The following is a 57,671-nucleotide window of genomic DNA, read 5'->3' as shown; positions in this document are numbered from 1 at the left end:
TTTGACATCAACAGCGATACAAAAGACCCTATCATACCGTAGATGAAACACATCGCCAGCAGGCTAGTGGTGCCTGTGCCGCCCAAATTGAATCCTAGCATTGGCGCGATGACGTTCATGACGATACCAAACACCACCATCACCGCTAGGTTAGTTAAAAGAAATAAGCCAATTCGTAACATGACGGTTTCCTAAAGACAATCAAACGATTAAATATACTTATCAACAATAAGTTGACTATGATATTTAGTATAATAGCGTTTAATGCAACAAATTAAAGGGAAAAGTAGCATAAATTTGTAACATAAAAAAAGCCAGTATTAAACTGGCTTTGGGCTTCTGGTTTTGGGATTATAGACATGGTTGTTAGCGGACAATCGTATAAGGATTTGACGAATTATAGCTAACATTTTGAAAGCCATTGCTGCTAGTACTAGAGCGCAGATTGGGGTCATTGCGATATAAGTTGTTGTAGCGGCTTAACACACGTTGTACGTAGTCACGGGTTTCACGAAATGGGGGAATACCGCCGTATTTACTGACGTTGCCTTCACCGGCATTATAGCTCGCTATCACATGCTGAACATTACCAAAACGGTTTTGTAAAAATTTTAAATACTTTGCCGCGCCCTCGATGTTCTCCGCAGGGTTCCAAGCATTATACACACCAAAACGTCTAGCTGTCGCAGGCATTAATTGCATTAACCCCTGCGCCCCAACAGGTGAGCGTGCATTGGGATTAAAACCTGATTCAGTATGCATCATCGCTTTCATCAATGCAGGGTCGACACCATGACGCAGCGCAGAAGCCACAATCATGCTATCGTAGCTATTTTTGTTGCCACGCGCACTGGCAGGTACTGCAGCTTCATTGGCGCCCCAATTGCTATAACTATGCACATTAGTATCCGCGTAATAAGTCACTTTGACTTTTTTGGTAAAATTTTGGAAATTATTTCCTGCAGGACGGTTGTTGCTGACTACATTGGTCAACAGTACCTGACCGTTGCTATCTTTAAACACATACATATTGCCAGCATTCGCTGCATCCATACTTGCCAAACCACCCAATGACAATAGGGAAGCCGATAGCAAATAGGGTAGGCGAGTTTTCTTTGCAAACAATACCATAAATATACCTATGTAAAATTTTTGACAATACGTCACGGTAAAGCACATGACTATAAAATTTGAAGTTAGCGTAATGCTTTAAACCGACATAAAAAGATAAAATTCGTTATGTTTCAATGACATTTGATAACAGTATTATAAAAGAATTGGCAGGAAATATACCATAAATCTGTCAAAAACTGGTTAAAGTTTACAAAAAATCAGATAAGGGGAAATAAGGGAATAAATTGCCAAAAAACTTGTAGACCTTTTGGGTTGGATACGAAGGATTAGAAAAACAAGGGCTCAAAATTTTTAGCCATAAAAACTATCAAATTTTCAAGCCTTAAATCTTAAAAAAAAAGTAAAATTTTTTGCTTGCACTTTGCAAAAAACTATAACTCTATGATTTATATAAATAAAATAATTGGTTAAAAAATGACCAATTTAGAGATAACCTATAGCGATATGCGGTTTATTGTTGTCAAGTCAGAAGTTATCCACATGGTTATCCACATAAATTGGGGAAAATAACCTAAATGTTTGATATTGATAAAAAATAAAATGAAATAACCCCCAAAATAACTGAAAAAAATCTGATAGCGCAACGGGCGACATGACAAAAGAATGACAAATTGACGAATATATTTTTAAGATTTAATCAACTTATGGTCAATAAGCGCAGTTTATCGCGTGGTATGGTCATTTATTCAGCCAAAAAAAACCTGCACCAACTTAAATTTTGATACAGGTCTACTATTGTTATATTGTTAAATGGCTAACAAGTTATGTCTCGTCGGCGGTATCCAATGGCTGCTGTAGTAATTGTTCAAATGGTTCAAGCACTGGCGCAAGCAGTTTGGCTTGTGCTTGCGACAACACTTCCTCAGGGGCGATACCAAATTCACCCAACAACTGCTTAAGCTTGTCCACCGACATCATGGCAGTCAGTTTGGTTTGACCTGTTTCATCATAGCTGAGGTCTTCAATCACTTCTAACTTATGCAGTTCGTGTTGCAATTGTCCAAAATTGGCGGGTAAGGTTAATTCAAACCGCTGTAATTGACCTACCAATAACTGCTGCACGGCAAGGGTGAGTTGCTCGATACCTAATTGCTCATGGGCAGAGACATACACCCGATTGGGCTTGGCTTTATCACTATAACCGATGTGCGGCGGCTCACCTGTGAGATCAATTTTATTAAACACATTTAGCACAGGCACTTGATTATCAATTTCCGCTAACACGGATTGTACCGCGGCGATTTGCTCATGCATGTCTTCACGGTGACTATCAATGACATGCAGTAACAAATCTGCCTCTAAGGTTTCTTCTAGCGTGGCATGGAAGGCTTCCACTAGCTCATGCGGCAAATGACGAACAAAACCGACCGTGTCGACAAGTACCACCTTACCCACGCCTGACCATGACACACTCCGTAACGTCGGATCAAGCGTCGCAAATAGCTGATTGGCGGCATAGGTGTTTTCATGGGTCAGGGTATTGAACAAGGTAGATTTACCCGCATTGGTATAACCCACCAATGAAATTGTCGGTACTGATGATTTTTGGCGTTTGGCACGACCTTGCGCGCGGGTTTGTTTGACCTTATCAAGCTTGGCTTTGAGCTGCCCGACACGCACTTGTAACAAGCGTCTATCGGTTTCAAGCTGGGTTTCGCCTGGGCCGCGCAGACCAATACCGCCTTTTTGGCGTTCCAAGTGCGTCCAGCCGCGTACTAAGCGAGTCGCTAAGTGATTGAGCTGGGCAAGCTCAACTTGCAGTTTACCTTCGTAGGTTCGAGCACGCTGGGCAAAAATATCCAAGATAAGACCCGTTCTATCAAGTACACGGCACTGTACCAAGCGCTCAATATTACGCTCCTGCGATGGGGTCAAACTATGGTTAAAAATGACAATATCTGCCTCATATTGCTTGACAAGTTCCCCGATTTCTTCAGCTTTACCCGTACCCACAAAGTATTTGGCGTCAGGCTTAGACCGCGTACCTGTGACCAAGGCTTGTTTTTGCGCCCCAGCCGAATCCACCAGTAATTCAAATTCTTCCAAATCGTCTGGGTCATTGAGATGGGTAATATTTAAATGGACTAAGATGGCTTTTTCACCACCTTCATAACGCTCAAAATACTCCAATGATTTATCCTTTCGTTGTGAGTGTAAAAGTGTGTCTGTATCTAAATGTATTATCTAAGTCTATTAAGTTAAACATTCGCTTAACTTAAATAGTCGATAGCCGCGTTAGAAAAAGCGCTAGACACGATAGAGGGATTATGTCTATCAATATAAGGTTTTTTTGCAGAACTTTTAGTCAAATTTACAATTAGTAACTTAAAACGGGGGTAAAGGCGAAGGTTTGGTCATGGTTTTGCCATGAAAACGTCATTGAAACGACACGGGTGTCACGCATACTGAATTCATCCAGACTGACTAACCATCCAATTAGATGATGGGGGCTTTGTAGCTTTGAGAATGAGTCAATGACAAGCTAAGGCATTTTTCGCTCAGCAGCTGGCCAATGCCATAGCAAAAACCACCCTAGGTAACCGTAAGATGACTGATTTTGTAGAACAAGCTAATTTTCTAGAACAAAATAACGGCGCCAAATTATACGAAGATATCGCCACTTATCCTGTTGATAGTCTTTTTAATACCCAGTTTGTTGCGCAGTTACTGGCACATAATTTTGCTGATATAGCAGTGGTAGAGACGCTAGCCCCGCTGGTCAAGCCAACGATTAGCCGCCCAAGCGCGCGTCATCGCCCGTTATTTAAGTCAGTGATTATTAACGTGAGCGAGGATAAGTTTTCGCTACAAACCCAGCAGCATTTACTCAATGCCCAGCGCCTACGCACTTTGACCTTTACCCAAGCGTTTTCAGTAAGTTTTGCGGGATTTCATCCAAGCTCAGAGCAGCCGCTAGATCGGGATGATTTTGATAATTATTGCACCCATGTGGTGGTGTATGACGAAACCAAGCAAGATAGCTTTGGGCAGCCACTCGCGGTGGCAACCACCCGATTATTGGATAAAAACGGCGCGATAAAAGCTGGGCAGTTTTATAGCGAGCATGAGTTTAGACTGGGTCGCTTGCTCGATGATTACCCCTATAATGTGCTAGAAATCGGTCGCACCTGTGTGCACCCAGATTACCGAGGTATTACCACAATTAATCATTTGTGGGAATCCATCGCGGCAGTCGCCAAAGCTTACAATGTCAATGCGTTTATGGGCTGTGCCTCAGTTCCGATGGAAGAGGGCAATGTGCAAAACTGGTTAGATCATCAGCTTGATAGTACCAAGTTAGATGTCAAAGTGACCCGTAAATTGCCAGAAGACAAATTATCCGCTATCGACTTGGCGCAAGTGGCTGATGTGGACTTGGCGAATCCGCAAAATTTTGCCTTGCCAGCGCTGTTAAAAATGTACGTCAAAATGGGCTGTAGTCTTGGCGCAGCGGCTTGTTATGACCCTGAGTTTGATTGTGCCGATGTGTTTGTTTGGTTGCCATTTGAACAAGTCAAACCGCGCTATCAGCACTATTTACACTAACCGGTTTATTAATAAAGGCAAAGGTGCTAATCTTAACCAAGATAAATCCTGTTTGCTGATCTTTAAAAGTCAAACAGACCTAATAAGCCGTGTGCCCAATAATTTGCTATACTACATCCACAATTTTTCACTCACATATTTACCTTATGCAAAAATCTAACCGTAAAACCGCGCCATCGGCGTTGACGATCAGCAGACTACTTAGCGAAACAGCAAAACAACTGCGACAACCTGCTACCTATAGTAAAAAGAATTTGGCGACCCAGTGGCAACGCAGCAAACGCGTTGTGAATTTAATGGCAGCGATTCAAACAGGGGTTGGCTATGCGTGGCAGATTAGCCGCACACCGAATCCCGATAATCAGCAAATCATCCAACAGATTCAAAAATTCTGTAAAAAATCGCTTAAATCGTTAGGCATTGAGGTGATTGCACTTGAGCCAATACCGACACATCACGCGCTATGGGCGAGCAACCATATCTCTTGGCTCGATATCCCTGTGGTGGGTAGTATTGTACCGACCTTCTTTTTGTCCAAAGCCGAAATCGCGCATTGGCCGGTGATTGGTTGGATGGCGACCACCGCCCACACTTTATTTATCCAGCGCGGTTCGGGCGATACCAGCAAAATCAGTGAGCAGATGAGTGAGTTTTTATCACAAGGCTCACCCGTGGTTTTCTTCCCAGAAGCGACCACCACAGACGGTACAGCGATTAAACGTATTTATGGCAACTTGTTGCAGTCTGCGATGGACAGCCAAGTGCTCATTCAACCGATTGTGATTTGCTATGTCAACCAAGATGGCGAACTTGACCAAAACATTCCGTATTATGGCGATATTGGGTTGATAGATAGCGTCAAACGTGTACTCGATAACCGCCCTGCCAAAGCCTATGTGTTGCCGTTACCAGCCATTGACCCTGCGGGTAAAACCCGAAACGAAATTACCGCCATCTTGCAGCAGCGCATGGTGGATGGACTGGCGCGCTTGCATGGGCAAGTGCTTCACCCTAAACAGCCTTAATCGTTACGACTATAATTAAGTAGAAAAGCCAAGCTGCCATCACCTTGGCTTTTTTTTATCATGTGAATATCACAGACGCTCACTAAATTTTTTCAGTCAAATAGCATTGTAATAAAAGGTAAAAATTTCACCAAATCTGTTATTATGTACGTAACAAAACGTTATATGACAATCACTTGCGATTAAATACTCGCTACAGCGGTTAAACCGTTAACCTGCATCAATTACCCATGAGCCACGCTTAATCGAACCGTCACTGGACAACGTTTCTTATCTATTTTTTTGCACGACTATTTTATACGATTATTGTTGCACCGTTATTTTTACACTTTGCCCACCACAATGATGAATGAGTTTAATACCGATTGGATGAGCGCAAGCTTGTGGTTATTTTGCCCCGTAAATTTTTTCACTACCCCTCTAAATTTGTTTACTAAAAAGGTTCTTGATATGCGTACCGATATGTTCCAACAAATCTTAAATGACCTAAACAGCTCTTCAGCAGACGTAGAAGCCTCTGCGCTGATTTCAACCGATGGTTTGATGATTGCGTCAGCCTTGCCAGCGGGCATTGATGAAGACCGTGTCGGTGCGATGTCAGCCGCGCTACTATCGCTCGGTGACCGTGCAGGTCGAGAACTAGCGCGTGGCAGTATCGAGCGCGTCATGGTGCAAGGCGAAAAAGGCTATGTGATTATGTCGGCATCGGGTACAGAAGCGGTATTGACCATTTTGACCAAACCAAATGCCAAATTGGGTCTGGTGTTCTTGGATATGAAGCGTGCGGCTGAAGCCTTATCAAAACTTATCTAAAACTTATAAACATTAAAAAGTTTCCCCTTTTCAGCCAATCACTAATATTAGCAACCGTGACTCAATCAAAAATTTATAAGGAGAGGTAATGAAATCTGTACAATTACCCGATATGGACAAACCGGCGGGCGATGCCACAGCGCATCGTCTGACTTACTCAGATGGCTTAAGTCGTGTCGTTTATACCACCGAAAACGAGCTACCTTACCCAGATGGCAAACTTATCGTTTCACGCGTGGATTTAGATGGCATTATCACCCACGCCAATGACGCCTTCGTGGATATCAGTGGCTATAGCCGTGATGAATTAATTGGCGCGCCGCATCATATTTTGCGACATCCACAAATGCCAAAAGCCGCCTTTAAAGACTTGTGGCAAACAGTCGAAACAGGCAAAAAATGGCATGGCTATGTCAAAAACTTGTGCAAAGATGGCAGCTACTACTGGGTGTATGCGACAGCTGTGCCCAATATCCGCCATGGCGAAACGGTTGGCTATACCTCGGTACGACGCAAACCATCACGCAGCAAAATCGCACAAGCTGAAGCACTGTATCGCAAAATGCTAGAGGAGCAAGCCTAATGACAATTAATTTACTCATTGCGCCTGACTTCGCGCCTGAGCGTTTTGCAGGCTGGCATATGCTCAATACACTGCTACAAAAAAAATCTGGCATTCACATTCACTTACTGACACCCGCGTCTGCGCATGAACAAAACGACTTAATCCAAGCGCAAAACGTGGATATTATCTATGCCAATCCCTTCGATGCAGCGACAATGATTCGGGAGCAGGGTTATCGTGCCGTGGCGCGTCCACTGGGCAAATCTGATGAAATGGTGATTGCGGCAAAAGCCGATAGCGGCATTGCAGCACTTGATGATTTAAAAGCAGGCTGCACCATTGCCATGGCAGATAACCGTGATGTCAAATTGATTGGGCTTCGTCTGCTAGAAGCTGTGGATTTGTTAGAAACGGACATTACTTGGAAAGTTACCGAGACTTACCAAGCCGCTGCGCGTAATTTGATTAAAGGCGAAGCCGATGCGGCATTCTTTTTATCTGAAGTTTATCATAGCTTGTCACGCTTGACTTTATCGCAGATGCAGGTATTAATTGAAAGTGATTTGAGCGATATCAGCCATGTGTTACTGGTTAAAGAGAGTTTTGCCGACAGTGAGCCATTTATCGATGCTTTATTAAGTTTAAAAGACACCGCAGAGGGCAAAAAAGTCTTACAAGAACTGGGGATAAGTGACGGTTTTGAGCCGATGACCCAAGAAGATGGCGAGTTTATGATTGATTTAATGGATACCTTATTGGATTAATCAGTCAAGCTTGTCATCTTGCCCAACAGCGCAATTCATGTTTAGATGGAGTTGCGCTTTTTCTATGCTGAAGCGTTTTGATTGCAATCGGGTTTAATAGTATAGTAGGGGATAAATGCGGCAGTTTTTCACAGCGCTAGTCATTAATACCTCACCCTTGTCACATAACTTTTTATATAATTAGGCTAATTTTTTGAGGAATCAGCATGTATTCATTGTCGAATCGTAATCGTAGAAAATTTCAAAAACATTGGCTTAGTTTTCGTCTTTATAGTCGACAAGTAATTGACCAACCGATGAACATGGATATCCACACCAGTCGCATTATGGCAGCGATGGAGCTTGATGAAAAAGAGCCGTTGCAAGGTGCGTTAGCCGATATGTTTTATGGTTGTTGGTTTGACGTGCCCTATTTTGGTGACCGTATGCTCAACCAAGTGAGAGAAAAACTAACGCCAACGCTGCTACAAGGGTTTGACCAATGCGTCAATCATGGTGAGTATGTGTTTAAAGTCAGCAATCTTGCCACGCGCTGGAGTGTATTGGTATCGCCTTCAATAGTCACTTATCAGCATCAGCTGCGTGTGTCCACCGATGACTCAAAAGTAGTTGCACAAACGACGATTGCTGCGTTATTAGATATCATGGAAGAAGAGGACGACCCTGAAGACCAAGCCGAGCAAATTGCCGAAATCGAAGAAGAATTCTTTAACCATTGTCTTGTTTGTCATGACCGATTGGCATTTAGCATGGTTTGGTGGGAAATGTCAAAAAACAAATGGGATTTTAATGACAAATGGCTTGAGACCAAAGAATATTTTGCCAAGCAAGCCGCTTAACCTTAACCGAATCGATAATTTAGCAACCCAACCGATGAATGAGCTTTTGCATTCACCAACGCTATCATACAACATTACCTTCGCCGTCTATCAAAATTTAAGGAAAACACCATGCCAGAACAAAACGACACCTATGTAATTTTAACGCCTGCCGGGGTATTGCATAGTTTTTCAAGCGCCAATCCCTCAGAGCAGCAACTAGCCTTACAAGCGGTGCTCGCCCCTGAAGAAAGTATGACGGCACGGGAATGGGGTGAGCGTTATAGTGACACTTGGTTAGATATGTTTATCGAAGAAGGTTGGATTGAAACCATTGAAAAGCGGGTGGTCGCTCCGCATGTGCAGCTGGATAATTTCTTAAAATATGTAGCAGCGAGTCTATCGGGTAGTCGCCGCGTCGTAATTGCGTCAGATGAAGGCTTCTGTCTAGCAAAAATGGGCTTTACCCAGCAACAAGCAGAGACGCTGTCGGTAGCCGCCGCCGATTTTTATGGCTTTTTAGAGCGCCAACAGCAGCGTGGTTGGGCGGTACATGGCTATGGGGTGTCATTTTTTACCAGTATTGATATGTTGATGCCCAATACCAGTATTGTGTTTTTATGGATCAACAAAACGGGCTATTTCTTGATTATTGAAGATGAGCCGCTCATCAATAACCGCGCTTTTGTGGAATTGGTGTGGGGTATTAAAGCGACGGGCGAACGGTTTGAGCAACGTGCAAGACTGGCAGAACAATCAGACGCTAAAGAAGGTGATGCGGCAGACGATGACACCCAAACGGTTAACTGATAGACTGTAAAAAACCGCTGAGAGTTAATCAGCGGTTTTTTATTAAAAGCTTCCATTTAGCTGAATGCCAGATGAATGTCAGCTTAGTGTGATACCTTTACTGTCTTTTGGCGTCACTCTAAAAATCTGCACTTTAAATAGTATATTTTGACCTGCCAATGGATGGTTAAAATCCACTTTGATGGCGTCTTCAGTGACGTCACTGACCACACCCACGAGCGTGGTTTTGCCTTTGTCTTCAAATTCCATCATGGTACCGACTTCAGGCAAATTGCCCGTCACTGCAAACTGCGCATGACTAAAAGTCTGTACGTTATCAGGGTTCCACTCACCAAAGGCTTCGTCAGGCGACAGCGATGCGGTGCGCGTATCGCCGGCTGTCAAGTTGATGAGTACCTTCTCAAACCCTTCAAGCAGGCTACCATCACCCACTACCAAGCGAACAGGTTCGCCACGCTCAAAGGTTGAGTCGATGACGGTGCCATTTTCTAAGCTGACCTCAAAATGCAAATCAACGGTTGAGTCTTGAGTGATGCGGGTTTGTTCATTTGGCGTAATAATGTCATGATTCATGCGGTTGTTCATCCATCTAAAAATTAAAGGGTGTTACGTTTGGATTCTAATAAAAACGCATCGATTAAAATCAACGCAACGCCAATATTAATCGCCACATCAGCGATATTAAAAATCGGGAAATGCCACGCATCGCCATAGTGGACATGCAAGAAGTCAATCACATAGCCCAAACGTACCCGATCAATCAAATTGCCCAAAGCACCCGCCATCACCAATGCCAAGCCCAAAGCCAATAATTTGGCTTGTTGGGGTATTTTGCGTAGATACGCCATGATGCCAAGGGAAACAGCCAGTGCCAGTCCGCTAAACAGCCATTTTTGCCAGCCGCCTTTATCTGCCAAAAAACTAAACGCCGCGCCATGGTTGTGGGCAAGGGTAAAGTTAAAAATCGGCTCAATAATCGCCGTGGTTTGGTACAGCTGGTAGTTGTGCTCAAAGTACAACTTAGTGAGTTGGTCAATAATCATTGCCAAAACCGCAATAGCATACCACATCATGGCTTTGTTGCCGTTGATGGGTAGGGTAGTAGATGAATGAGTGGCAGCAGTCGTTGCCTGTGTATTAGGCATAATGACGTACCTCGCCTTGACCTTCGACATTCTCGACGCAGCGACCACAGATTTCTGGATGGGCAGGATTGATGCCGATATCCTCGCGAATGTGCCAACAGCGGATACATTTTTCACCCGTGGCAGGCTTGACCACTACCGCAACTTGGTTATTCGAATCAGTGGCTTCATCGGTAAAGGTCACATCGCTTGGTTGGTTGGTTAATGCCGCTACATTGGCTTGGCTTGAAATCAACACAAATTTGAGTTCATCGCCTAATCGATTGAGTGACGCCATGGTAGTATCTGGTGCATACACGGTGACATTGGCCGATAAATTGGCATTAATCACTTTATCGGTGCGCGCAATTTCATAGGCTTTGTTGACGGTTTCTTTGACATTCAAAATCGCTTGCCAATCCGATTCGCTCACGTCATCCAATACCACTGGTGGGAATTCATACCATTCTTCGGTAAAGATGTAGCCATTGCCATTGCTTGTATGCGGGCCTTTTAAGATTTCCCAGGCTTCTTGTGCGGTGAATGACAAAATCGGTGCAATCCAGCGCAGTAACGCATGGGCAATATGATAAATTGCAGTTTGTGCTGAGCGGCGCGCTTCACCATTGGCTTTGGTGGTGTATTGACGGTCTTTGATAATGTCTAAATAAAAACCGCCCAAATCTTGTGAACAAAACCCCACCACCGCTTGACACACTTGGTGAAAATCCATGTTGGTATAAGATTGACGAATGTCAGCTTGTACCGCTTCAGCGCGTTTTAAAATGTACTTGTCAAGGCTGACCATATTGCTAGCATCCACCATGTCGGTCGCTGGGTCAAAGTCGTCTGTGTTCGCCAGTAAAAAACGAATGGTGTTACGAATACGGCGATACATATCGGTAGTGCGCGCAAAACCTTCAGTCGATACCGCCATCTCGTAACGGTAGTCACTTGAGCCGACCCATAGGCGCACGATATCAATGCCATATTTATTGGCAAGTTCTTGCGGCTCAAAACCTTTGGTATTGCCTTTGGATTTTGATAATTTATAGCCTTTGGCATCTACGGTAAACCCGTGCGTCAACACTTGCTTGTACGGTGGACGACCATAAATCGCTTCACTCACCAAAAGCGACGACTGGAACCAGCCCCGATGTTGGTCAGAGCCTTCAAGGTATAAATCCGCAGGATTGGCCAAGTCAGGACGATTGGCGAGCACGGCAAAATTGGTCGACCCTGAGTCAAACCATACATCTAGCGTATCGGTCGATTTTTGATACGCTTTAGCATCGTCCCCGATAAAATCTTCAGCCGCGGCATCAAACCACGCTTCCACACCACCTTGCTCAATCACTTGCGCGACTTTTTCCATCAGCTCAGCCGTATTTGGGTGCAAATCGCCCGTGTCTTTATGGATAAAAAAGGCAATCGGCACGCCCCAAGTACGTTGGCGGCTGATACACCAATCTGGGCGACCATGCATCATCGATTCGATGCGATTTTGTCCCCAACTTGGCGTCCATACCACCTTTGGAATATCGGTCAACGCTTGCTCACGCAGACCTTGGCTTTCCATGTTGATAAACCATTGTGGCGTTGAGCGGAAAATAATCGGCGTTTTGTGTCGCCAGCAATGCGGATAGCTGTGAGTAATCACGTCATGCTTGAGCAAATGGTCACTGGTTTTGAGCGTTTCGATGATTTTTGGTTGCGCTTTATAAATATGCTCGCCGACAAAAACTTTGGCTTCAGGCAAATACACGCCATTACCTGCGACTGGGTTTTCGGTAGGCAAGTGAAATTTTTGCCCGACCATATAGTCATCGACGCCGTGCGCGGGCGCAGTGTGTACCAAACCCGTACCGCTATCTGCCGTCACGTGGTCGCCTGTAATGATTGGCACTTGGCGCTCGGCAATCAGTGGATGCTGGGCTTTAAGTACGGTTAACGCATCGCCTTTCACGGTCGCCAACACACTGTATTCTTTGGCGTTAAACACACTCATTAAATGCGGGACTAAATTGTAAGCGACAATTAAATGGCTGATTTTCGGCTGTGGTTTTTCGCCTGCCATTTGATAAAACAAGCGCTCGCCCAAACCGTTGTCAGCAGTTTTGTGATAAGTTGCGCCAATTTTTTCTAACGCTTTGGCCGAACGCTGATTATCGGGGGCAACATGAAACCAAATCGTTTCTCGCTGCGGTTGGGCATGACTTAGCATCGCCGATTTAATTTCAGCATTCGCCCCTTTTCCCCAATAATCACGGGTCAAAAAGGTGTAGCCAATGGCAATCGAATTTTCTTCAACGTTATCATCATAAAAACGGGTCGTGCCGATAATGTTATTGGTTTTTTTATCGACAATCACAAAGGCTTTTTGTTCAAGGGCTTTTTTGAAATACGGCTCAAATACCGCAGGTTCGTGGCGTTTTTCCGGTAACGATTCCCAAATCAAAGGGTCAGATGCACTTGCCTGTAAAGCGGTTTTATCGTCTTTGGTTAAACGGCGAAGTAAATAATTAGGCGTGTCTAGGGTGGTAGGAATAGCAAAGGCTTGTTTGTTAAACGTGACTTTTACCACGGAGTACTCTAGCTCAGAGCTTGCGGTAATCGCCTGATTGGCAGGCAACGTCCAAGGCGTGGTGGTCCAAATCACCGCCTGTAAAGCGCCATCAATCGCTTTAGTCGCCGCTAATGCTTCACGGTTGACGACATCAAAACCGACATAAATCGCATCGGATTTTTTATCTTCATATTCCACTTCCGCTTCCGCGAGCGCCGAACCACAATCCAAACACCAATTCACCGGTTTCATGCCGCGAGTGATATGCCCGTTTTTGTAGATTTCTGCCAATGCACGGACAGTATCAGCTTCTTGCTTGAAGTTCATGGTCAGATAAGGATTTTCCCAGTCACCCAGTACGCCCAAGCGTTTAAAGTCAACCATTTGCAGGTCAATTTGGCTTTTGGCATAGTCACGGCAAGCGCCGCGAAACTCGGTTGACGTCACGATGGCACCGTTTTTGCTTTTATCTTTATGGGGTTGACCCACTTTACCGATAATGCCTTCTACCTTTTGCTCAATCGGCAATCCATGACAATCCCAACCCGGTACATACGGCGCGTCATAACCGTCAAGCGTCTTGTATTTGACAATCATGTCTTTAAGCACTTTATTCACCACGTGACCCAAGTGAATCTGACCGTTGGCATAGGGTGGGCCATCATGCAATACATACTTTTCACGACCTTGACGAGCGCGACGAATTTGGGCATACACATCGTCGGCAAACCATTGTTCTAGCCATTTAGGTTCGCGTTTGGCAAGGTCGCCACGCATGGGAAATACGGTATCGGCAAGGTTTAGGGTGTCTTTATAGTCGATTGACTGATTGTCAGTGTTGTCGGTCATGTAACTCTCGGTATTCTATAAAAAGTGCAAAAGGTAAAAAATTGATAACAGGGTATTATAGGGGAAAATGGGGGGATTGACAAAGTTTATCAATATATCGCAAGATGGGTTTAACCTAACTATTAAAGACTACATTCTTTAAAAACTACTATATGAGTTAAAAATGAAAGTTCATTATGTTCCAGTATTAATTGCTAATTTCAAACCATTTAGATTAATAATCCGAGATGAACAAGATGAATGGAAGCCCAGTATCGAAGAAATTAACTCTTGTACATATAACTATGTAAAACTTCACCGTGTAACTAAATTTTTTAATGCACATCTATCTAATAACTTCCCTGCCTGTTTTGGCTTTGATGGAAGTTTAATTTTTCCGTTCACGGCGGATTTCCGTAATGATGATAAAATAGTTGACGAAACTAACAGGATTCTAGCTTCAATTCTTATTGGCGGTGTTTATGTTGAGTCCATTTCACCCTTAGATATTTCAAGAGGTAAAATGAATAGTTATGGTTATTATCAACATTCTCAAACATTTAGTCTTACATCTGACTTTCATTCTGCAATAGGTGAGTGTGGAGCAGGAAACCTTAATTCAATTAAATTGATGAATCCACCCCTTATTGAGGCAAGTAAGATAATATCAGCATACGAATATGGGCATAAAATTCTTCAAAATGTACCACTTTTGTCACCTTCACTATTTATCAACTCATTTACATATTATAAGAACTTTCAATTGAGAGAAGCATTAGCAATGTGTTGGATTTCAATAGAACAATTAATTGAAGAGATTTGGAATAGCACGTTAATAAATGAAGCGAAACTTGTTAATATACCAAATAGAAGAAAGTTTTTAGATTCACAACAGTGGAATGTAGCCCATAAAATTGAAATGTTATATCAGAAAAATTATATTATGGACAACGATTATGAGCTTTTAAGCAAGGCAAGAATTGCACGCAATGATTTCATTCATAAGGGTTTAACTCCTACATATGAGGCAGTACATTCAGCTATAGTTTCCCTGATAACTTTGCTTGAAAAAAACTCTTCTTTAAATGGCATTAATTTTGAGCGAGCTAAATTAGAAAAATACATTCCTTCTGAAATTGCAGAATCTATTCCACCAACATACATACAAAAAGAAAATAAAGAAATACCAGCAGAAAATATTCTATTTTGGCGAGCACGAAAAGTACTGCCAGGGGATAAAGACTGGGTGGGAGAAATAGAAACTTTTGAAGATATTACTTTGAAACCCTTACAAAACTAAATTTTATCAAAAATTTTGTTTCTCTCTCCAGTTCAATAAATCCACCACGTCTTGGGCAATGCCTTGTTTTAATGCGTCAAGCCCAGCATAATTTTTTTCCCCATGTAAAAAATGCAAAAACGTTACCGTCAGTTCTCTGCCGTACAAATCCCCGTCAAACTTTGGAAAATTGACTTCCAGTCGCCATTCTACCCCATACTTATTTTTTAGTGCAGGGCGAGTACCCACATTGCAAGCGCCAAACAAACTGCCTTTAGTAAGTCCTTGCACGCCTGTCTGACTATTTTTCCCCAGTGTTGATAAATCCGTGCCATCGGTAGCGGTCACCGATACCGCAAAAATCCCATGCAGGGCAGGCTTGATGCGGTTTAGGGCAATATTGGCGGTGGGAAAATCAAGTGTGCGACCGATTTTATCGCCATGTTCCACCATGCCAGTAATCGCATAATCTCGCCCTAGCAGATGCTTTGCGGTTGCCAAGTCCCCTTGTTGCAAACAGTCTCGAATGCGGGTTGAGCTGACACGCTCATCTTGATGCGCATGGTCGGTCACGGTATGTAAAATTTGTACAGGCAAGCCAAACACACGCAAAAACTCACTATCGCCAGTGCGGTCATGCCCAAAGCGAAAATCATCCCCCAATACCAGATGCTTCACGTTTAACTTGACCAACATTTTTGCAAAATCGTGTGCCGATAAATTGCGAAAGTCATTATCAAAATTTGCCACAATCAAGCTATCGATACGATGTTCAGCAATCAATTGGGTTTTTTCTGCCAAATTGGTGAGCCTTGCGGGGGCGGTTTGGGGGCTAAAAAACTCACGCGGCTGTGGTTCAAATATCATCACCATACTGGCAAGTTGCTGAGATTTTGCCAAAGATTTGGCTTTATCCAGCATCGCTTGGTGACCCAAATGTACCCCATCAAAATTACCAATCGTCAGTACCGAATCAGGTAATAGGGTTGGACTTTTTAGCCAGTCAGATAAATCAATCACGTTCATAGGCATCGCAAACTATCAATTTTATGAAATCGCTTATTATAAAGTAAAAATGTTGCTAACATACGCGCTAATAAGATTTTTCGGCAAATTTTAGCCGCATTTTTTGGTTTAATTTTGGAGTCGCTATGTCTGCAGCGCATCACAACCTTTGTATTCGCCTAGCTGCGATTGATGATTTACCGCGCATCGTTGAAATTTATAACCAAAGTATCGCAGGTAAGCAAGCCACGGCAGATTTACAGCCTGTGAGCGTGGCAGATAGGCAAGCGTGGTTTGACGCTCATACAGGCAATCGTCCGTTGGTGGTTGCCCAAACTAGCTCCGAAAATAGCTTAGGTGAAATAGTCGGTTGGGGTAGTTTGTCTGATTTATACGCGCGTCCTGCCTATCATATCAGTACTGAAATCAGTATCTATGTGGCAGATGAAGCCAAAGGGCAAGGCGTGGGCAAGGCGTTGGTCAATTATTTAATCGAAGTTGCGCCAAGTTGTGGCGTGCAGCAAGTGGTTGCGCTAATTTTTGCCCATAATACACCAAGCCTTGCGATGTTTGGTAAGCTAGGATTTGAGCCATGGGGCAAGTTTAAGCAAGTTTGTGATATGAACGGATTTATTGCTGATGTGGTGATTTTGGGAAAAAGTGTAGCTTAGATAAACAAGGCGCATGTTGAGCCTTGTTTGTGTTACAAAATTATTGTTACTAGCAGACGATTACGTATTATTAGGATATTGCATTGTCATTGGCTGCGCTATTATCATCAGATTGCAGTGAGAGCTCCAGCTCGCTTTCCTCGGTTTTATTGGCCGATTTACTCTCTAGCTTAATAAGTAGGCGTAAATCGTTGGGTGAATCAGCGTGTTGGATGGCATCGCGGTAAGTGATGTCGCCATTTTCATACAAATCAAACAACGCTTGGTCAAAGGTTTGCATCCCAATTTCACGGGAACGTTTCATGACAGGCTTAATTTCGTGGATTTCCCCTTTACGGATGTAATCACCAATCAGTTGCGAATTGAGCAAAATTTCAATCGCAGGGCGGCGACCTTTGCCATCAGGGGTAGCAATCAGTTGCTGCGCCACAATGGCTCGAAGGTTCAATGATAAATCCATCAAAATCTGCTCGTGATGTTTTGCTTCAAAGAAGTGAATAATACGCTCAAGCGCTTGGTTGGCATTGGTGGCGTGTAGGGTGGCAAACACCAAGTGTCCTGTTTCAGCATATTGAATGGCATAATCCATGGTTTCGCGGGTACGAATCTCGCCAATCAAAATCACATCAGGTGCTTGACGTAGGGCGTTTTTTAATCCTGCTTCAAATGACTTGGTATCAATGCCTACTTCGCGTTGGGTGATGATACAGCCTTTATGTTCATGCAGGTATTCAATCGGGTCTTCGATAGTAATGATATGACCGCGCGAATTTTCGTTGCGATACCCCATCATAGCTGCCAGTGTGGTAGATTTACCTGTACCTGTCGCGCCGACTAGTAGCACGATGCCGCGTTTTTTCATGGCAATTTCATTCAAAATCGGTGGTAGATTGAGTTGCTCTACCGTTGGGATTTTGGTTTCAATTTTACGTAGCACCATGCCCGCACAGTCTTTTTGGACAAAGGCAGAAACACGAAAGCGTGCGGTTTGGTTTTTGTCAACAATGGCAAACTGGCATTCTAGGGTGTCGTCAAACTCTTTGCTTTGAGCAGGCGTCATCACGCTTTTGACCAGCGTCATCGATTGCTCTGGGGTCAGCGCTGACTTGGTGACTGGCGCGATAGTACCATTGACTTTCATTGATATGGGCGCATCGGCGGTGATAAAAAGGTCGGAGCCGTTTTTTTGTATCATTAGCTGCAGTAATTTATCAAGATCCATAACGCGTCTCTCGCATTGTTTTTATAAGATTGTTTCTATCAAACAGTTATCACATAAAATTTTCAGGTTGTTTGGCATATTGGCGCGCCGATTCTTTGCTAATCACGCCTTTATTGACCAACTCGCGAAGGCTTTGATCGAGTGTGGTCATACCATCGCCTGCACTGGTTTGGATGGCAGAGTACATTTGGGCGACTTTGTTTTCACGAATCAAGTTACGAATCGCAGGCGTACCAATCATAATTTCATGCGCGGCGACACGACCACCCGCTTGGCGTTTGAGTAGCGATTGCGAGATAACCGCTTGCAGCGACTCAGATAACATCGCTCGAATCATGTCTTTTTCGGCGGCGGGGAACACGTCGACCACACGGTCAATGGTTTTGGCAGCAGATGAGGTATGCAATGTCCCAAATACCAAGTGTCCTGTTTCAGCAGCCGTCAATGCCAAGCGGATGGTCTCAAGGTCACGCATCTCACCGACAAGAATAACATCAGGGTCTTCACGTAGGGCAGAGCGCAGCGCAGCATCAAAGCTTAAGGTATCACGGTGGACTTCACGTTGGTTGATGAGGGATTTTTTTGATTGATGCACAAATTCAATCGGGTCTTCGATGGTTAAGATATGTTCTTTACGGGTTTCATTGATATAGTTAATCATCGCCGCAAGGGTTGTTGACTTACCCGAACCTGTTGGACCTGTGACCAGTACCACGCCGCGTTTGTAATTAGAGATTTTCTCAAAAATCGGTCCCATCCCAAGCTGCTCCATCGTCAAGACTTCAGACGGAATGGTACGAAATACCGCACCTGCGCCACGGTTTTGGTTAAAGGCATTGACACGAAAGCGCGCCACATTGGGAATTTCAAACGAAAAGTCGGTTTCAAAAAATTCTTCATAATCGGCACGTTGTTTGTCATTCATGATGTCATAAATCAAACTATGCACTTTTTGGTGATCGAGCGGCGGCATGTTGATTTTGGTGATTTCACCATCTACCCGAATCATCGGCGGTAAGCCTGCTGAAATGTGTAAGTCAGAGGCTTTATTTTTGAATGCAAAACGCAACAAATCGCCAATCGATAATTCCTTTGCCATGATAACGAATCCTATAGGTGGGTAATGAAAATACAAAAGCAGCAATAGAAAAAAGCCGCGGGAAAAAAAGATAGCTATACTATAATCATCCCACCACAAAAAAAACAGAAAAAACTGACTAGGGGTGATAGTTTTTTGTTGATTTTAGCTTATGTTAAACGCAATTGGAAAATTGGGCACACAAGTGCAAAAAAAACCAAAAACCTCACCTTAACTGGTTAGCCATCAAGCCAGTACACTATCAACAGGAAAAGCAACAGGAAAAGTTAACCATGCAAACATTTGACGCACAACAGCCATTGGCGACAATCGCAACAGACGCTGAAAACCAAGCCCTGATAGCGCGTTGGCAACAGGTGAAAACTGACGTTGCTAGGCTCAATCCAACTGTCAAACTGCTTGCGGTATCCAAAACCAAACCCAACTGGATGATTCGCACCTTAGCGCAGCAAGGTCAGCAAGATTTTGGTGAAAACTATGTGCAAGAAGCGGTGACAAAAATCGCAGCACTCAAAGACGTTACTGCCAACGAGCAGCCATTGGTGTGGCATTATATCGGTCATATCCAGCGTAACAAGACCAAAGAGTTGGCGGCGCATTTTGATTGGGTGCATGGGGTCGATCGCTTAATTATTGCCCAGCGTCTCAATGGGCAAAGGGGTGAACACCTTCCGCCACTCAATATCTGTATCGAAGTCAATATTGACGATGAAGCCAGTAAATCAGGCTGCCAGCCAAACCAGTTACCCGAATTGGTGACAGAGATTAGCCAATTACCCAACTTGCAATTACGCGGACTGATGATTATCCCTGCCAAAAATTCAGCCGCTGCCTTTGTCAAAACCCAGCAATTATTTGAGCAAAACAAGCGCTATCATGCGCATCCTGAGCAGTGGGATACTTTGTCAATGGGCATGAGCGGCGATATTGAACAAGCCATTGCCGCGGGCGCTACCATCGTTCGTATTGGCACCGCCATTTTTGGGGCGAGAGATTAGTGCGAATGATGGGGTAAAAAGACAGCAATTTAACGATTTTTATCATTTTTTACTCAACAATGAAGCAGGGTCTGTTACATATTGACCCTGCTTTTTTTACATTACACCAAAATAAATACAGAGTAATAGGCGTTGATTTAACCCAATGTTGTGTTAAATCAACGATTTTCTTACCGAATTATTGCTGTATACTTTCTATAGGCTTTCTGTAAGCAAATTAGCTTACATTGTAATATTTTTTAACATTTTCTGGATAAAAGATATCTACATTCGAAAAACTTTATTGGTATGATGGCGTTGTTTTACAGAATGTAACCAGTACAATAGTTATGTAATTTTTATCCGTATATCAACTTTTTAGCTTCTAGCAATCAATTTTGATATAGCCCATATACGGATAAAAGTTCTGAACGGATTAAAGCCCTATGAACTTTCTTCAAAAAACTTTATTAACCGCTCTACCTTGTGTCTTGTTAAGCGTAGCCCCAACCGCTGCCAATGCCGACAATGGTATCACAGAATATTTCGGTAGCTTTAACTCAAGCGTTTCTCAAAATCCAGAAGGTGGCTCAAAAGTAGATAGCCTCATTGCAAAAGCCAAAAACTTTATCGGCTTACCTTACCGTTGGGGTGGCACCAGCCCAGCCAGTGGTTTTGATTGTAGCGGCTTTATGCAATATGTTTATAAACAAACCGCCAACATCAATCTGCCACGCACCTCAGGCAGCATGGCGCAAGTTGGTGAACGTATTAACCGTAGTGAGTTAAAACCAGGCGATATGGTGTTTTTCTCTCAAGGTGGTGGTCGTATCTCTCATGTGGGCATGTACATCGGTGAAGGTCGTTTTATTCATTCACCATCAACCGGCAAAAGTATTTCTATTACAAGTTTAGATTCTGGCTATTGGGCAAATAAATTCGTGACAGCGCGCCGTGTATTGGACGCTTGAGTGTAATCAAGAACATTACTATTAAAGAATATTGTTGAAAAAACCAATAAAGTTAAAATGCTGTAAAATGTTGATCAAGGTAAGCCAATGCTTACCTTTTTTATTTTGTCGAGGAAGTTTTGATAAAATAGCTAAGTCAAGAATAATTAAAAAAAATTAAACATTTACCCATTGGTCATTAATAAAGTATTAGAATGAAGCAACAATACCTTATATAATCTTTAAGGTAAATTAAATGCAAACGACTAAAACTAATCAATGAACCACAATGACTGACATAACCTTCTTGATTTGTTTAATGCGTGACGCCGTCTTTTAATAGATTTATTGATTTTGCAATAATCCTATGACCCAAACTGCCTTGCCAAGCTTTAAAGAACAATTGCAGCAGACGCTAAATTTTTTTAGCTTTAAACCTTCGCTATATATCAATTCGCCAAGAGTCAACAATACCAATAAATTCATGTTGTTTATTATATTGGCGTTGGTTGAGACATTTTTTCATTTGATTTGGTATGCGACGGTTCTTGTCATTACATTGCCCATAGATATCTTTCCCTTTGCGCACAAGTTTAACCAACTCTTTAATCGCAGCTTGATGATAAATATCACCTATTTGGGACTGGCGATGGTGTTGTTTTGCGGGTATTCACTATGGTTCATCACCCGCATGCCTGAACAATCAAGACTTTGGCGGGAGTACCAAATCTTTTTTGTAATCATCTACTTGATTTATGAGAATCTTTTTATCGTCTGGATTGGCAACAACAGTGCGCTTGAAGGCGTCATGCTGATCAGTGCTACAGGTCTTGGGATGGTGCTATTAAGATGGCGACTGGTCTGGGTGTCATTTGTCAGTTGTATTGTTGCATTATTTATTTTTAATATGAGTAATAGCATGAACTGGTGGCAATTGCTGCCTAGGTTGTATCCAAACTTAGCAGCGCGTAGTCATTGGCTTTGGGGATTATCTTTTAGCTTTTTGGTAACCGCCAAGGCAACGGTAACACTGTATTGTATTTTGCAGGGCATGAAAGTCATGAGTTTTCAGCGCCGCAAAATTTATGATTTGCTAGAAGCCGATGCGCTCACCAATATCGCCAATCGGCGTACCATTTATAGTTTTTTGAGTTATTTATGGCAACGTAAAAGCGATTGGAACACGCTTAGTGTGATTTATATTGATTTGGACAAATTTAAACATATCAATGACGAATACGGTCATGACGCCGGTGATGCGACGTTGATTTGTACCGCAAATACCTTAAAAAACTTCTTGCCGACAGGGACGATGTTTGGACGTATGGGTGGGGAAGAGTTTTGCATCATCTTGCCAAATACCGGGATTGAGCAAGCTGTCGATATGGCAGAACAGCTGCGCCAAGCATTTGAAAAGCAAGTGGTGAGATATGGGATTTTTGATACAGAAATTCAATTTACCGCAAGCTTAGGTATTGCCAGCGTTTATCAAAATCATGGGAGAGATAGCGACCGCGCAGTTGATAATCGCGGTTTTATCGAATATATGCGCGAGTATATGCATAGTTTACCGACCATGCCTGCACTGCCGCCTGCCCTTGAGCAAATTATTAAATTCTCCGATTTGGCAATGCAGCAAGCCAAAGCCAATGGTCGCAACTGCGTGGTCAAAGGTCAATGTTATTTATTGATGACGCAAAGCAATCAGCCTTCATAACTCAGCCTTTATAACCTAGTGTTAAGTACCGAGCTTGCAACAAGCGTATCAATCATCGTCGTCGCAAAACTGCCTGCCGGCAATTCAAACTCTAACACCAATGTCTCACCGTCTTGCCAAACCCATTGCAAGTTACTGGGCAGCATACGCAGAGGGCGGCGCTGCTGCTTTAAACCAAACTCAATCAAGCCTTGACTTAGCTGCTGATAAATGGGATTGTCAGTGATGACTGATAGTTCTAATGCGTTAACCTTACCACTACTTTTTAACTCACCTGCGCCCCACATCGGGGCAGTCAAATGGATATCGCCACTTTGTAGCCTTGATAGCATGGTCTCATCTATATGCTGTGCCACAAAAATACTGTTTGAACCCGCCAAATTCATCACATCGCCATCAAGCGGTTGGTTCCAGATGCCCAATGCGATACGTTTTGCCAAGATGGCATTGAATAATTCACTACGCGCTGCCGACAGATACAGACTGATTTTATCTTGGTCAAATTTGCGATGAATTTTTTTGCCCCTAATTGTATGATGGGTAAATAGTTCGATAGCGGCATCAATATTATTGGCATCTTGCCCAAAGCGCTGTTCGCCAAAATAATTGGGAACGCCTTGGGTTTTGATGCTCGCAAGTTGTTGCTCGATTACGGCTTTCTCACCCACCACGTCGCGTAGAGTGATGATAAACTGATTGGCCTCATGAGTACCGCGACCCAGTTTTTTGTGATGCCAATGCTGTGCCAGTATTTCTAGGGTTTCATCGCTAGCTAATTTGGTCTGGACAAATTGCTCAAAGTTTTGTTCAGGGGCAATTTTTTTTGGCAAGCGAAGACTAAACCATTGTGTCGTCAGCGCATGACGATCTTTGAGCCCCGAGCATCCCACATCCTTAAGTGGGATGCCTGCCCATTGTGACAGCAACTTTGCCACAAAATTGGTATTCATTCGGGTCTTTTGAATATGAAGCCAAAGATGCTCGCCTGTATGGCTGCATTCAATGCCAAGTTTTTCATGGACAATAAAATCAGTGGGTTGTTGTTTGTAAATGGCGGACTCAATCGCAGGGGTATAGGGGGAGGGCAGTTTTGGCATGCTAGTATTACTTGTAAAAGATTTATTTTAACAAATGGATGATTGATAAACCATCTCGATTACAGATTCGATTACAGCAGCGCTTTATTATCGGCATGCTTTATTGTCTTATACTAATAAGTTAAAAATATGACGGCAACAGCAATGACGTCAAATACGGCTTGAATGCCAAAGCAATTGCCAATAAAGTACCATTCAATAAAGTAACAGTACATAAGCTAGGTATGCTGGCTAATTGAGGTGGGTTAGGTGCATTGGGTGGCAAAATCGGTCAGCTGACTTAGCAAAATGTTTAACGCATCCTATGTTTAGCGAATGTGAGCATAAAAAGAGAAAAAACATGAAAAACCCTGATAGCGATATCGATAAAAACGCCGTGCAATTACGCGTTGCCACGCAACAAGACGTCGAAAATTTGGTCACTTTGCTCAATCGCTGTTACCGCTCAGATGAAGGCTGGACCAATGAAGCGGCTTTAATTGGTGGGATTCGTACCACGCCCGAGGAAATGACAGCCCTGATAGACAACCCGAACGTTTATCTGTTCGTGTTTGAAAATCCGCACGATAGCGATGATTTGCTCGGGTGTATTTCTGTGGATTTCTCACCCATTAACCATCAGCCAGCGGCGTATATTGGTACTTTTGCGGTTCATCCTGCTGTGCAAGGTAAAGGCATTGGCGATACGATGTTGTCTGCGGTAGAAACGTTTGCTATCAGACACGCCCACGCCAAAAACGTAACCCATTTACCTTTAACCCATTTGTCCATGTCGATTTTAAGTCATCGACCAGAGCTGTTAAGTTATTATCAGCGCCGCGGTTATCTACTGACAGGGGAGAAGATGGCATTTCCAAGAGACGGCAACAATGGCGACCCCAAACGCGATGATGTATTTTTAGAGTTTTTGCAAAAACCCATTCAAGCAAATGAAGCGTCCATCAAATCTAGTAATACAATCGAATAACAATAATCGTCATGCTGAGCAATAAAGTTTTAAGGGTATTTTATATAATGGTTGCAATAATTTTTTACACAATAATTTTAAACAAAAGGAAATCATGATGAAAAGATGTGCCAAAATCTACTCACTAGCGCTAAGTTGCTTGATAGCAGGAACGCTGGCAATGACAGGCTGTCAAACCATAGCGGATAATAACTCAAGGATCGTGAACCCGACCCAAGCGGTCACCTTACCGTTAGCCGATGCCACGTTGCAAAATTATCGCTGGCAATTGGTCTCGGTGACTGATTTGTCGGGTAAACCCACTAAACTTGAATTATTTAACCAAGCCAAACCACTGTTGGTCGACTTTGATAAAGGTCGTGTCAGCTTTGACAACACCTGCAATCGTATGTGGGGCAATTATAGCCTGACCGATGCCAATGTATTGATAAAAAATATCGTTTCCACACGCATGATGTGTCTGCCAGAATCGCGCATGGCATTTGATGCCGCTGCACCATCCACACTAAAAGGGCAATTTAAACTGACCCAAGATAGCAAAGGCACACCGATGTTGACGGTAACCGATAATAGCCAAATCAGTCTATTTAAAGCGATTGCCAATAAAGCGATTGCCAAATAATGGTTTTTATCCTCCGTTGCCGTAAAACCACCGACCTCAGGCAATGGATATAAGGCAACTTAAGCAACTATGCTTACACGCTATAATACTTGCATAAATTTTGCTAAAATAACCCCATGAAAACACTCAAGCTACGCATACGAGATAAACATACAGCAAAGCTTAATAAGTTAAGCGGTTCAGTCAATTTCGTATGGAACTACGTCAATGACTTGAGTTACAAACATCTACAAAAAACAGGCAAATTCTTTTCAGCTTATGATTTGAACGAATACACCAAAGGTAGCGGTGAATTACTGGGCTTGCACTCTCAAACCATTCAAGCCATCAATGAAACCCATGCTAAAAGCCGTAAGCAATTCAAAAAGGCTAAACTCAACTGGCGAACCAATAACCCCAATGCCAAGCGTAAATCGCTTGGCTGGCTACCGTTTAAACAATCGGCTATTAAGCATATTGCCACTCACCAAACAGGCAAAAAGGGCTTAAAATCAACCCTGCAACTAAGTCTAGCCAAAGGGCAGAAACTCATCATCGACCTATGGGACAGCTACAACCTATCGCTTTACCAAATCAACACCTGCGAGATTGTGCAAGACAGCCGTAACCGTTGGTATGCGTGTATCACCGTTAAAGACTACCCTAAAACCACTTGTGGAACTGGTAGCGTTGGCATAGATTTGGGCTTAAAAGACAGTGCCACTACCTCAAGCGGTGACAAACTCACCATTAAGCAAACGTTAAAATATGCCAAAGATTTAGCCACCGCCCAACGTGCCAAAAACAAACAGCATGTAAAGGCAATCCATGCCAAAATCAAAAACACACGCCAAGACCTGATACATAAATTCACCACCCAATTAGTCAAGGACAATGCCCTAATCGTGGTTGGTGACGTTAAAACCACCCAGTTTAACAGTAAAAAAGGCAAACTAGCCAAGTCGGTTTACGATGCAGGTTGGTTTGAACTCAAAAGGCAACTGACCTATAAATGCGAGAACGCAGGTTGCCGTTTTGAAATCGTGAATGAACGATACACTACCCAAACTTGCTCGTGCTGTGGCGATATGTCCAGTAGCTTGAGCGGTAGAGCAGGTTTGCGAATAAGAGAATGGACTTGTGTAAAGTGTGACACACGGCATGATAGAGATATTAATGCCAGTAAGAACATTCTTGCGGTCGGGCTTGACCGTCTGGGAGCAGGAATCCCCTCACTTTAGGGAGGGGAGGAAGTCAATACCAATAATTAAAGTGGGTTTGTGAAAACAATTCATTTGATTACCAAAAGTTTTAGCTGTCACTGTCTGATTTCCCCATGCCCAAACACAATCCATTTTTGCGATGTTAAACCTTCAAGACCCACAGGGCCGCGCGCATGGATTTTATCGGTAGAGATACCAATCTCTGCACCCAAACCATATTCAAATCCATCGGCAAAGCGGGTTGATGCATTGACCATCACGCTACTAGAATCAACTTCACGCATGAATGTTAACGATTTTGAGTAGTTTTCGGTGATAATCGCATCGGTATGGTGTGAGCCATGGGTATTGATATGGGCAATGGCTTCGTCGATATCGGCGACTACTTTAATCGCCAAAATTGGCGCCAAATATTCGGTATCCCAATCTGCTTCACTCGCCGCTGACAGATGAGCGGTTAATTCAGCGGTATCGCTCAAGATGGCTAAGGTTTTTGGACAGCCGCGTAATTGCATGGCACTGTCTGCAGCGACAATGGCGCTGGCGATTGGCGGCAAGGCTTGCGCAGCGATTTGGCTATCAATCAGCAGCGTTTCCATAGTATTACAAGTGCCGTAGCGGTGAGTTTTGGCATTGACGCAAATAGCGGTTGCCATAGTCAGGTTTGCATCGCGATCGACAAAGGTATGGCAGTTACCATCTAGATGCTTGATGACAGGGACGCGCGCTTCATTACTGATACGCTCAATTAGGCTTTTACCACCCCGCGGCACAATCACATCGACATAGCGATTCATGGTGATAAGTTCCCCCACTGCCGCGCGGTCGGTGGTTTCGACCACTTGCACGGCGGCCTCTGGCAAACCAACTGCCTGCAAACCCTGTTTGACACACGCAGCCAATGCTTGGTTAGAATAAAACGCTTCTGAACCCCCACGTAGGATAATCGCATTGCCAGATTTTAATGCCAAAGACGCAGCTTCAATCGTCACATTGGGGCGAGATTCATAAATCATCCCGACCACACCCAGCGGCACGCGCATTTTACCTAGCTGAATACCCGATGGACGAAAGGTCATATCCGTGACCTCGCCAATCGGGTCAGGTAGCATGGCGACATCTTTTAGCCCTTGTAACATGCCTTCAAAACGCGCATCGGTGAGCGCTAATCGGTCAAGTAGGGCGTCATCCAGTCCTTTTTGTTGACCGTTTTGCATATCGGTGGCATTGGCCGTCAACACCTGTGATTTGGCTTGTTGCAGGGCGTCATAGATAGCGAGTAGGGCGCTATTTTTGAGTGCGGTGTCTGCTTTTGCCAAAATTGCTGAAGCGGCGCGCGCTTGCTGTCCCACGGTTTGCATATAATGTTTGGTATCAGTCATGGTTTGCATAGTCAGTCCCTAATATAATCATCGCTTCATCATAACAACTTCAATCCAAAAATGGAATTTAGAAAGTTTTGACAGACAAAAATTAATGGTTATGACTCAATCTAAAAACCAGCGCTAAAGACCGGTGCCATAAAATAAAGTTAAATGAGAGAAAAAGTTGCGTTTTAGTAGCGTTTTAAGCGAAAATAGACAGTTTTTTTCCACCTATCGTCAAATTTTGGATTGAATATCATGTCAGATGCTATGCCAAACTTACAGCGTCCTGTAGCCTTACAACTTAACAATATTCACAAGAACTTTGGATCGCTTGAAGTACTAAAAGGTGTATCGTTGACCGCTTATGATGGCGATGTCATCTCAATTCTTGGCTCGAGCGGTTCGGGCAAATCCACCTTGCTACGCTGTATTAATTTGCTTGAAAACCCCTCGCAAGGGGAGGTTTTTTTGGGCAGTGAAGCATTGGTATTAAAACCGAATAAATCCGGGGATTTGGTTGCCGCCAATCAACGCCAACTTGAGCAGTTTCGCTCAAAAATGGGCTTTGTGTTCCAAAACTTTAACCTATGGCCACACCGGACTATTTTGCAAAACATCATTGAGGGGCCGACCCAAGTCCTAAAAATCGCCAAAGACCAAGCCATCAGTGAAGCTGAAGTGCTACTAAAACGCGTAGGACTACTGGACAAAAAAGACGCTTACCCAGAAAACTTATCGGGTGGGCAACGCCAGCGTATCGCCATCGCTCGTGCACTAGCGATGAAGCCCCAAGTATTGCTATTTGATGAGCCAACCTCTGCCCTCGACCCAGAATTGGTCAATGAAGTATTAGCGGTGATGAAATCGCTTGCTGAAGAAGGTCGCACCATGCTGATTGTCACCCATGAAATGCGTTTTGCGCGCGATGTATCGAGCCAAGTGGTGTTCTTGCATGAGGGACGTATCGAAGAAATAGGCACACCCGAGCAGGTATTTGACAACCCGCAATCAGCGCGGGTGAAAGACTTTATGGCAAGCCATCAAAAATAATCCAATCATCCTATCAGCCGTCAATCGCCATGCGATTGGCGGTTTTGTAGTTTTAGGCATCAGAAAAAATTTATTTGATTTAATTGTTGCTGCATACGTTTTTCACTTGCAAAAATGTTAATTTATGTTAATTTTAACTAAATTGTAAACTCGCATTTATTTTAGTCGCATTGATTTTAAATATTGAAATCGCTGAAAGCGAAACCTGATATTAAATCGCTTTTTACTCAAAAATTTCATTTGTAAGGAACATCCATGCAATCAACCTCGAATTCAACCTACTCAAAACTCGCCTTGGCAACGGTATGCGCAGTTAGCATGGGATTAACCGCCTGTCAAAAACCTGCTGAAAAAACAGAAGGTGCAGCCGCTAGCCAACCCGCTGCCAGTGCTAGCACAGGCAAAAAAATTCGTATTGCCACTGAAGGCGCCTACAAACCATTTAACTACACCAATGCCGATGGCACATTAGGCGGTTATGACGTGGATGTTGCCAAAGCCGTGTGTGCTCAAGCGAAACTCGACTGCGAAATCGTGGCGCAAGATTGGGACGGTATCTTACCAGGCTTGATGGCGAGAAAATACGACGCGGTGGCGGCGGGTATGTCAATTACCCCAGAGCGTTCAGCGCAAGTGGATTTCACCACGCCTTATTTTAAAAACACCATGGTTTGGGTCGCTGCCAAAGGTGGCAAATTCAACCCACAAGCGATTTCAGGGTTAAAAATTGGCGGTCAACGTTCAACCACTATGGCACAGTACCTTCAAGATAAACTGAGCAAAACCAACGAAATCAAATTGTATGACAACTATGACAACGCCTACATTGACCTAAAATCAGGTCGTATCGATTCAGTGCTGTCTGAAAAAGTAACCGCAAGCGAATGGCTAAAACAAAACAGCAACTACCAAATCGTAGGCAGTGAGATGGATAATGGTGACAACATCGCAATGGCCATTCGTAAAGGCGATCCACTAAAAGCAGAATTTGACAAAGCCTTAGATGCGCTACAAAGCAATGGCGAGTTGGCAAAATTACAAAAGCAACATTTTGGTAATTAATTGACGTTGTATTGAGCGATTTAAGATTTACACAATAGATGCGGGTGACCCTCAAATTTTGACAAAAAGGTGTTGTTATGAAACAGTTATCGGTTTTGGGTGTATCGTCGTTAGCCATTTTGATGGGAGTAACCGCCTGTCAAAAACCTGCGGAAAAACCGGCAGACACGGCAGCAGCAAGTAGCGCAACCACAGCAGCAAACGCAGATATGCCACAGATTCGTATCGCTACCGAATCAAGCTTTGTCCCCTTTAGTTATAAAGATGCCAATGGCAAATTAATCGGCTTTGAGATTGATTTGGCAGATGCGTTATGTAGTGAAGCCAAACTAAAATGTGAAGTGATTTCCCAAGATTGGGATGGACTGATTCCAGGACTACAAGCACAAAAATACCATGCCATCATGGCGGGGATGTCAGACACCGCAGAGCGTCGCCAAGTGGTGGCATTTAGCGATCCATACTTTACCAATAACCTCGTTGTGATTGGCAAAAAAGGGGTAGAAAAAGGCGCTGATGACCTAGCAGGCAAATCAGTGGGTGCGCAGCGTTCAACGACCGCAGCTGAGTACTTAGCCAAAAACTTCCCAAAAGCCACCCCAAAACTGTATGACACCCAAGATAATGCCTATCTTGACCTAGAATCGGGTCGTACGGATTTGATGATTTCTGACAGTGCCCCAGCTTTATCATGGTTAAAAACCGCCAAAGGTCAAGGTTTTGAAGTCAAAGGTCAACCGATCAATATTGATGACAAAATTGCCATTGCCCTTCGTCAAAATGATCCATTGATTGGCAAATTCAACACCGCACTGGCAGCGCTAAAAGCCAATGGTACTTACGATAAAATCAGCCAAAAATATTTTGCAGATTTGCCGAAATAAGCCGTTAAATAACTGATTAAGCTGTTCGTTTTCTTATAACTCACAAGTAAAATTTTGTCATGTGTTGGATGTTAAAAATTAGGAGTACAAGGTGAAAACAAATATTTCATTATTAGGTAGTTTGGCATTGGCAGGTCTAACGCTAGTGGGTTGTCAAAAACCTGCAGAAAAAACTGCGGCAACGACGGGTAGCGCAGCCGCTTCTACAACGGTGGGTAGCAGCACAGAGACATCAAGCAGTATGGCAGGCAAAACCATTCGCATCGCCACTGAAGGCACTTATAAACCCTTTAGTATCACCAAAGCGGATGGCAGTTTGACAGGTTTTGATGTGGATTTTATGCAAGCTTTATGTGCACAAATGAAAGCCAACTGTGAAATCAAGCCACAAGATTGGGATGGTTTATTACCAGGCTTGATGGCAAAAAAATATGACGTGGTAATTGATGCGATGTCTATCACCCCAGAACGTCAGGCGCAAGTCGATTTTACCGACCCCTATTTTACCAATACGTTGGTGTTTTTGACCAAACAAGGTAGCCCAATCAATCCGGATGACCCTGCCCAAATTGACAGCCATAAAGTTGCGGCACAGCGTTCAACGCTATCTACCCAGTGGATGGAAAAAAATCACCCAAAAGCCCAGCTAAACCTGTATGAAGGGTTGGACAATGCGTTTATGGACTTGGCAGCAGGGCGCTCAGATATGATGATTTCGGATAAAGCCCCTGCCGCTTATTGGCTGACCACGCCAGAAGGTAAAGGCTTTGAAATCAAAGGTAAAGAGATTGATGTCAATGACAAAATGGGTATCCTCGTTCGTAAAGGTGACCCACTGCGTTTAGAATTTAACAAAGCGATTGCCACGTTGAAATCAAATGGCACGTATGACAAAATCTATAACCAATATTTTGGCAGTGCAACCACCACAACGGCGGCAGCAAGCAGCGTGGCAGTTACGGTCTCTAGTACCACAACGACCACGACGACTGTGGCAAGTACCAGCAAATAACTTAACCAAACGCTTGGGTTCAGTCAAAAACTGGGTGAAAAGTCACTCAGTTTTTTGTTTTTTTTGATGGTTTTTGATAGGGCAATCACGTAAAATTGCACCCTGCAAAAAACAAAGCAAAAGGTTATATCCGTTATCACCTTTTGTCTATGCGCCGGTAAAACTGCGTTTTAAGCATTTTTTGGGTAATAGGTCAACAAACAGAGTTAAAAAGACAGGGTATCAATATTGTGTTAGATCTACAAGGTTTTGGGCAGCTATTATTAAGTGGCGCTTGGGTCACCATCAAACTGGCATTGACTAGTTTGGTCATTGGGCTGATTTTGGGATTATTGGGCGCGACTGCTAAGATGTCACGGTTTAAAGTGCTCAACGCCATCGCCACCGCTTACACCACGATTATCCGTGGTATTCCAGAACTGCTGTCAGTCATGTTTATTTACTTTGGCGGCTCGATGTTGATGGGTCTTATTCTATCGCAATTTGGCAATACGGGATATGTGGATGTCAGTCCGTTTTGGGCGGGGGTTACGGCGCTGTCTGTGGCATTTGGTGCGTATGCGACCGAAACTTTTCGTATGGCATTTCAAGAGATTCCAAAAGGTCAAGCCGAAGCGGCGCAAGCGATTGGCATGAAAAAATTTCAAATCCTTTGGCGAGTGACGTTGCCACAAGTCTGGCGTATTGCACTGCCAGGACTGGGGAATTTGTTTTTGGTACTGCTCAAAGATACTGCGTTGGTTTCTGTGGTCGGGCTTGAAGATATCATGCGCCATGCTAAAACGGCGGCGACTTCCACCCAAAGCCCGTTTACTTTTTATATGGCAGCAGCATTGTTGTACTTGAGTCTGACCGTCATCATCACCGGTATGATTATGTGGCTAGAATGGGTCAATAACCCAGCAGAGCGTTATGCAAAACGCCTACAAAAAATCGGCATGGCAAAATAGGGGATTCATCAATGAACTGGAATTGGCAAATTATTATTGATAGTATCCCAAAACTGCTGCAAGGTAGTATTATCACCATTGAGCTTGTGGTGTTGTCGGGTTTATTGGGGTTTATGTTGGCAGTGCCGCTAGCCTTGGCTAGGCTGTCGAAAAAACCTTGGGTACAGGCATTGCCGTTTGCGTATATTTTCTTTTTTCGGGGTACGCCGCTACTGGTGCAAATCTTTTTGATTTATTATGGCTTGTCGCAATTTAAATGGGTGACCGAGTCTGTGCTGTGGAAATCGGGTGTGTTAGCGAGCCCATTTTGGTGCGCTATCATCGCTTTTACCCTCAATACGGCAGCTTATATTGCAGAAATCATCCGCGGTGCTATCAAGTCAATACCCAAGGGCGAGAATGAAGCTGCCGACGCCATTGGCATGTCATATAGCCAAAAATTGCGCCGAATTATTTTTCCTCGTGCCTTTGGCATCATGCTGCCTGCGTATGGCAATGAAGTGATTTTTATGCTCAAAGGTAGTGCACTGGCATCGACCATCACTTTGATGGATATCACCGGTGTGGCAACGACGATTATGTCAAAAACTTATACCGTTTTTGAGTTGTTCTTTGCCTCAGGTATCATTTATTTGTTATTGTCTTGGCTATTGATTGGGATGTTTCGATTGGCTGAAAAACGCATCAATCGTCATCTTTCTTATCAGCCCGTCAGTAATGAGGGCGTCACTGCCTAAGTTAGGCTAAGCTAGATTAAGTTAGGCTAAGCTAGATAAAGAGTTTGGATGTATTGGAGGCGTGCCAATGAAACAAGCAGTTATAATATCAAGTTTGCTGATGGGTGGGGTGTTACTCTCGGCTTGTCAACCTGCCAGTGATAACAAGCCAGCGCAAAACAGCACAGCAAGTGCCACAGTAAGTACCACAGTGGCTAGCGTTCAAAGTCCGCATCACGTTGCCAGTGTAGCTGTCGCCAGTACCGTATCCCCCCAAGCCGCCCAAAACGGTGCGCCCAAACAAATCAACTGGGCATTGGTGGATTCGGGCGTTAAGCCAGTCGATAAAGCTAGCTTTAAATACCCGTTTGCGCTCGATAGTGAGCCTGTCAAAGCGTATGCCGAGATGTATCATGTGGATAATGAAACCTCCCGCTACAACTTAACGGTGGGTATGGCAGTCAATGAAGTCTTATCCAAAGTGCTCGACCAGCTGGGTACTGCCTATGTGTCACATGAACTCACAGCCGGTAAAAACAGCGCGTTTGTCATTCATACCACCCAGCAAATTGCCCCGAGTCAATACACTTACGTCTTTGCCGAGCCCTTTGCCAAAGGGTTAACCATTCCTGTCAAAATCATCAATGATGGCAAAAAATAACTAAGTTGCCATCGGTATGTTGACGTTTATTTATCGTTTAAGGAAATACCATGCGTGTGCTAGGACTGGAAACATCCTGCGATGAAACGGGATTAGCCATTTTTGATAGTGACCAACGTCACCAACCCAATCAAGGTTTGGTCGGGCAAGTGCTATATAGTCAAATCGCGCTACATGCGACGTATGGTGGGGTAGTCCCTGAACTTGCAAGCCGCGATCACATCCGTAAATTAGTGCCCTTGTTGCAGCAACTGCTTGATGACTGCCAACTCAAAAAAACCGATATCGATGCAATTGCCTTTACCAAAGGTCCTGGACTGGTGGGCGCGTTGATGACAGGGGCATTATTTGGCCGCAGTTTGGCGATGGCATTGGGTATTCCTGCGATTGGAGTACATCACATGGAAGGGCACTTACTCGCGCCGCTATTAGGCGCCAATCCGCCCGATTTTCCGTTTGTCGCGTTGCTGGTGTCGGGTGGACATACCATGTTAGTGGCGGTCAAAGGCATCGGGCAATATGAAATATTAGGTGAGTCGATTGATGATGCCGCGGGCGAATGCTTTGATAAAGCCGCTAAAATGCTAGAGTTACCTTATCCTGGTGGACCTAATATTGCACGCTTGGCGCAAACAGGCAATCCGTTAGCCTATGAATTACCGCGCCCGATGTTGGGCAAAGGATTGGATTTTTCTTTTAGTGGTATGAAAACCGCCGTGCATAATTTGATTAAAGACCATCCGACCGATAGCCATAATCCTGAGCATGCCCAGACGCGTGCCGATATTGCAGCAAGTTTTCAATATGCGATGGTCGATACGTTGGTGAAAAAATGCGTTAAAGCCTTGCAGCAAACAGGCATGAGACGCTTAGTAATCGCAGGCGGGGTGAGTGCCAATCAACAACTACGAGAATCGCTAGCTGAGGCATTAGCCAAAATCAACGCCACCGTGCATTATGCACCGCCTGCCCTGTGTACTGACAATGGCGCCATGATTGCCTTCGCCGGGTGGCAGCGCTTGAACGCCGGCCAACACGATGAACTAGCGGTTAGCTGCTTGCCGCGTTGGGACATGACAATGCTGCCTGCTGTCAATCCAGCTAACCCATAACCATCTACAAGGATTTAAAGATGCCATGGCTATGGATAGGACTGGGGGCGGGATTTGGGGCAATACTGCGCTGGTGGTTAGCCAGAATCAATAGCGTACATCCTTGGCTGCCCTATGGCACACTATTTGCCAATGTACTAGGTGGGCTGTTGATGGGCTTTGCCTTGATACTCACCCAAAAGATGCACCCAAACTTACGACTGTTTATCACCACAGGGTTTTTGGGGGGACTAACAACCTTTAGTACGTTTAGTGCCGAAGTGTTTACTTTGTTGAATAGCGGCAAGGTATTGCAAGGTTTAGCCTTGATTGGCATCCATGTGCTTTTAACTTTGGTTGCGACTGCCATTGGTTTTTATAGTCTTAAGCTACTAAGTTAAGAAGTTGTTAAGTTAAGAAGCTGTTAAGTTGAGAAGCAGTTAAATGGTTAATCGCTTCTTTCCCATGCACCGCTAAAAGTCGCAAAGCTTTTAAAGGCTTTGCGAATAGATAAGTGAGTTAAATGTACTTATCTACTCTACTTATAACGTGCGCAATCGGTCAGTCATCAAATTGTCATGATACTGTCACATTTCTTTGTAATCATATACACAATTTTTATACAAACCGAATTATGGTTATTATCATGACAGTTAAATCGGTCAGCATTGAGCTATATCAGCTTTGAGCTATCCTAGTGAAAATAACCAAAAAAGTTAAATCGTACCGTTGGTGACATTTATTTCATTCAGGCAGTTTCATTGTAAACTCAAAAAACGTTTTTAGGAGCTATCCATGCGTTATTCATTATTAAGTGTTGTCGTAGCATCAACGTTAGCATTAACCGCTTGTGGCAACAAACAAGCAGACAATCAAGCAGCGGGTGCCTCAGCAACATCAAGCACTGCAGGTAGCGACAAAAACGCCGTATTTACCATCACAGGTGCAGGCGCATCTTTCCCACAACCTATTTATGCTAAATGGGCAGGTGAGTTCAAGAACGCCACTGGCGGTCAAGTAAATTACCAATCAATCGGTTCATCAGGTGGTATCAAACAAATCCAAGCCAATACCGTTGACTTTGGTGCGTCGGATGCGCCTTTAAGCAAAGAAGAGTTGGATAAAAGCGGTTTAATCCAGTTCCCAACCGTTATCGGTGGTGTTGTACCGGTTGTTAACATCGATGGTGTTGCACCCGGTCAATTAAAACTAGACGGTGCCACCCTTGCCAATATCTACTTGGGTAAAATCACTAAATGGAATGACCCAGCGATTACCGCATTAAACGCAGGCGTGACACTACCAGATGCGCCAATCACGACGATTTTCCGTTCTGACGGTTCAGGTACAACCTTTAACTTTGCAAGCTACTTAGCCGCTGTATCACCAGAATGGAAAGCAGGTCCAGGTGTAGATAAATCAATTAAATGGCCAACCGCTGCGACAGGTGCAGGTGGTAAAGGTAACGAAGGCGTGGCAAGTAACGTCGCTCGTGCCAAAAACTCAATCGGTTATGTTGAGTACGCTTACGCAAAACAAAACAAAATGGCTTACACTCAGTTGAAAAATGCAGCAGGTAACTTTGTACAACCATCGGCTGAAAGTTTTGCCGCTGCAGGTAATGCAGATTGGAAAGGTACACCAGGCTTTAACATCGTATTGACTAATCAAGCAGACCCAAATGCCTGGCCAATCTCTGCGGCAACATTCATCTTGGTCCATACTAAACCAACCAACCCAGAAAACGTCAAAAATACCCTTAAATTCTTTGACTGGGCATATTCAAGTGGTGATGAGCTAGCAAAATCACTGGACTTTGTACCATTCTCAGCCGACAGCAAAGCTATCTTCCGTGAAGAGTGGAAAAAAGTTGTAGGGGCTGATGGTAAACCACTGTTTACCTCAGATGCTGCCACAGCAACTGCGTCAGCGGCAAAATAATCTCATGATGATGGTTAACAGTTAACAGGGTTAGGCATGTCAAACGATACGTAGAGCAATAAACAAGTTAATGCTCTACGTTTTTTTTTCAAATTTCTAGAATTAGTAAACTAAAACTATTTTTTGATGGCTGGGTTCTTATGTCGGATTTACACGCAAAACTCGCAAAGCAAAAACAATTAGACTGGTTGTTTGTCAACGCGACTCGTCTTTTTGCGTTTATCGTGCTGTTGTTGTTAGGTGGTATCTTAATCTCACTATTTCTTGGCGCATTGCCAAGTATGAAAGCGTTTGGCATTAACTTTTATACCAGTAAAGACTGGGATACAGGGATGGATGTATACGGCGCACTCGCACCAATCTATGGTACGCTAGTGACTTCTGTCATTGCCATTTTGATTGCGGTTCCGGTAAGTTTTGGTATTGCCATGTTTTTGACAGAGCTTTGCCCCAATTTTTTAAAACGTCCTTTGGGTATTGCCATTGAGTTGTTAGCGGGTATCCCTTCAATTATCTATGGTATGTGGGGATTTTTCGTATTTGCGCCTTGGTTTTCAGAACATATCCAGCCTTGGCTGATTGACCATTTGGGTGATGTGCCTTATGTGGGTCGTTTATTCCAAGGTGCGCCGATGGGTATTGGTCTGTTCACTGCAAGTTTGATTTTGGCTGTCATGATTATCCCGTTTATTGCATCGGTCATGCGTGACGTTTTCTCCATTACGCCAAAGATGCTTAAAGAATCTGCCTATGGTTTGGGGTCAACCACTTGGGAAGTGATGCGATACGTGGTGTTGCCTTATACCAAAGCCGGTGTGATGGGCGGTATTATTTTGGGATTGGGTCGCGCATTGGGTGAAACGATGGCAGTCACCTTTGTTATTGGTAACGCTTATAACGTCAGTCCAAGTTTGTTCCAGTCAGGTGTGTCAATCACTTCGGCATTGGCAAATGAATTTGCAGAGTCTGAAGGCTTGCACCAATCATCGCTATTACATTTAGGTTTCTTACTATTTATCATTACCTTTATTGTACTGGTGATTTCAAAATTGATGCTCAGTCGTATGGATAAAAATGCGGGTACGAAATAAGGACGCTGAGGAATACTATGACTACTACCAACATGAATCGTAACAATGCCATTTACAAACGCCGCCGTCTAAGCAATGCTTTAGGACTGATATTTGCCGGTTTGTCCATTGTATTTGGCTTGACCTTCTTAGGTTTAATTTTATTCAAATTGTTTTTATCAGGCTCTCATGCGTTATTGACCATGCCTATTTTTACTCAAGACACACCATCGCCAAACGAAATTGGCGGTCTTCGCAATGCGATTATCGGCTCAATCATGGTGACAGGATTAGGGCTTGTAGTCGGTACACCGATTGGTGTCATGGCAGGTATTTATCTTGCTGAATTTGCCGAAAACAGCTGGCTTGGTAAAGTCACCCGTTTTATGAACGACATTTTGCTATCCGCACCCTCGATTGTGATTGGTCTATTTATTTTTGCGTTGATGGTACAAGGTCGTAACTTCTCAGGTTGGGCAGGTGCAATGGCTTTAGCGCTATTGGTTATTCCTGTGGTGGTACGTACCACTGAAAATATGCTCCGTCTAATTCCCAATACATTGCGTGAAGCGGCTTATGCGTTAGGAACGCCAAAATGGAAACTGGTAACATCCGTTACTTTACGTGCTGCCAAAACTGGGGTATTAACAGGTATCTTACTGGCATTTGCACGTATCTCGGGTGAGACTGCACCATTACTATTTACCGCGCTTAATAACCAATTCTTTAGTACCGATATGGGTCAGCCCATTGCCAACTTACCAAACGTGATTTATCAATACGCCAGCCAGCCATACCCTATTTCAAACCAATTGGCTTGGGCAGGTGCGTTACTCATCACCTTGGCAGTATTAACGTTGAATATTTTGGCACGTGCGCTCAGTGGTAAAGAGCAATCATCACATTGATGATCAATAGAAGATTAAAGCTATTTGCTAGTATCAAACAAAATTTATTAAGGTATTCATCATGACCGCAAAAATGCAAATTCGTAATCTAGAGTTTTATTACGGTAAATTTTTAGCCCTTAAAAATATCAACATCGATATCGCTGACAAGAAAGTTACCGCGTTTATTGGACCCTCAGGCTGTGGTAAATCAACGTTACTGCGTACCTTTAACCGTATGTATGACCTATATCCCGGCATGAGTGCCACGGGCGAAATCAACCTAGATGGACAAAACATCTTGGATAAATCCGTGGACGTCAACTTGCTGCGCGCTCGCGTGGGTATGGTATTCCAAAAACCAACGCCATTTCCGATGTCAATCTATGACAACGTGGCATTCGGTGTGCGTCTGTACGAGAGCTTAAGCCGCGCTGAGCTAGACGAGCGCGTTGAATGGGCGCTCAAAAAATCGGCACTATGGACTGAAGTTAAAGATAAACTTAAAGCATCAGGCCTGTCATTGTCCGGTGGTCAGCAGCAGCGTCTGTGTATCGCCCGCGGTGTGGCAACCCGTCCTGAAGTATTGTTACTAGACGAGCCCACCTCGGCCCTTGACCCTATTTCAACAGGCTCAATTGAAGATTTGATTTCAGACCTAAAAAATGATTACACCATCGCCATCGTCACCCACAACATGCAGCAAGCGGCACGGGTGTCTGACTATACCGCGTTTATGTACTTGGGCGAAATGATGGAAATGGGGGATACCGATAAAATGTTCACCAACCCAGACCGTAAAGAAACTGAAGAATACATCACCGGTAAATTCGGCTAGGCTATTTTGTTATTAGGCGATCTGCGCGTCATAGCCAATCACAATACCTCGCTACCTCGCTGGTGCGGGGTATTTTTTTGCTTAAACTTCTAAGCGCAATCAAAGCAAAATAAATATTGATAACGATTCTCATTTACACTATAATTCGCAAATTGTCATTATTTTTTTTATTATTTATTGGTGTTTACTTTTAAGGATGTTTTATGTTGAGCCGTACTTTTACTTTATCAATATTACCCCTGACGATATCTGCATTACTCTTGACGGCTTGCCAAAAAACCGAGCAAAAAACCGACGTAGCAGCTGCTGCAAGTAGTGCCGCAACAGCGCCTGCAACGAGCAATGCTTCTGCAGTCACAGCGTCGGCGCAGAGCTCAGTTGATTTGAGTAAAGAAACGGCGGAATACAAAGCTTGGGTACAAACCCAAATTGATAGCTTGCTCGCCGATACCCAAAAATTTGTCGCACTGCTCGAAGCGGGTAAATTAGAAGAGGCGAAGGCGTTATACCCAAAAGTACGCATGTATTATGAGCGCTCAGAGCCGATTGCTGAAAGTTTTGGCGACCTTGACCCACGTATCGACAACCGTGAAGCCGACCTTGAGCCCAATGAAGTATGGACAGGGTTCCATGCGATTGAAAAAATCTTGTGGACACAAAATACCACCAAAGGCACTGAAAAACTGGGTAAACAACTGATTGCAGATGTCAAAGAATTGCACGCCAAAATTCCAACGGCAGAGGTCACAGGCGACTTGATGGTACAAGGTTCAGTAGATTTGCTCAATGAAGTATCAACAAGCAAAATCACCGGCGAAGAAGAAATTTTCTCGCACACAGACTTGTATGATTTTAAAGCCAATATTGAAGGCGCCGAGAAAATATTTGCCATTTTAAAACCAAAAATCCAAGCCAAAAACCCAGCGTTAGTCACGGAGCTTGAGCAAAAATTTGGCGCAGTCAACCAATTACTTGCCAAACACCAAGTCGGGCAACAAGACTATAAATCCTATAAAGAGTTAACCCCTGCAGATACCAAAGCGCTAGCCGAAGCGGTGAATAAACTCGGCGAACCCTTAGCGCAGATGGGCATTGTATTGCAATAAGTGAAAGGTGAAGCAAAAAATTGCTTCACTTGACGGTTTTAGGGTGGCATAAAAAGGTCAGTACGGTGTTAGGGGCAGTATGAAACATAGTAAATTAGATAAGCAAGCGCAAGAAACAGGGTTAGGACCAAAAACGTCCAATCGTCGCAGTTTTTTACGCCAATTTGGTGCGCTCAGTGTCGCAGGCGCAGGTTTAGCTGTATCAGCCTGTCAGCAAAAACCAAGCGAAAACTTACCTAACTTGCAAGCGTTGGATGGCAATCAGTCCAAAGATAGCGATAAAAACGAAAATCCTAAACATGCCGGTAGTGATGCCAATACTACCAAAAATAGTTTTGCGGATGTCAAATATGATTTTTATGGCGAACACCAAGCAGGCATTACCACGCCGTCACAGCGTAATATTTATTTTTTGGTAATGGATTTACATACCGATAAGCTCGACGATGTCAAACAGATGTTCAAAGACTGGACAATCTATGCGGCCAATTTGACGCAAGGTAAAAACATCAAAGCCTACGAAAAAAACCCGTTTGTACCCCCAACCGACACAGGCGAAGCAGACAGCATGGGCGCGTACGGATTGACGTTGACCTTTGGTATTAGCCCAAGTTTTCTAAAAAAAATGGGACTTACTCATAAGCAGCCCAAAGAATTCCAAGACTTGCCCAAGTTCCCGCGCGATCAATTACGAGAAAATTTGACGGGGGGTGATATCTGTATTCAAGCCTGCGCCGAAGATGCCCAAGTGGCGTTCCACGCGGTACGGCAACTGGTTCGCCAAGCGCGTTCTAATATCACCATGCGTTGGAGTCAGTCAGGTTTTGTCGGGTTTGATACCGGCAACCACACGCCCCGTAATTTATTCGGTTTTAAAGACGGCACCGCCAACCAAAGCACCATCAAAGCTGCGGACAAAAACTTATGGGCGGACGCGCCTGATTGGATGAAAGGCGGCACTTATTTGGTCACCCGCGTCATCCAAATGCATCTTGAAACTTGGGATCGCACCTCGCTTAAAGGTCAAGAAGACACCTTTGGTCGACATCGTGACAGCGGTGCGGCGATTGGACAAAAAGGCGAATTTGACACCTTTGATGTGCACGCCAAAGACGCGCAGGGTAAAGCAGTGATACCTGAAATTTCCCACATGGGACTGGCAAAACGCACAGGCGTGGAGATGCTACGCCGTTCGTATTCTTACAGTAGCGGCATTAACCCAGCCACCGGACAGTTTGATTCAGGGCTGCTGTTTATTTCATTCCAAAAATCGCCCGAGCAATTTATCATCATCCAAAATGCCCTAGGTCGTCTTGATAAAATGAATGAATACACCACCCACATTGGCAGTGGGCTATTTGCTTGCTTTGGTGGTATTCCGCAGGGTGGCTACATTGGACAAGCATTATTTGAAGCTTAAGGTTCAAATGTAACCTGCATCAGTTAAAAATAGACGGTTAAAAATACACGCTTAAAAATAGACGGTTAAAAAGTTACTCATGATAAATATCATCCAAAAAACCTTGCTAAGTTTTGGCCTAGCAAGTTCGCTGCTCATCACCAGTCAAGGCTTACAAGCGCAGCAACCAACGCCTGCAAGCGCCCAGATAGCGACGCAAGCCAGTCAACCAGCCAGCAAAAAGCTGAATTTAAGCCCTATTTTTATCAACCTATCAGACGCGATGGCGGCAATTAAAGCCAATGATATCCCAAAAGCCAAGGACACCCTTGCGCAAATTCAAACAGCCTTTGATGCCATAGATGCAACGGCAAAAAATTCCACGCTTGGGCAACAAACAAGCCAAGCGATTGGGCAAGCCATCAGCAACCCCACAGAAGCCAATTTATCAGCCGTGTCAAATGCGTTATATGCCTTTGAAAAAGAACAAAATCCTGTAGATTACAGCGGTAAGCGAAAAGAGTTTGCCAAAAAAATGGTACCGGCGTATGACAATCTTAATCAAGTCATACAACGTGCAGCGCCGACAGATGTCGAAGCGTTACGGGCGGCTTACAACGAGTTTAATGCAATTTGGCTAGGTAATGAGCGGGTCGTACGCAATACCAGTATGGGGCACTACGGCAAAATCGAAACATCCATGGCGCTGATGCGAGTGGCAATTGAAACCCAACCCATCAATATGGCGCAAATCAAAACCCAATCTGCCGCGCTAAAAGACGCCATCGACAGTTATAACAAGGGTGACGTAGCCGCTGTACAAACCACACAAACTGTCACTCTGGCAGATAGTATCCAGCTACTGCGCGATGGTTTACAGGCGTTTAAAACAAACGATGAAGCGACTGGTCAAGCCAAGTTAGGCGAGTTTATTAGTATATGGCCAATGGTGGAAGGCGATGTCAGCACGCGTAACCCCAGTTTATATAATCGGGTGGAAAGTCAAATCCCGCTAGCCATGGCGAAGGGGCAAGACCCTAAACAGCAGCAAACACTGCAATCGATTATCAATGAATTGGCGGCAATCAATCCAACAGCCCAATATACCGCGGTTGACTCGATGCTGATATTGCTTCGAGAAGGGTTAGAAGCCTTATTGATTGTCATCTCGCTGTTATCGGCTTTAACCGCTGCCAAACAAGTCAAAGCCAAAAAATGGGTGTATGCTGGCGTGGCTTTTGGCTTACTTGCCAGTATCGCAGGCGCGATGGCATTACAGCTATTATTCCCTGCAGTGACTTCTGCCGCCAATCGTGAGATGTTTGAAGGGGTGATAGGCATCGTTGCGGTCATTATGATGATTGGCATTGGCGCGTGGCTGCATAGCAAATCATCCGTCCAATCATGGAACGCTTATATCAAGCGTCATATGGGACAAGCCATGACGGCAGGCAGTTTTGCGTCGTTATTTGGATTGAGCTTTTTATCCGTGTTTCGAGAAGGCGCAGAGACCATATTGTTTTACGTCGGTATATTACCCAATATCAGCATGAGTAATTTTTTAACCGGGATTGGTTTGGCGCTCGTAGCACTGGCAGCAGTGGCTTGGGTGATGCTAAGAACCTCGGTCAAATTACCAATTCCACAGTTGTTTAAACTGTTAACTTGGGTGATTTACCTATTGGGCTTTAAGATTTTAGGCGTTAGTTTGCACGCGCTGCAATTGACAGGGTATCTACCGATGACTGCCATGAGCGGCTTGCCAGCGATTGAATGGCTAGGATTTTACCCAACACTACAGACATTTTTGGCACAAATCGGCTATATTGTTATCCTTATCGGTATCAATCTTTGGATGAAAAACCATCAACGTCAGCAAACGGCTGCCTTGGCATAACTTTTAACCAAAGAATATCAACGCCATAAAAAAATGGGTAAAACTTATTTACCCATTTGGTTGTAGCGTCTAGTTCATAACGCATAGTTTGCATAACATAGTCTAAACTAAGCTATAGACTACACTACGCCGTTTTTTCCATACGCTCGCGCTGCGATTGACCTTGCCATAAGCCTTCTAGGTCATAAAACGTGCGGGCTTGTGGCATCATCACATGCACCACCACTGCGCCCAAATCAATCAAGGTCCAATCACTGGTGCCTTGACCTTCGACACCAATCGGATTAAACCCTGCTTGCTTCGCTTTCATCGCGACATGGTCGGCAACCGCTTTAAGGTGGCGGGTAGATGTCCCTTCGGCAATCACGATACGCTCCATGACTTCAGTCATATCAGCAACATCGAGTACAGTAATGTTTTTGGCTTTTAGATCATCCAAGGCATCTTGAACGATGTCAAGGCAGGTGGTTAACTGTTGGTGGGCAGGGTGTTGATTGACTAAACTAGCAAATTGGGTATCGGTCATAAATGCGTGGATTCCATGAATTGGGTCATAATGATTGGTTATAAGGGTAGCTTAAAATAGGATCATGACAATCCTAAAAAAAGTGCGCTATTTTAACAAAAATCTAACGCACAGGTTATCAAAAAATGTAAATCAATACTCGGCTAAACGGGTGGGGCATATAACTGATGCTCAACAATATACCGATAAACTTGACTCGGTAGACTTAGCCGCGCTTGCTGCCGTTGCTCAGCTTCTGCGCTATAGATCCAAGCTCTTATATCACTACTGGCGATATCAGGCACGACAAACTTATCAATATAGATATGGTTAGTGGTTTGATTTATCAAGTCTTTTGGCGAATGAATGATAAAAGGCACTAGCCGATTATCAATATTTATACTAGGGGGTTTATCCGTATTCGCTAAAGCATTTTGGTTCAAATTTTTATTTAAATTGTGGCTTAAATTGTGATTTAAAGTGGGGCTAAGGCTACCCAAGGCAGGACGGGGTAGCACCCATAGATTGGTCAGCGAAAGCAGCTCAAAGCCGCGATACCATTTATCAAGTTGTTCAACACTGTCTTGTCCGAGGACAAAAATTAGTAGGTCATTGGGGTAACGCTGTTTAAACTCACTCAAGGTATGAAAGCTATACACAGGTGGCTGACACTGCAGCTCAGTCTCATCAATCGACAAAAAAGGCACATCGCCAATCGCAAGCGCAAGCATCTCAAGGCGCTGCTGGTTGGAAGTTGGCTTAGTTTTTAAAGGCGAACCCGCCGTGGGCAGTAATTTGGCGATGATATCAACGTTGGGGAAAGCGTGCATGAGTTCATGGTACACATGCGCAATCATCTGTAAATGCGCCAAATGTACCGGATCGAATGAGCCACCCAACCAGACACGGATACAGCGAGGCATTGTCATAACCACAAACCCAATATAAATTTAGGGTAAAGAAAACTAAAATCCTTCATCATCACTACAGCATCTTACAGTTGGTTTGGTGGTTCATCGGTTGGTACATTGCGCACAAAAATCACTTTATGCAGAATTTTACCATAAAGCAATTTTTGGGCATAACAGATTGTGGCACACTAGCCTAGTGGTGGAACAGTAGCCTTGCATTTAAGCTGATATCCTGTGTGACAGGCAACAAAAAGGCGAGTGTCAAACTCACCTTTTTTTAAACATAAACGCTTAAAACTCACCGCTATCAGCTTGAACGGCTGTGAGCGCAATGGTATAGACAATATCTTCAACCAAGGCGCCACGCGACAAGTCATTCACAGGCTTGTTGAGACCTTGGAGCATAGGACCGACGCTCACCACGTTGGCAGAGCGCTGCACCGCTTTATAGGTGGTATTGCCAGTGTTCAAATCTGGGAAGATAAACACATTGGCTTGACCTGCCACCAGCGAATTTGGCGCTTTTGATTTTGCCACGCTTGCGACACTGGCAGCGTCATATTGTAACGGACCATCAATGAGCAAATCAGGCGCTTTGGCTTTGGCGATTTCGGTGGCTTGACGCACTTTATCCACGTCCGCGCCTTCACCTGATGACCCTGTCGAGTAACTAATCATGGCAACTTTGGGTTCGATACCAAACGCTTTGGCAGATTGGGCGGATTGTAGGGCGATTTCAGCCAACTGTTCTGCGGTAGGGTCTGGGTTGATGGCACAGTCACCATACACCACCACTTGCTCAGGCAGTAGCATAAAGAAAATAGACGAAACCAGTGAATACTGCGGCGCTGTTTTAATTAACTGAAACGCCGGGCGGACAGTATTGGCGGTGGTATGTACGGCGCCAGATACCAGACCATCGACTTCACCCAAGTGCAGCATCATGGTACCCAGTACGACGGTGTCTTTGAGCTGCTCACGGGCTTGTAGTTCATCGAGTTTGCCTTTACGGCGCTCAACCATAGGCTTGACGTACTTGTCAATCAAGCTTTCTGGGTCAAGAATCTGCAGGCCTTCAGGTAGGGTGAGCCCCAAGTTCTTGGCAACCTCTTCGACCTCACTGCGTTTGGCAAGTAAGATACAATGGGCAATACCACGATTTTGACAGATGACCGCCGCTTCAACCGTACGTGGCTCATTGCCCTCAGGCAATACGATGGTTTTTTTGGCGGCTTGGGCTTTTTTGACCAAGGTATGACGAAAAGCCGAAGGCGAGAGTTTGCGGTTGTTGTTGCCTTGACTAAAAGTGGTTTTGATCCAGTCCAAATCCAAATGCGCGGCGACAAAATCGGTGACTTCACTGGCGCGAGTGGTATCATCTGCGGGGATTTCATGGCTGATGTGGTTAAGTTTGGTAACAGTATCAAAGCTGTCAGTGTCAACCAGCATCACAGGAATCCCTGTTTTTAGAGCGGGGCGACACAGATTGATAATTTTTTGGTTCGGCACGATACCGCCTGTCAGAATAAGACCTGCTAGCGGTACACCATTCATGGTGCTAAGCGCAGTCGCCAAAATCAAATCGTCTCGGTCGCCTGCCGTCACCAGTAAGTTACCACGGGTGAAAGAATCTTCAATATTGGCAACGGTACGCGCAACCAGTAAAGTATTGAGCACACGACGGTTTTTGGCGTCGCCTTCATTGAGCCATTTGGCATCAAGCTCACGAGCCACATCCCAGGTACGGGGGACACTTAAGGTGTTACTAAAAGGCACTACGCCAATCAAGCGAAATTTATCGGAGTCAAAATAAGGCGAGTGGGATTTAATCGCCTGTAACTGCTCCGCTGCCAAATCAACTTTGGCTTTACCAGGCGCGACGGGTGCTTCATCATAGTGGTTGTCCACGTTTTTAACCCGCATTAAAATCGTGCCTAGCGTGCGCTCGCTTGCCATACCGCCAAAATCACGGGCAAAAATATCTAACTTGTCTACCAAACTATCAGGGTTTGCAATATCGCCACTACTGACCAAGATGACTTTGGCATCTAGCGCGTTGACGATGGCTAAATTCACCAATTCCGCATAACTTGAATTATTGTCGGCAGCCAGACCTTCACACACGATAACGTCATATTGCTCAGCCAATGCTTGGTGTTTGGCAACCACTTCTTCCATCAAGTCATCTAACTGACCGTCCCCAATTACGCGCTCTAAGCGGCTACGGTCAATGGATGTTGGCGGGTTTAAGTTAAAGGCATGTTTTGCAAGCACACTTGAGCTGTCATCACTCTCATGATTGGCAGTGGTATTTTGGCTAAAAGGTTTTAAAAATCCTGCTTTTAGCCCGATATAATCGAGCGCACGGATAAAACCCAAACAAGCTGAGGTCAAGCCAATGCCGCTACTAGTAGGCACAAATAAAATAGTTTGCATGATAGTTCCTATTTGTTGTTTTATTCAAACTAAAAACCCTGATGAGGCATCAGGGTGAGAGGGTTTATAAACCTAAGACTTCTTTGGTTTCTTTGGCGATTTGGTATTCTTCATCGGTCGGGATCACCCACAATTGCAGTAGGCTGTCGGCTTGGTGGAAGCTACCTTCGGCGCCGCGCGAGAGTTCGGCATTTTTGTCAAGATTCGCTTTGATGCCAAAATGCGGCAAATTTTGTAAGATTTTTTGACGAATTGAGGCGCTGTTTTCACCGATACCCCCGGTAAATACCAAGCCAGTGAAGGTCGGTAATGCACAGCTGAGTGAAGCGATATAGCGGGCTGCTTTATAACAGAAAATTTCGATGGCAAGTTTGGCATCTTCGTTGCCTTCGTTGGCGGCTTGCTCCACCGTGCGCATATCACTTGAGATACCTGAAATGCCCAACAATCCGCTTTGTTTATTTAAAATCGTATCAATTTGGTCAAGGCTATAGCCCAAAATACGGTGTAAATGAATATGCAAACTTGGGTCGACATCACCACTGCGCGTACCCATGACCACACCTTCAAGCGGGGTCAGACCCATGCTGGTGTCCAAACTTTTGCCATCATACACGGCGGTTAACGAGCAACCATTGCCCAAATGCACGGTAATCCAACCATTGGCTTGGTGATGAGGGGCTAGGCTGTCAGCGCGGTGGCTGACATAGGCGTGCGAGCTACCATGAAAACCATAGCGACGGATATAATGCTCATTGTACAAATCTTTTGGAATGGCATAGCGGTAGGCTTTGGCGGGCATGGTTTGGTGAAAGGCGGTATCAAATACGACCACTTGCGGTAAATCTGGGTAGATTTTTTCCACCGCTTCAATACCTAAGGCATGGGCGGGGTTGTGCAGGGGCGCCAATACTTTTAGCCGTTTGACTTCCGCCAAGACATGGTCATTGACTTTTTCGGCATGAGAAAACTCACGCCCGCCATGCACCACACGGTGACCCACGGCAACGGGTTTGTAAGCTGCTAATAAACCTAATATTTTTTGCAGCGCCCATTGGTGATTAGCGCCTGCCAAAGAGATTTCGACTTTTTCCCCATTGAGGTCAGTGTGTTTGATACGCGCTGTATCTAAGCCCAAGTTCTCCGCAAGACCGGCAACGCGCTCGCTGCTGTCATTGCTTAATAACGCGTATTTGATTGACGAAGACCCACAATTAAGTACTAAGATCGGATTTTGCATGGCTGTTCCTTTAGACAAGATCTTGTGCATTCCTTGCAACAAGCCCCTTCCTAACTGGATTAAATTTTAAGCTATCCTTGCCTTCAGTAATTTATTGTAGATTAAAAAAAATGTATTGTGGTAATTTTTTGCCAAATTTTTGTTGTCATCATTATAGCGAAAAAGCATACCACAACAACGATAGTTTCAACAGAATGAAAAATTAACAAAAATCATCGATTTAACGCTCATCTTTAGTAAGGTGAGAAATAAGGTGAGATAATTGCTTATAAAACGCAAAAACAGCTACAATAACCCCATCGCAAATTTTATTTTTTCAGTTATTTTATTCTTAAAATTAAGGGCATTCATGCAAATTTCAAAACTATCCGCAACAATGACCGTGCTGACGGTGATGTTGGCAACTCATATGCTGACAGGATGTGGGCAAAAAGGGGCATTATACCTACCGAGCAACCATAGCCAACAAGTAGTCGATGCTGCCGCCAAACCGACTAGCACCACTGCCAATGCCTCTGATACCAAAGTCGATGTCAACATCCAAGATCCCAACGTCATGATTGATAATAGTGCAGCCCCAACGCCGCAATCAGCGCCTCACTCAGCGACCACGCCATCGGTGCCATCTGTGCCATCGGTTGGAGGTAAAAATGATTACTGATGATGCAGCTGCAAGTTTAGCGATCAACCCGACCGAACACGTCAAGTCAATCAACTGTCTGAGTTATGATGGCACTGCCTTGATGATGGATGGCGTCAGTCTTGCGGATATCGCAAAGACCTTCGGCACACCGACCTATGTGTATAGTCAGCAGTCGATTTTGGCAGCCTATAAAGCTTATGATGATAGTTTTGCTGAGATTGACCATCAGATTTGTTATGCGGTAAAAGCCAATAGTAACCTTGCGGTATTAAACGAACTTGCTAAAGCAGGGGCAGGGTTTGATATTGTTACAGGGGGCGAGCTTGCGCGGGTTTTGGTTGCGGGCGGCGACCCCAAAAAAATCGTATTTTCAGGACTTGGCAAAACCGCCGAAGATATCCGCACTGCCCTTGAAGTAGGGATTGCTTGCTTTAATGTCGAATCAGAAGCTGAGCTGTACCGCATCAATGCAGTGGCAGGCAAACTACAGCAGCAAGCGCCAATTTCGCTACGCGTCAATCCCAACGTCGACGCGCAAACCCATCCATATATATCCACAGGGCTCAAAGAAAATAAATTCGGCATTACCCATGAAGATGCGCCCCGTATCTACCAAATTGCCCATGACTTACCGCACCTAAAAGTTGTCGGTATTGATTGCCATATTGGCTCGCAGTTGACCCAAGTTCAGCCTTTTATGGATGCATTGGATAAAGTCATTGAGATGATTCACGCACTTGCCAAGCAAGGTATTGCGCTTGAGCATATTGATTTGGGCGGTGGCTTGGGTGTGCAGTATATTGACGAAGACGTTGCAAGTATTGAAGAATTTGCGCAGTTACTGTTACCAAAACTGAAAACTTTAGGCTTAACCCTCTATTTAGAGCCAGGTCGTAGTATCGTTGCCAATGCAGGTGTATTATTGACCCGCGTGGATATTTTAAAACCTACCGAACACAAAAATTTTGCCATTGTCGATGCCGCCATGAATGATTTAATTCGTCCGGCACTTTATCAGTCAGAGATGGCAGTCATCCCCACACAGTTGAACTCACCGGTTGAACCCAAAATATGGGATATGGTCGGGGCGATTTGTGAGACGGGCGATTTTTTGGCAAAAAACCGTGTGTTAGCGTTGGCTGACAATGATATCCTAGCCATCACAGGCGCAGGGGCGTATGGGTTTGTCATGTCGAGCAATTATAATAGCCGCCCACGTGCTTGTGAAATCTTGGTCAAAGATGGTCACGCCCATGTCATTCGCGAGCGTGAAACGGTTGAGAGCCTTTGGCAAAACGAAAAATTGGTAGATTAAATCTATCCTGTAAGGTTTGCTGGCAACGCTAAGCCTTATTGATTCCTCTGAGCCCAAAACCTTAGCAACTGAAACCAAAACCTTAGCAACCGAGCCCAAATTTGCTTGACTTGCTAAGGTTTTTTTGTTCCCCAATTACCTTATAAAAAATCAGCTATCATGATAAGATAGCGTGCATAAATCAAAATAATTTTAAGGAATAACAATGTTAATTGAATTTACCAAAATGCATGGACTGGGGAATGACTTTATGGTCATTGACCTGGTCACACAGCGACTTCACTTGACCAAAGAGTTGGTAGCGTTGTTAGGGGATAGACACTTAGGCATTGGCTTTGACCAGTTGCTGATTGTTGAGCCGCCAAGCCGCCCGGATGTCGATTTTCGCTATCGTATTTTTAACAAAGATGGCAGTGAAGTGCAGCAATGCGGCAATGGCGCTAGATGTTTTGCCCGTTTTGTACAAGCGCGTAAATTGTCATTTAAACAGCGTATTCGGGTGGAAACCGCCAGCGGTATTATCACCCTTAGCACCGATGATTATGGCTGGGTAAAAGTGGATATGGGTAAACCAAAATTTGAGCCCGATGAGATTCCTTTTACCCCCAAAACCATTACTAAAGTTCAAAATTCTTATCGGCTCAATGTGGATGGTACGCCTGTGACACTCTATGTGGCGAATATGGGCAATCCCCATGCCGTCATCAAAGTGGATGATGTATTGACCGCCGAGGTGGAAAAACTCGGTAAAGCGATTGAGAGCCACCCTGCATTTCCTGAGCGTGTCAATGTGGGGTTTATGCAGGTAATGAATAATCGCCATATCAGGCTACGCGTCTATGAGCGTGGCGTGGGCGAAACGCAAGCTTGTGGTACGGGCGCGTGCGCTGCCGTTGCGACTGGGGTGCGTGAAGGCTGGCTAGATGAAGGCGTGGATATTCGCGCCCAGTTGTATGGTGGCAGTTTGGCGATTCGTTGGCAAGAAGGCTATCCTGTGTATATGACTGGTCCTGCGACCTTTGTGTACGAAGGGGTGTTTAGTCCTGAGGGTTTGATGGCAGGTGCGGGGCTGAAATTTGCGCCAGCACAATCAAGTGAGGAACATCGCTCAGACGAGGGACATCCTTACCATGAATAGCCTCCAACCTCGCTAACCGACACTATGCCAACTAGCCGTAGCCTAAGTCAAGGCAAAAATAGTCAAGGGAAAAATCAGCGCAACCGTGTAGGCAAATCAGCAAACGATGATTTGCCCACCCACTTAACGCCGCATGCGGCAGAAGCTGTGCTCAACACCGATGACCAAGCTTTAGTAGATCGCTGGCTTGCTGAGCTAAGCAGTAAGCGTTATAGCGCAGCGACCATCAAAAGCTACCGCCAAGCGCTACAGCCTTTTTTGGCGTATTGCTATGAACAACATACCGAGCTTTGTCACATCACCCGTCAGCAGTTGTCAGACTTCCTAATTCAACGATTGGATGTTGATAAAATATCCAAATCCAGTAGTCAATATGAACTAACCGTGTTGCGTCAACTTTATAAATGGTTGATTGCTCAGCAGCTGATGACACTAAATCCCACCACAACCATACGTCTCAAACGCGCCCCGAGACCCTTGCCCACGTTACTTGATATAGACGTATTATCCCAGTTATTAGACCAAGCTGCGCCAGAAGATAGCCATGAAGCGCGGCTATGGATTCGCGATAAAGCCATGCTAGAATTGCTGTATGGCAGTGGTTTACGGGTCGGCGAGCTAGTGGGACTCAATATGTCTGACATCGACAAATCACAGCGGCTGTTGCGAGTACTGGGTAAAGGTGGAAAAACGCGCATCGTACCGATTGGCGAAAAAGCCTGGCAAGCACTCATCAACTATTTGCCGCATCGCTCGCTGTGGGTGGAAGAGCAAGACCCGGCAGTATTTGTCAGTGAGCGTTATGGGACGCGTATCTCAACACGCACCGTGCAACTACGTATCAAGCTACAGGCCAAACGTGCCGGCATCGCGCAAGACTTATACCCGCATTTGCTAAGGCACTGTTTTGCGTCACATATTTTAAGTGATAGTGGTGATTTGCGTGGCGTTCAAGAACTGCTAGGACACAGTGATATTAGTACCACACAGATTTATACCCATTTGGATTTTGGGCATTTATCGCAAGTGTATGACAAAGCGCATCCCCGCTCACGGCGATAGCTCACAATAATAGGCAAGTTAAGCAGTAATATTAAACATGAAAAAAATATTAAGCTTAAGCCTAGCCACATCAGCCTTAGCCATCTTAAGCATTTACCGCGCGAGTCAAATGCTCAGAAGTACGGCGAAGATTAAGGCTCAAGATAATCGCTAAGCCACGCAGCATCTCAACACCGATACGAGGATAATCTGATAACAGTCGCTCAAAGTCAGCGCGGGACAAGGTGACAAGCGCACATAGGCTGGCGGCTTTAATGGTAGCGGAGCGAGTTAATAAATCTAACAGTGCCATTTCACCGGTACTTTCGCCCGCCCGAATTTCACCGACTTTAATTTCTGCCCCTGAAGGGCTGTATTTAATGACTGATAGCTCCCCAATCAGCAAAAACGCCATAAAATCGCCATGCTCGCCTTCCGTAAATAACACTTCTTGCGGACTCAACTGTTTAAAATGTAGTGAGTTTTCGACCACTTGAAACATATAAGGATCAAGACGGCTAAAAATTGGGCTATTCTTTAAATATTCAAAAAGTGGATTATCCATTTTTCGCTTAAGGATCGTTAGATATTATTTGCTATGATAGTCAATTTTTGACATTCGAGCAACGCAATATTCTGCCGAGTTATTTGCTGCGCATCCGCATCAAAGTCGGCAAAAATCACGGTCGGCGCTTGTTGTGATGGGGTTGGTTTAACCGCAGTTTGGTCAGCAGTTTTGTTAAGCTCTGGGCGACTATCTGACTTAGGCAGCCAACTTGCCGCTTTGGCAGATAAAGGTAAATGAGCTAAATCGTTAGTGATATCAAAATCTCGGGTTACTGTATCGTTTGCTGCGTCGTTTGCTGCATCGATTTTTTGGGTCAAAACGCGCTCACCATCACTGCGGATAAATTCACTATGCCCCCAGGTGCTGCGAACGTTGCTAGGCGCTGAGGGATTGACCACATGGTCACCTGTTTGACCTGCGCCAATGACCATGCACTGACTATCGAGCGCTCTTGCGGTGAGTAGCGCATGCCAATGTGCTTTACCTGTTTGGTAGGTGAACGCCGAAGGCGCGGTCAATATATCTGCGCCTAGTTCGCGTAGTTTGACCGCAAGGGTGGGGAAACGAATATCAAAACATACCATCATACCGACTTTGCCAAACTCGGTATCCGCCACAATAAGCGCATTACCGGCTTCGAAGGTTCTACCTTCATCATAGTTGCCTGTGCTATCATTGACGGTGGCTTTGAACAAATGAATTTTGTCATAGCGCGCTAAGCAGTTGCCAGCAGGGTCAAATAATAGTGAGCTCTGCCGAAGTTTGCCGTCAGCGACAGGCGTACCGTCAGGTCGATACGGGCAGGGCAAGGTTCCTGCCAGCAGATACACACCATAGTGTCGGGCAGCCTGTGCTGACCAAGCTTTTAAGGCGTCAAAATATTGACTGGCAAAACCTTGTTTGCCAAAACAAAAAGCGTTTTCTGGTAGAATCACCATGCGGGTGCCGCGTTCACTGGCAATTTTAATACCTAATTCAATAGATTGAAGATTTGCTAAGATATCGGTCTGGCTATTGAGTTCAATAATCGCAAATTTTGTCAGTTTTGTCATGGTTTGATTTCGTAAGCAAAAAATTTAGGGAAATTTGTGGGTGCTGCAGCTAAGTAAAGCTAAGCACAGTTAAGCTAAGTGCAGATAATTAATATACGGCTGAATGTCAAAAAATACTAGCATATCTTGTTGAAACAATACTAAACTAGCAACCTAGCAGAGCATGAACACACCATCTAAACTAACCTCATTAGAGTAAGGCTTAAAAAAACGCGTTATGAAAATTGGTATTGGGGCAAAGCTAACGACCGGGATGACACTCACCCCGCAAATGCAGCAGGCAATTCGCTTGCTGCAATTATCGAGTCTTGAGCTTGAACAAGAAGTGCAGCTTAAACTCGATAGCAACCCCCTGCTTGAGCGTGAAGAAGAGTGGGAGACGTCTTATGACGACGCCGATAACCTACCCGATGGCGAAAACTATCCAAAACAAGACATGGATAACGACTATGACTATGACGATGATGACTATCAAGTAGAAGGTGTTGAGTTGTCTGAAGTTGATTTGGATGACTATAACCGCCATGAAACTGAGGTGTTGGAGGATTATCTAGCGTCGGATGATTTTTATCCTGCTTCTGCTAGCCAAGATTATCCCCCGAACAGTGAACCCTCGGCAGTGCATGAGTATGCAAGTCATAGCCCAAGTGATAGTTACAGTGACAGTTATGATGACAACAATAGGGACAGTTATTCGGATAGCGATTATCGCTATGATGAGGAATTTGGCTTAGACGGGATAGATAGTAGCGAGCATCTTAGCAGCCAGCAAATCGACATGCCGGTGGATGCACAGTGGGATGATATCTATAGCTATGAATCTTCGGCAGCCACGGGCATTGATAGCGAAGACAGTCAGGATGATTATAAACTTGCTACGCAAGGAAATATTCAAGATTATGTCCGTTGGCAACTGAATTTAAGACGGCTCTCCACCATCGATATGCTGATGGCGGAGTATCTGATTGATAGCATGGACGAGCGCGGTTTTATCACGCTATCGAATGATGAGCTATTTCAAAGTTTTGATACCATGTTGTCATTTTATCAAGTTGAAAACGTGGACTTGGCGCTTGAAGACATTGAACTTGTGGTTAAGCAAATACAAAACTGCGAGCCACTGGGCGTTGGTGCAAGAAATTTGGCAGAATGCTTGCTGATTCAGCTCAATAAATTGCCGAGTGATACCCCCTCTTGGCAAGCAGCCAAGCAAATTTTGATGCATTCAGAGTTTTTTGCCAACAATAACATCAATGCACTGCTTAAATCATCCAATCTTGATGTCTCTGAGATTCAGCCTGCCCTTGCCTTATTGCGCACATTAAACCCCAATCCTGCACTGTCTTATGAAAAATCACAGCGCCAGCTAGATAAAGGCATTGAAAGCTACGACATTCCTGATGTCATTGTTGTGCAGCGAGGGCAGCATTGGGAAGTCAGCCTAAACCCAGAAACCTTGCCAAAACTGCGTATTAACCAAATGTATGCCAAGCTTGTCAGTCGCAATGACAACAGTGAACAAGGCGTCTATCTAAAAGAGCAGTTGTATGATGCGCGGCTGTTTATCCGTAGTATCGAAGAGCGTAATCAAAATCTACTAAAAGTTGCAACCTGTATCGTCAAACGTCAGCAGGCTTTTTTTGAGCAAGGCGTCATGGCCATGCAGCCGATGGTACTCAAAGATGTGGCAGATGAAGTGGGCCTACATGAGTCAACCGTTTCTCGCATCACTACCAGCAAAACCATCGTTACCCCCAAAGGGCTATTTAGCTTAAAATATTTCTTTTCAAGTCAAGTCAGTAGTGATGAGGGTGAAGGCGTTTCTTCAACCGCTATCAGCGCGATGATCAAGCAAATGATTGAGGCAGAAGACCCCAAAAAACCGCTATCTGATAGTAGTATTATGAAGCACCTGCAAGATAAAGGTATTGATATTGCCCGTCGTACCGTGACCAAATACCGAGAAGGTATGAACATCGGTTCTTCTACGCAGCGTAAAGTGCGGTTTTGACCGCAATGTTGTGATTAGATAGTCAGAACCTGTTCACAATCTTTTCAATAACAAAGCGATGAAAGCAAGATTGGTAAAT

At 44.4% G+C, this 57,671-nt stretch carries 53 protein-coding genes (1 of these 53 running past the window's edge); 36 read left to right on the top strand and 17 right to left on the bottom strand.

Annotated elements, in window-relative coordinates:
* The 3 genes from htpX to hflX all read right to left on the bottom strand — a co-directional run.
* Positions 1-182 carry the beginning of a protease HtpX gene (gene htpX, locus RTL34_RS06360; protein WP_312115543.1) on the bottom strand. The gene continues 709 nt to the left of window position 1, outside the view, so 182 of the gene's 891 nt are visible here — the first part of the coding sequence; it begins with the start codon at positions 180-182; its stop codon lies off the left edge, out of view.
* A gap of 184 nt (positions 183-366) precedes the next feature.
* Entirely contained in the window at positions 367-1,131 is a 765-nt protein-coding gene (locus RTL34_RS06355; RefSeq protein ID WP_065253316.1) for a lytic transglycosylase domain-containing protein, read from the bottom strand.
* Between the two features lie 765 nt (positions 1,132-1,896).
* Complete coding sequence (gene hflX / locus RTL34_RS06350; RefSeq protein WP_065253315.1) at positions 1,897-3,264, bottom strand: ribosome rescue GTPase HflX; 1,368 nt, start codon at positions 3,262-3,264, stop codon at positions 1,897-1,899.
* 417 nt (positions 3,265-3,681) lie between these two features.
* On the opposite strand from hflX, the gene RTL34_RS06345 reads away from it, so the two are divergent.
* The 7 genes from RTL34_RS06345 (at position 3,682) to RTL34_RS06315 (ending at position 9,475) form a co-directional block, all read left to right on the top strand.
* Positions 3,682-4,680: a GNAT family N-acetyltransferase gene (locus RTL34_RS06345; protein WP_312115540.1), complete on the top strand. Its 999-nt coding sequence runs from the start codon at positions 3,682-3,684 to the stop codon at positions 4,678-4,680.
* A gap of 146 nt (positions 4,681-4,826) precedes the next feature.
* On the top strand, positions 4,827-5,705 hold the full coding sequence (locus tag RTL34_RS06340; protein ID WP_312115538.1) for a lysophospholipid acyltransferase family protein: 879 nt from the start codon (positions 4,827-4,829) through the stop codon (positions 5,703-5,705).
* Between the two features lie 450 nt (positions 5,706-6,155).
* Positions 6,156-6,518, top strand: coding sequence for a roadblock/LC7 domain-containing protein (locus RTL34_RS06335; protein ID WP_007117205.1), 363 nt, complete (start codon positions 6,156-6,158; stop codon positions 6,516-6,518).
* An 88-nt stretch (positions 6,519-6,606) separates the two neighbouring features.
* A complete protein-coding gene (locus RTL34_RS06330; protein WP_050324728.1) occupies positions 6,607-7,101 on the top strand; it encodes a PAS domain-containing protein in 495 nt (164 codons plus the stop codon).
* Positions 7,101-7,847 carry a phosphate/phosphite/phosphonate ABC transporter substrate-binding protein gene (locus RTL34_RS06325; RefSeq protein WP_312115534.1) on the top strand — a complete coding sequence of 249 codons (747 nt, stop codon included), beginning with the start codon at positions 7,101-7,103 and terminating at the stop codon, positions 7,845-7,847. The genes RTL34_RS06330 and RTL34_RS06325 overlap by 1 nt, the downstream gene beginning before the upstream one ends.
* Before the next feature lie 206 nt (positions 7,848-8,053).
* A complete protein-coding gene (locus tag RTL34_RS06320) occupies positions 8,054-8,686 on the top strand; it encodes a hypothetical protein (protein ID WP_312115532.1) in 633 nt (210 codons plus the stop codon).
* 111 nt (positions 8,687-8,797) lie between these two features.
* Entirely contained in the window at positions 8,798-9,475 is a 678-nt protein-coding gene (locus tag RTL34_RS06315) for a hypothetical protein (protein ID WP_312115530.1), read from the top strand.
* A gap of 78 nt (positions 9,476-9,553) precedes the next feature.
* Here the strand turns inward: RTL34_RS06315 and fkpB are convergent, their stop codons facing one another.
* Genes fkpB through ileS form a run of 3 tightly spaced genes read right to left on the bottom strand, consistent with a single transcriptional unit; the run spans position 9,554 to position 13,942 of the window.
* On the bottom strand, positions 9,554-10,048 hold the full coding sequence (gene fkpB, locus RTL34_RS06310) for an FKBP-type peptidyl-prolyl cis-trans isomerase (RefSeq protein WP_065253310.1): 495 nt from the start codon (positions 10,046-10,048) through the stop codon (positions 9,554-9,556).
* A gap of 23 nt (positions 10,049-10,071) precedes the next feature.
* Positions 10,072-10,620: a signal peptidase II gene (gene lspA, locus RTL34_RS06305; protein ID WP_312115529.1), complete on the bottom strand. Its 549-nt coding sequence runs from the start codon at positions 10,618-10,620 to the stop codon at positions 10,072-10,074.
* Complete coding sequence (gene ileS / locus RTL34_RS06300; protein WP_312115720.1) at positions 10,613-13,942, bottom strand: isoleucine--tRNA ligase, N-acetyltransferase domain-containing; 3,330 nt, start codon at positions 13,940-13,942, stop codon at positions 10,613-10,615. The genes lspA and ileS overlap by 8 nt, the downstream gene beginning before the upstream one ends.
* Before the next feature lie 235 nt (positions 13,943-14,177).
* Between ileS and RTL34_RS06295 the strand changes: the two genes are divergently transcribed.
* Entirely contained in the window at positions 14,178-15,293 is a 1,116-nt protein-coding gene (locus RTL34_RS06295) for a hypothetical protein (RefSeq protein ID WP_312115527.1), read from the top strand.
* Positions 15,294-15,299: 6 nt separating this feature from the next.
* On the opposite strand, the gene ribF is transcribed toward RTL34_RS06295, so the two are convergent.
* Positions 15,300-16,298, bottom strand: coding sequence for a riboflavin biosynthesis protein RibF (gene ribF / locus RTL34_RS06290; protein WP_312115526.1), 999 nt, complete (start codon positions 16,296-16,298; stop codon positions 15,300-15,302).
* Positions 16,299-16,423: 125 nt separating this feature from the next.
* Here ribF and RTL34_RS06285 point away from each other — a divergent pair, with 125 nt between their 5' ends.
* Positions 16,424-16,948 (top strand): GNAT family N-acetyltransferase, encoded by a 525-nt coding sequence (locus tag RTL34_RS06285; protein WP_312115525.1) that lies wholly within the window; start codon positions 16,424-16,426, stop codon positions 16,946-16,948.
* A gap of 70 nt (positions 16,949-17,018) precedes the next feature.
* On the opposite strand, the gene RTL34_RS06280 is transcribed toward RTL34_RS06285, so the two are convergent.
* Both RTL34_RS06280 and RTL34_RS06275 read right to left on the bottom strand, forming a co-directional pair.
* Positions 17,019-18,170, bottom strand: coding sequence for a PilT/PilU family type 4a pilus ATPase (locus RTL34_RS06280; protein ID WP_007117195.1), 1,152 nt, complete (start codon positions 18,168-18,170; stop codon positions 17,019-17,021).
* A 49-nt stretch (positions 18,171-18,219) separates the two neighbouring features.
* Entirely contained in the window at positions 18,220-19,269 is a 1,050-nt protein-coding gene (locus RTL34_RS06275; protein WP_312115522.1) for a type IV pilus twitching motility protein PilT, read from the bottom strand.
* A gap of 272 nt (positions 19,270-19,541) precedes the next feature.
* On the opposite strand from RTL34_RS06275, the gene RTL34_RS06270 reads away from it, so the two are divergent.
* The 3 genes from RTL34_RS06270 to RTL34_RS06260 all read left to right on the top strand — a co-directional run bounded on the left by RTL34_RS06270 (position 19,542) and on the right by RTL34_RS06260 (position 22,913).
* Positions 19,542-20,267, top strand: a complete 726-nt coding sequence (locus tag RTL34_RS06270; RefSeq protein ID WP_312115520.1) for a YggS family pyridoxal phosphate-dependent enzyme — start codon at positions 19,542-19,544, stop codon at positions 20,265-20,267.
* A gap of 425 nt (positions 20,268-20,692) precedes the next feature.
* Complete coding sequence (locus RTL34_RS06265; RefSeq protein ID WP_096489252.1) at positions 20,693-21,217, top strand: C40 family peptidase; 525 nt, start codon at positions 20,693-20,695, stop codon at positions 21,215-21,217.
* Positions 21,218-21,563: 346 nt separating this feature from the next.
* Positions 21,564-22,913, top strand: a complete 1,350-nt coding sequence (locus RTL34_RS06260; protein ID WP_312115517.1) for a GGDEF domain-containing protein — start codon at positions 21,564-21,566, stop codon at positions 22,911-22,913.
* A gap of 8 nt (positions 22,914-22,921) precedes the next feature.
* On the opposite strand, the gene truD is transcribed toward RTL34_RS06260, so the two are convergent.
* A complete protein-coding gene (truD, locus tag RTL34_RS06255; protein ID WP_312115515.1) occupies positions 22,922-24,010 on the bottom strand; it encodes a tRNA pseudouridine(13) synthase TruD in 1,089 nt (362 codons plus the stop codon).
* A gap of 340 nt (positions 24,011-24,350) precedes the next feature.
* On the opposite strand from truD, the gene RTL34_RS06250 reads away from it, so the two are divergent.
* The 3 genes from RTL34_RS06250 (at position 24,351) to RTL34_RS06240 (ending at position 26,819) form a co-directional block, all read left to right on the top strand.
* Positions 24,351-24,977, top strand: coding sequence for a GNAT family N-acetyltransferase (locus RTL34_RS06250; protein WP_312115513.1), 627 nt, complete (start codon positions 24,351-24,353; stop codon positions 24,975-24,977).
* Between the two features lie 94 nt (positions 24,978-25,071).
* Positions 25,072-25,599, top strand: a complete 528-nt coding sequence (locus tag RTL34_RS06245) for an META domain-containing protein (protein WP_312115511.1) — start codon at positions 25,072-25,074, stop codon at positions 25,597-25,599.
* Positions 25,600-25,715: 116 nt separating this feature from the next.
* The gene (locus RTL34_RS06240) at positions 25,716-26,819 is read left to right on the top strand and encodes an RNA-guided endonuclease InsQ/TnpB family protein (RefSeq protein ID WP_050324743.1); all 1,104 of its coding nucleotides are present in this window, start codon (positions 25,716-25,718) and stop codon (positions 26,817-26,819) included.
* Between the two features lie 77 nt (positions 26,820-26,896).
* Here RTL34_RS06240 and RTL34_RS06235 read toward each other — a convergent pair whose 3' ends face one another.
* Positions 26,897-28,192 carry a glutamate-5-semialdehyde dehydrogenase gene (locus RTL34_RS06235; RefSeq protein WP_409455446.1) on the bottom strand — a complete coding sequence of 432 codons (1,296 nt, stop codon included), beginning with the start codon at positions 28,190-28,192 and terminating at the stop codon, positions 26,897-26,899.
* 231 nt (positions 28,193-28,423) lie between these two features.
* Here RTL34_RS06235 and RTL34_RS06230 point away from each other — a divergent pair, with 231 nt between their 5' ends.
* From RTL34_RS06230 to RTL34_RS06155, 16 genes are all read left to right on the top strand, one after another.
* Positions 28,424-29,218 carry an ABC transporter ATP-binding protein gene (locus RTL34_RS06230; RefSeq protein ID WP_186303395.1) on the top strand — a complete coding sequence of 265 codons (795 nt, stop codon included), beginning with the start codon at positions 28,424-28,426 and terminating at the stop codon, positions 29,216-29,218.
* A 255-nt stretch (positions 29,219-29,473) separates the two neighbouring features.
* A complete protein-coding gene (locus tag RTL34_RS06225) occupies positions 29,474-30,280 on the top strand; it encodes a transporter substrate-binding domain-containing protein (protein ID WP_007117183.1) in 807 nt (268 codons plus the stop codon).
* A 77-nt stretch (positions 30,281-30,357) separates the two neighbouring features.
* On the top strand, positions 30,358-31,164 hold the full coding sequence (locus tag RTL34_RS06220) for an ABC transporter substrate-binding protein (RefSeq protein ID WP_050324745.1): 807 nt from the start codon (positions 30,358-30,360) through the stop codon (positions 31,162-31,164).
* A gap of 91 nt (positions 31,165-31,255) precedes the next feature.
* Positions 31,256-32,176, top strand: a complete 921-nt coding sequence (locus RTL34_RS06215; protein ID WP_312115508.1) for a transporter substrate-binding domain-containing protein — start codon at positions 31,256-31,258, stop codon at positions 32,174-32,176.
* 230 nt (positions 32,177-32,406) lie between these two features.
* Entirely contained in the window at positions 32,407-33,126 is a 720-nt protein-coding gene (locus RTL34_RS06210) for an ABC transporter permease (RefSeq protein ID WP_060995490.1), read from the top strand.
* An 11-nt stretch (positions 33,127-33,137) separates the two neighbouring features.
* Positions 33,138-33,863, top strand: a complete 726-nt coding sequence (locus RTL34_RS06205) for an ABC transporter permease (RefSeq protein ID WP_312115506.1) — start codon at positions 33,138-33,140, stop codon at positions 33,861-33,863.
* Between the two features lie 67 nt (positions 33,864-33,930).
* Complete coding sequence (locus tag RTL34_RS06200; RefSeq protein WP_312115504.1) at positions 33,931-34,503, top strand: hypothetical protein; 573 nt, start codon at positions 33,931-33,933, stop codon at positions 34,501-34,503.
* A gap of 50 nt (positions 34,504-34,553) precedes the next feature.
* Positions 34,554-35,615, top strand: a complete 1,062-nt coding sequence (tsaD, locus tag RTL34_RS06195) for a tRNA (adenosine(37)-N6)-threonylcarbamoyltransferase complex transferase subunit TsaD (protein ID WP_312115502.1) — start codon at positions 34,554-34,556, stop codon at positions 35,613-35,615.
* A 20-nt stretch (positions 35,616-35,635) separates the two neighbouring features.
* Positions 35,636-35,995 carry a fluoride efflux transporter CrcB gene (gene crcB / locus RTL34_RS06190; protein WP_312115500.1) on the top strand — a complete coding sequence of 120 codons (360 nt, stop codon included), beginning with the start codon at positions 35,636-35,638 and terminating at the stop codon, positions 35,993-35,995.
* A gap of 394 nt (positions 35,996-36,389) precedes the next feature.
* Positions 36,390-37,535: a phosphate ABC transporter substrate-binding protein PstS gene (pstS, locus tag RTL34_RS06185; RefSeq protein ID WP_312115498.1), complete on the top strand. Its 1,146-nt coding sequence runs from the start codon at positions 36,390-36,392 to the stop codon at positions 37,533-37,535.
* Positions 37,536-37,675: 140 nt separating this feature from the next.
* The gene (gene pstC, locus RTL34_RS06180; RefSeq protein ID WP_036593090.1) at positions 37,676-38,626 is read left to right on the top strand and encodes a phosphate ABC transporter permease subunit PstC; all 951 of its coding nucleotides are present in this window, start codon (positions 37,676-37,678) and stop codon (positions 38,624-38,626) included.
* A gap of 17 nt (positions 38,627-38,643) precedes the next feature.
* Positions 38,644-39,513: a phosphate ABC transporter permease PstA gene (pstA, locus tag RTL34_RS06175; RefSeq protein WP_201665913.1), complete on the top strand. Its 870-nt coding sequence runs from the start codon at positions 38,644-38,646 to the stop codon at positions 39,511-39,513.
* A gap of 61 nt (positions 39,514-39,574) precedes the next feature.
* Positions 39,575-40,330, top strand: a complete 756-nt coding sequence (pstB, locus tag RTL34_RS06170) for a phosphate ABC transporter ATP-binding protein PstB (protein WP_060995484.1) — start codon at positions 39,575-39,577, stop codon at positions 40,328-40,330.
* 203 nt (positions 40,331-40,533) lie between these two features.
* Positions 40,534-41,436, top strand: a complete 903-nt coding sequence (gene efeO, locus RTL34_RS06165) for an iron uptake system protein EfeO (protein WP_239742964.1) — start codon at positions 40,534-40,536, stop codon at positions 41,434-41,436.
* A 79-nt stretch (positions 41,437-41,515) separates the two neighbouring features.
* Positions 41,516-42,856 carry an iron uptake transporter deferrochelatase/peroxidase subunit gene (efeB, locus tag RTL34_RS06160; protein ID WP_312115489.1) on the top strand — a complete coding sequence of 447 codons (1,341 nt, stop codon included), beginning with the start codon at positions 41,516-41,518 and terminating at the stop codon, positions 42,854-42,856.
* A 79-nt stretch (positions 42,857-42,935) separates the two neighbouring features.
* Positions 42,936-44,732, top strand: coding sequence for an FTR1 family iron permease (locus RTL34_RS06155; RefSeq protein ID WP_312115488.1), 1,797 nt, complete (start codon positions 42,936-42,938; stop codon positions 44,730-44,732).
* Positions 44,733-44,856: 124 nt separating this feature from the next.
* Here RTL34_RS06155 and rsfS read toward each other — a convergent pair whose 3' ends face one another.
* From rsfS to RTL34_RS06135, 4 genes are all read right to left on the bottom strand, one after another.
* The gene (gene rsfS, locus RTL34_RS06150) at positions 44,857-45,258 is read right to left on the bottom strand and encodes a ribosome silencing factor (RefSeq protein WP_050324756.1); all 402 of its coding nucleotides are present in this window, start codon (positions 45,256-45,258) and stop codon (positions 44,857-44,859) included.
* A 143-nt stretch (positions 45,259-45,401) separates the two neighbouring features.
* Positions 45,402-46,166, bottom strand: coding sequence for a nicotinate (nicotinamide) nucleotide adenylyltransferase (gene nadD, locus RTL34_RS06145; RefSeq protein WP_312115485.1), 765 nt, complete (start codon positions 46,164-46,166; stop codon positions 45,402-45,404).
* A 273-nt stretch (positions 46,167-46,439) separates the two neighbouring features.
* Positions 46,440-48,584, bottom strand: a complete 2,145-nt coding sequence (pta, locus tag RTL34_RS06140; RefSeq protein WP_312115483.1) for a phosphate acetyltransferase — start codon at positions 48,582-48,584, stop codon at positions 46,440-46,442.
* 64 nt (positions 48,585-48,648) lie between these two features.
* Positions 48,649-49,824 (bottom strand): acetate/propionate family kinase, encoded by a 1,176-nt coding sequence (locus RTL34_RS06135; RefSeq protein WP_099808374.1) that lies wholly within the window; start codon positions 49,822-49,824, stop codon positions 48,649-48,651.
* Positions 49,825-50,173: 349 nt separating this feature from the next.
* On the opposite strand from RTL34_RS06135, the gene lptM reads away from it, so the two are divergent.
* The 4 genes from lptM (at position 50,174) to xerA (ending at position 53,982) form a co-directional block, all read left to right on the top strand.
* Positions 50,174-50,485, top strand: a complete 312-nt coding sequence (gene lptM, locus RTL34_RS06130; protein ID WP_312115479.1) for an LPS translocon maturation chaperone LptM — start codon at positions 50,174-50,176, stop codon at positions 50,483-50,485.
* Positions 50,475-51,782, top strand: a complete 1,308-nt coding sequence (gene lysA, locus RTL34_RS06125; RefSeq protein ID WP_409455445.1) for a diaminopimelate decarboxylase — start codon at positions 50,475-50,477, stop codon at positions 51,780-51,782. The genes lptM and lysA overlap by 11 nt, the downstream gene beginning before the upstream one ends.
* Positions 51,783-51,987: 205 nt before the next feature.
* Positions 51,988-52,920, top strand: coding sequence for a diaminopimelate epimerase (dapF, locus tag RTL34_RS06120; RefSeq protein ID WP_007115198.1), 933 nt, complete (start codon positions 51,988-51,990; stop codon positions 52,918-52,920).
* Between the two features lie 24 nt (positions 52,921-52,944).
* Complete coding sequence (gene xerA / locus RTL34_RS06115; RefSeq protein WP_312115478.1) at positions 52,945-53,982, top strand: site-specific tyrosine recombinase/integron integrase; 1,038 nt, start codon at positions 52,945-52,947, stop codon at positions 53,980-53,982.
* Positions 53,983-54,067: 85 nt separating this feature from the next.
* Here xerA and RTL34_RS06110 read toward each other — a convergent pair whose 3' ends face one another.
* Together RTL34_RS06110 and RTL34_RS06105 are read right to left on the bottom strand one after the other, a co-directional pair.
* Complete coding sequence (locus RTL34_RS06110) at positions 54,068-54,526, bottom strand: cyclic nucleotide-binding domain-containing protein (RefSeq protein WP_036594464.1); 459 nt, start codon at positions 54,524-54,526, stop codon at positions 54,068-54,070.
* Between the two features lie 17 nt (positions 54,527-54,543).
* Positions 54,544-55,581, bottom strand: coding sequence for a nitrilase-related carbon-nitrogen hydrolase (locus RTL34_RS06105; RefSeq protein ID WP_312115473.1), 1,038 nt, complete (start codon positions 55,579-55,581; stop codon positions 54,544-54,546).
* A 217-nt stretch (positions 55,582-55,798) separates the two neighbouring features.
* On the opposite strand from RTL34_RS06105, the gene RTL34_RS06100 reads away from it, so the two are divergent.
* A complete protein-coding gene (locus tag RTL34_RS06100) occupies positions 55,799-57,592 on the top strand; it encodes an RNA polymerase factor sigma-54 (RefSeq protein WP_312115472.1) in 1,794 nt (597 codons plus the stop codon).
* Positions 57,593-57,671: the final 79 nt, after the last annotated feature.

It is taken from the genome of Moraxella sp. CTOTU47915 (assembly GCF_031986685.1).
Lineage (GTDB): Bacteria > Pseudomonadota > Gammaproteobacteria > Pseudomonadales > Moraxellaceae > Faucicola > Faucicola tetraodonis.
The sequence above is the reverse complement of the archived record's forward strand: the minus strand, read 5'-3'. Positions and strand labels throughout refer to the sequence as shown.

Excerpts from the sequence above, each read along its gene's own strand:
- RTL34_RS06355 (WP_065253316.1), bottom strand. The coding sequence starts at position 1,131 with ATGGTATTGTTTGCAAAGAAAACTCGCCTACCCTATTTGCTATCGGCT.
- RTL34_RS06345 (WP_312115540.1), top strand. The coding sequence starts at position 3,682 with ATGACTGATTTTGTAGAACAAGCTAATTTTCTAGAACAAAATAACGGC.
- RTL34_RS06340 (WP_312115538.1), top strand. The coding sequence starts at position 4,827 with ATGCAAAAATCTAACCGTAAAACCGCGCCATCGGCGTTGACGATCAGC.
- RTL34_RS06335 (WP_007117205.1), top strand. The coding sequence starts at position 6,156 with ATGCGTACCGATATGTTCCAACAAATCTTAAATGACCTAAACAGCTCT.
- RTL34_RS06330 (WP_050324728.1), top strand. The coding sequence starts at position 6,607 with ATGAAATCTGTACAATTACCCGATATGGACAAACCGGCGGGCGATGCC.
- RTL34_RS06325 (WP_312115534.1), top strand. The coding sequence starts at position 7,101 with ATGACAATTAATTTACTCATTGCGCCTGACTTCGCGCCTGAGCGTTTT.
- RTL34_RS06320 (WP_312115532.1), top strand. The coding sequence starts at position 8,054 with ATGTATTCATTGTCGAATCGTAATCGTAGAAAATTTCAAAAACATTGG.
- RTL34_RS06315 (WP_312115530.1), top strand. The coding sequence starts at position 8,798 with ATGCCAGAACAAAACGACACCTATGTAATTTTAACGCCTGCCGGGGTA.
- fkpB (WP_065253310.1), bottom strand. The coding sequence starts at position 10,048 with ATGAATCATGACATTATTACGCCAAATGAACAAACCCGCATCACTCAA.
- lspA (WP_312115529.1), bottom strand. The coding sequence starts at position 10,620 with ATGCCTAATACACAGGCAACGACTGCTGCCACTCATTCATCTACTACC.
- ileS (WP_312115720.1), bottom strand. The coding sequence starts at position 13,942 with ATGCGTGGCGACCTTGCCAAACGCGAACCTAAATGGCTAGAACAATGG.
- RTL34_RS06295 (WP_312115527.1), top strand. The coding sequence starts at position 14,178 with ATGAAAGTTCATTATGTTCCAGTATTAATTGCTAATTTCAAACCATTT.
- ribF (WP_312115526.1), bottom strand. The coding sequence starts at position 16,298 with ATGAACGTGATTGATTTATCTGACTGGCTAAAAAGTCCAACCCTATTA.
- RTL34_RS06285 (WP_312115525.1), top strand. The coding sequence starts at position 16,424 with ATGTCTGCAGCGCATCACAACCTTTGTATTCGCCTAGCTGCGATTGAT.
- RTL34_RS06280 (WP_007117195.1), bottom strand. The coding sequence starts at position 18,170 with ATGGATCTTGATAAATTACTGCAGCTAATGATACAAAAAAACGGCTCC.
- RTL34_RS06275 (WP_312115522.1), bottom strand. The coding sequence starts at position 19,269 with ATGGCAAAGGAATTATCGATTGGCGATTTGTTGCGTTTTGCATTCAAA.
- RTL34_RS06270 (WP_312115520.1), top strand. The coding sequence starts at position 19,542 with ATGCAAACATTTGACGCACAACAGCCATTGGCGACAATCGCAACAGAC.
- RTL34_RS06265 (WP_096489252.1), top strand. The coding sequence starts at position 20,693 with ATGAACTTTCTTCAAAAAACTTTATTAACCGCTCTACCTTGTGTCTTG.
- RTL34_RS06260 (WP_312115517.1), top strand. The coding sequence starts at position 21,564 with ATGACCCAAACTGCCTTGCCAAGCTTTAAAGAACAATTGCAGCAGACG.
- truD (WP_312115515.1), bottom strand. The coding sequence starts at position 24,010 with ATGCCAAAACTGCCCTCCCCCTATACCCCTGCGATTGAGTCCGCCATT.
- RTL34_RS06250 (WP_312115513.1), top strand. The coding sequence starts at position 24,351 with ATGAAAAACCCTGATAGCGATATCGATAAAAACGCCGTGCAATTACGC.
- RTL34_RS06245 (WP_312115511.1), top strand. The coding sequence starts at position 25,072 with ATGATGAAAAGATGTGCCAAAATCTACTCACTAGCGCTAAGTTGCTTG.
- RTL34_RS06240 (WP_050324743.1), top strand. The coding sequence starts at position 25,716 with ATGAAAACACTCAAGCTACGCATACGAGATAAACATACAGCAAAGCTT.
- RTL34_RS06235 (WP_409455446.1), bottom strand. The coding sequence starts at position 28,192 with ATGCAAACCATGACTGATACCAAACATTATATGCAAACCGTGGGACAG.
- RTL34_RS06230 (WP_186303395.1), top strand. The coding sequence starts at position 28,424 with ATGTCAGATGCTATGCCAAACTTACAGCGTCCTGTAGCCTTACAACTT.
- RTL34_RS06225 (WP_007117183.1), top strand. The coding sequence starts at position 29,474 with ATGCAATCAACCTCGAATTCAACCTACTCAAAACTCGCCTTGGCAACG.
- RTL34_RS06220 (WP_050324745.1), top strand. The coding sequence starts at position 30,358 with ATGAAACAGTTATCGGTTTTGGGTGTATCGTCGTTAGCCATTTTGATG.
- RTL34_RS06205 (WP_312115506.1), top strand. The coding sequence starts at position 33,138 with ATGAACTGGAATTGGCAAATTATTATTGATAGTATCCCAAAACTGCTG.
- RTL34_RS06200 (WP_312115504.1), top strand. The coding sequence starts at position 33,931 with ATGAAACAAGCAGTTATAATATCAAGTTTGCTGATGGGTGGGGTGTTA.
- tsaD (WP_312115502.1), top strand. The coding sequence starts at position 34,554 with ATGCGTGTGCTAGGACTGGAAACATCCTGCGATGAAACGGGATTAGCC.
- crcB (WP_312115500.1), top strand. The coding sequence starts at position 35,636 with ATGCCATGGCTATGGATAGGACTGGGGGCGGGATTTGGGGCAATACTG.
- pstS (WP_312115498.1), top strand. The coding sequence starts at position 36,390 with ATGCGTTATTCATTATTAAGTGTTGTCGTAGCATCAACGTTAGCATTA.
- pstC (WP_036593090.1), top strand. The coding sequence starts at position 37,676 with ATGTCGGATTTACACGCAAAACTCGCAAAGCAAAAACAATTAGACTGG.
- pstA (WP_201665913.1), top strand. The coding sequence starts at position 38,644 with ATGACTACTACCAACATGAATCGTAACAATGCCATTTACAAACGCCGC.
- pstB (WP_060995484.1), top strand. The coding sequence starts at position 39,575 with ATGACCGCAAAAATGCAAATTCGTAATCTAGAGTTTTATTACGGTAAA.
- efeO (WP_239742964.1), top strand. The coding sequence starts at position 40,534 with ATGTTGAGCCGTACTTTTACTTTATCAATATTACCCCTGACGATATCT.
- efeB (WP_312115489.1), top strand. The coding sequence starts at position 41,516 with ATGAAACATAGTAAATTAGATAAGCAAGCGCAAGAAACAGGGTTAGGA.
- RTL34_RS06155 (WP_312115488.1), top strand. The coding sequence starts at position 42,936 with ATGATAAATATCATCCAAAAAACCTTGCTAAGTTTTGGCCTAGCAAGT.
- rsfS (WP_050324756.1), bottom strand. The coding sequence starts at position 45,258 with ATGACCGATACCCAATTTGCTAGTTTAGTCAATCAACACCCTGCCCAC.
- nadD (WP_312115485.1), bottom strand. The coding sequence starts at position 46,166 with ATGACAATGCCTCGCTGTATCCGTGTCTGGTTGGGTGGCTCATTCGAT.
- pta (WP_312115483.1), bottom strand. The coding sequence starts at position 48,584 with ATGCAAACTATTTTATTTGTGCCTACTAGTAGCGGCATTGGCTTGACC.
- RTL34_RS06135 (WP_099808374.1), bottom strand. The coding sequence starts at position 49,824 with ATGCAAAATCCGATCTTAGTACTTAATTGTGGGTCTTCGTCAATCAAA.
- lptM (WP_312115479.1), top strand. The coding sequence starts at position 50,174 with ATGCAAATTTCAAAACTATCCGCAACAATGACCGTGCTGACGGTGATG.
- lysA (WP_409455445.1), top strand. The coding sequence starts at position 50,475 with ATGATTACTGATGATGCAGCTGCAAGTTTAGCGATCAACCCGACCGAA.
- dapF (WP_007115198.1), top strand. The coding sequence starts at position 51,988 with ATGTTAATTGAATTTACCAAAATGCATGGACTGGGGAATGACTTTATG.
- xerA (WP_312115478.1), top strand. The coding sequence starts at position 52,945 with ATGCCAACTAGCCGTAGCCTAAGTCAAGGCAAAAATAGTCAAGGGAAA.
- RTL34_RS06110 (WP_036594464.1), bottom strand. The coding sequence starts at position 54,526 with ATGGATAATCCACTTTTTGAATATTTAAAGAATAGCCCAATTTTTAGC.
- RTL34_RS06105 (WP_312115473.1), bottom strand. The coding sequence starts at position 55,581 with ATGACAAAACTGACAAAATTTGCGATTATTGAACTCAATAGCCAGACC.
- RTL34_RS06100 (WP_312115472.1), top strand. The coding sequence starts at position 55,799 with ATGAAAATTGGTATTGGGGCAAAGCTAACGACCGGGATGACACTCACC.